A 40,758-nucleotide genomic window follows, 5' to 3' on the forward strand; every position below is an offset into this window, starting at 1 on the left:
TGGTTGCGGGGGCAGGCAACCGCCGTCATTTGCCTGAACTCAGATGTGCGGTGTGAAGCTTTCCACCGCCTAGGCCTGAGCTATAGCTGTAGCTGTAGCTGTAAGAGGTGGTCCGGGATTTTCGACCAGTTTGCCGCCTTGCTAAGCTCTGGCATGGGTTTCATGTCAGGCAGCGGCTTTCAGGTTCTGGTTGCGGATATCATAGGCCTCAGCTGGCGTCAGCAAGCCATGCGATGAGTGCGGACGTTTTTCGTTGTAATAGCTGATCCAGGCGCCGATGCCCCTCCGGGCCTCGGACCCGGTCTCAAAGGCGTTCAGGTAGACGCATTCGTATTTGAGGGAACGCCACAGCCTTTCGATCATCCGGTTGTCGATCCAGCGACCGCGGCCATCCATGGAGATCTTCACCTTGGCGTCCAGCAGCACCTCGGTGAAGTCAGAGCTGGTGAATTGCGAGCCTTGATCGGAGTTGAAAATCCCAGGCGTACCATAGCGGGCCAGCGCCTCCTTCAGAGCCTCAACACAGAAACCCGCATCCATGGAATTCGAGAGCCGCCAGCTGAGCACCTTGCGGCTATGCCAGTCCATGATGGCCACCAGGTAAAGAAACCCCCGGCGCATGGGGATGTAGCTGATATCGGTGCACCAGACCTGATTGGGCCGGGTAATGGCCAGACCCTTGAGCAGATAGGGGTAAATCTTGTTCTCTGGATGCTTCTTGCTGGTCTTGGGCTCTTGGTAGATCGGCACCAGACGCATCAGCCTCATCAGCCGCCGGACTCGATGCCGTCCGCAGCGATGCCCCTCTCGCTGCATATGACGGGCCATTTGCCGTGAGCCATACCATGGCGTCTCCAGGAACTGCCGGTCGATGATCTCCATGAACTTCAGGTTCTCGGCGCTTTCGCCACGTGGCTGGTAATAAAGGCCGGAGCGCGCCAGTGACAGCAGGCTGCATTGCCGTCGGACGCTGAGATCAGGATGATCCTGCTTCACCGCTTTTTGCCTCCAGTGCCGAGAATGAGACTGGAGGCTGCCGACAAAAAATCCCGCTCCACAACCAGCTGGCCGATCTTGGCATGCAGCTTCTCGACCTCCTGATCGGAAATCGCCGGCTCGGCAGCACTCTTGCCGTCAAAGGCCGAGGCCATGTTCTCAATGGCGGTCCTTTTCCAGCCCGTGATCATGGTGGGGTGGATATCGTACTTCTTGGCCAGTTCAGCCGTCGTCAGGTCCTCGCGAATGGCTTCCAAAGCCACCTTCGCCTTGAACTCGGCCGAATAGCGCTTCCGTTTCGTCATGCGGATCAGTCCTTCGTCAATCGCCAAAGCTTAGCAACTGGTCCGAATTCCTGCGACCACCTCTGTAGCTGTAGCTGTAGCTGTAGCTGTAGCTGTAGCTGTAGCTGTAGCTGTAGACACTGGGAAATAAACTCATGGAAGATCTCCAAGGCAGATAACACTGCGATTACCGCTTCACGATCACGATGTCAGATCAGCAACAAACTCCGACAAGGGTTCGATACCGGAGACCAGCAGGCAGTCCCTTGCACGTGTGCAGGCGACGTAAAGCAGATGGCGCTCGGTTTCGTAAACGGCTTCAAGATCCGCCTGATCTGCGATAGCGGCAATGCGTTCCGCTTGCGGGATAATATCTTCGTCACATGCAATGACGGCCACAGCCCTAAACTCGAGTCCCTTGGCAAAATGCATGGTGCAGACTGCCACTGAACCCGCGGTCACCTCTGCTTTCTCCCTCAGATCGACATGGGGCAACCCGGCAGCCTTTACCGCGCGACGGGCCCGCCCCAGTTCAGCATCGGAGCGGACGAAAACCGCGATATCTTCCGCCGAAATGCCGTCACCCAGGCGCGCATGGAGCCAAGCCGCAACCTTGGTCACCTCATCATCCTCATCGCAGCAAGGCTGGATGATCGGAGCCGGCCCGTCGAAAACCGACACCGTGCCGCGTCTGCTTTCGGAATTGCCGTCCACATCCGAAACCAAGCTTGGCAGCAGACGATCCGCTTGTGCGCGGATCTGATGCGATGTCCGATAGTTGATCCGAAGGGTCGAAGAGCGCCCGCGGACATCAATCCCAAGCATCTTCCACGAGAACGGCTGCTGGAAAATGCGCTGGCCGATATCTCCGGCGAAGAACAACCCGTTCTCCTTGTCTCCGGCAAGGGTCGCCAGGAACCTTGCCTCGGCGATGCTGAGATCCTGGGCCTCGTCCAGCACCGCGAAATCGTAGGGACGTTGCCGCTCGGCAGCAATGGCTTCGCTAACGCGACCGAATACATCCGACCAGGTGACGGTGCCACGATCCGTCAGGCCAGCGCGGACCTTCTGGAAAATCACCCAGAGGGCTTCGCGTTGCTTGCCGCCAAGGCGTGTCTTGCGACCAAGCCGTGCGACGTCCCGGTAATCTTCCCAGGTTCGGATCTGCCACGCATCGACCACATCCTCCCATTCCCCCAACAGGAACTGGGGGGTGAAGCGGGCGCCCTCCACCTCGGCTGCTGCCTTGGTCAGAAGCGAGCGGATCAAGGCCGAATTGGCGATGTTCGGCTGGCCAAACCTGGCAGTGTAAAGATCGTAGCCGACTGCGGAAATCGCCTTGACGTCAATCCGACTACCGATCTCGGGTGCGGATCCCAGCAGCGTGGCAACTTTCATCTTAAGTGCATTCGCCAGCGCCTTTGAAAAGGTTGTCAGCAGCACCTTCGCCACCGGATTTGCGCGCGCCAGATGCACGGCACGGTGCAGGGCCACGATGGTCTTCCCAGTGCCGGCCGAGCCGGTGACGCGCGCGGGGCCGTTGAAGTTTCGTTCCACCAGCGATTGCTGCGCCGGGTGGAGGAACACGGCCCACTTCTCCCACGGATAATCCAGCGCCTGGCGGAGTTCATCCACGTTGGACAGCACCCGGAACCGGCGTTGCGCATCAGGATGGGCAAAGGGATCGGCCTCGGGCGCGAAAGGTTCCGGCAACTGAGGCTTCTCGCCTACAGCGAGTTTCAACAGTGCTTCCTGCGCCTCTTGTGGGAGGTGCTCGATAATATCGAACAGCGTGTCTTCGGTCGCCACTCGCACGTCATCCACCCAATCCTCGGGCACCCCGAAGCTCATCAGTTCAAACTTGCGCAGGTTGCCGAAGAGGCGCGTAGCAGGTTTGGCAGCCGGAGTGGAGTGCCTCTTCGGCTGAAAGATCTCCACCTCCTTGACTCGCTCGCGCACCTCCACCAGTTGCATCGCCCCGGTGGTCGGGTGGCGCTCAATCTTCCGCCGCTCGGCCCATTTGTAGGCCTCGTCGTGATGATCGACATAGGACAGCAAGATGCTGCCATCTGTTCGGTGAACAATGATGCGGATGTCGGAGTTTACCCGGACCGACCAGAAGTTACTGTCCTTCGCCCCGTCAAGCTTGTGGAACGACAAGCCATTGCCGGCCGGATTTGATTGTAAGTCGAAAACGGTGACCTTGACAGACTTCTGCTCCTGTGCGCTTAGGCGGGCGAGGCTACCGGTGAAAGTGTCAGCGATCCGGAAGTTCATGTTATCTTGGCCCTGCGCAGATTGTGCATCGCGGCAAACAGCTGGTTCTCCACCGGACTTAGTCGCATTGCTTCTGCCAACGAGGTGGAATTAAGCCCCCACCTGCAACCGGGAGGAACAATAAGCTTCATGCAAATATGTTCTGGCGCGATCAGGCTGCTCGACATGAGGCCCATGTGTCCATTATAATCTAGGTAAGGCAAATGCTTATCTGTGAGGCGCACTGCGAATAGAACCCCGGGTGTAGATTGTTGAGCCTTATGCGCAACAATGCCGGTGTCATCAGTCTCAGAAAAAAAATCCTGTATTAAGGCTACATTTGCATCAGAAAGATCATCCATGCCTTTTTCGGCGTTTTTCAGCCTTGACCTTAGATCCTCGATCGCCAGCCTAAGTGCAGTGGCCTTTTCACCACCATGGAACTGATCGGTAGCATAGAGGAGTGCTTGATTGGGATGTATTGCAAAAAAAACGGCGCCATCGCTGCCATGTTCGTAATCAAATGAGGAGAAGGATTTTAAGACGGGAAAGCCATTTCTGTGCTCACCCCACCAGCCAATCTCTTCATATACCTTAACAACCCGATCAATTAATCCTTTTACGTCGAAATGCTTCTTCGGATCAAATCCCTCCCGCTCTATTATGTCGGCCTGAAATCCGGATGTCCCATGATATACAACCCAGTGATCATCCCTGAAATCCGCCGGTATTTGGGTGGCGATCTCTACAGTGGTGATGGCGGACGGTTTATAAACTGGAAAAGACATTACTCCACCGCAAAAACCTTCATCACCTCATCGCCCAGGTGATTGATCACCTTCACCGCGATCCGTCCCGATTTCGGCTTCGGGAAGGGCCGGGAGATGTCGGAATAAAGACTATCCCAAGCATCCGCGTCGATCTCGGCCTTCAGGCTGGTCTTCAGCGCCTTGTAGGGATCGTACGCCCCAAGGAAATAGGCGTGGCGAACGAAGAACGACTCCTCGTTGTAGTCCGTGTCCAGCATCCACAGGGCGATGCCGTCGGTGCCCTCGCTTTCGACCGAACCCGTCTGCGGCTTGAACACGTCTACGCCGAAGACCTGCACGGTCAGCATCCCGTCCTTTTCCTCGATGCGGATATCCGGTTCGCCGAAGATCACGAACAGGTTGCCCGCGCCGGTCGATTTTAGGTCGGTTCCCATGTGCAGGTCGGGGTTCATCCGCGCCTTCAGCACCGGCACACGGCCCAGTTTGTCGAATTCGGCGGAATGGGCGTCATAATTGAACGCGCAGGCGATCAGCATATCGAAACCGGCGTCGCCTGCCTCGCGTGCAGCCGCCACCAGGTCCGGGCGGCTGACGGTGCCGAATTCCGGGCCGATGAAGATCCCTGCGCGGCGCATGATTTCGCCTTCCATGAATTGCGCCTCGGCCGCGATGTATTTGCCGGGCCAGCCGGTCAGCGCGGTAAAGCTGATCCGGTCCTCCTTGTGCGCCTGCTGCACCCCGGCATCCTTGAGGTTCTGCAGGATCATCTGCGCGAAATCCTCGGCCCGGTCGACACGCTCGGCGGCGCGACGCTTGCTTTCGGCAGCTTCGTGCAGATCGATCAGTTCGTCATTCCAGTCGGTCACAAGGGTCTTGTGCGGCGACAGGCTTTCCACAGTGAAGGGACCGGCGACGCGGACCTTGGTGTTGTCGGCAAAGGGCTTGTCGTAGAGATACTCGAACTCTGCCTTTGCCGAGATCGAGGCGTCGATTTCCTTTTGCCGTTCGATCCGGGCAGCCCAGAACGCGGCAAGGGCAGCTTGCGCCGGGGCGGGCCAGCCGGAGGGAGCCTCGCGCGGGATTTCCCATTCCATGAAGCCGTTCGAGGGGGCCATCTCGCCCGAGGGAAGCTTTACCTCTCCCGTCGCGGTGAAGTCGATCTTAGCCCCTGCGCGGCCGCCGGTTTCGACCTTGAAGGGGGTGGCGTGGCCGGACAGGGCGGTGTTCAGCGCCTCGATGGCGGTTTCGACGGCGGGCTGGAGCCTGTCCCAGATCACGTCAATCTCAGCGTTTGCCGCAATGTTGCTCAACATGATGTGCGGCACACGATGGTAGACAAAGCCCTGCCGGATGCTTCCTTGGGTGGGAGTTGTCTTCGGCGGCGTGCGGGTGACCTCACCCTCCTTCTGTTGACCTTCAGGGCTGTCAGCTAGCAGGTAATATGGATAGCGTGCGCCCATTAGGCGCGAGCGGGCAAGCGCAATGGCGACGCGGCTCGTATCAATGGTGATCCAGCGTCGGCCCCATTGCTCGGCTACATAAGCCGTGGTGCCTGAGCCGCAGGTAGGGTCAAGAACCAGATCCCCAGGGTCGGTTGACATCAGCATGCACCTTTGGACGACAGTCAGGGCAGTCTGGACAACATACGTCTTTTCGCCCCCAAACTGGTTCTGACCAAGGGTGTCAGTCCAAAAGTCACCTAGTGAATATGCCGAAAAATCATCGAGAAATCGAACATAGCCAATATTGTTGTCTGAAGGCTCGACTCTGTCTGCCTTTAGAAGTCTTTCCATGCCCTTTTCATTAGTCTTCCAGCGAACGCTGAGGGAGGGCTTGAATGCCTTTCCAAGAAGGCTCACAGGGAACCAAGAGGCTGCGCCTTCCCCTTTTTCGCGTCCCATGCTCTGGCTGGTCAGATTGTCTCTGAAGAAAATCTTTGTTCCAGCGGGAACTTCCCGTGTTCCTTGGATTTCCTCTTTTGTCATGGGGCGCTTACTGCCATCGGGATAACGGATAGTTCGATATCCAGTCCCACCCTTCTCACCCGGTTTCTTTTCGAGCCAGTAAGTTCGATACTTGATGTGGGTTTTTCGCCTTGCGAACCAAACAATAAAGTCGATGGTGTTTCCAAGGTAGTCGCCAGTGCTACTGCTGGTTTTGGCGAATGGGATTTGCGCGACAAAATTGTCTTCCCCAAACACTTCATCCATCAGCGCCCGCACACGATGGACGTTCTCGTCGCCGATCTGCACGAAGATGCTGCCGCTGTCGGTCAGCAGATCCCGCGCCACGGTCAGCCGGTCGCGCAGGTAGGTCAGATAGGAATGGATGCCGTCCTTCCAGGTGTCGCGGAAGGCGCGGACCTGTTCAGGTTCGCGCGTCACATGGGTCTTGTCGCCGTCCTTCACATCGCGCGAGGTGGTGGACCACTGGAAGTTGGAGTTGAACTTAATGCCATAGGGCGGGTCGAAATAGATGCACTGGACCTGACCGCGCAACCCCTCGCGTTCCGCAAGGCTGGCCATGACCGACAGGCTGTCGCCCGAAATCATCCGGTTCGACCAGTGCTGGTCGTGCTGATAGAATTCGGTCGCGGCCTCGGCATCGGGCAGCCCGTTGAAATCGGCGAACATGTCGAACTGGTCGGCAGGCCCGGCGCTTGCATCCGCGCGGGCTTTCGACTGCCGCTTCAGGTCGTCGATCAGCACCTTGGGGTGGACCTTTTCTTGGATATACAGCGGCGGGGCCTGGACGATCAGATCCGACCAATCCTCCATATCCTTGCCGCGCCAGACCAGCTGCGGGTCAAGATCAGCATTGCGGCGGGCATAGGCCAGCTGGATCGGCGTCTTGTCCTGATCCCGCATCAGGCTTTCGAACTCGGCCGTCGGGATGTTCTTGCGCGTGGCGTCATGGGTGAGAGTTCCGACCTCGATGGGTTTCTTTGCCATGGGTCAGCTCCTTACGAGAGTAATGTGGTAGGTATAGGGGGCGCTTTCTTCGAAACGGACGATATCGCCCGCCCGTGCGCCTGAGCTGGCCAGAAACGCACGCGCCCCGGCCCGGTCGCGAAACAGGTTCTTGTCGCCGGGAATGTCGCTTTCAATCGGGATTGCCGTTCCATAGTGCAGAAGCGCACGGCGCGGGGCGAGGTCGGCTTTGTTCGTGCCGCCGAAGATGTCTTTCGGCAGTAGATGCTTGAAGGGGGTCACGTAGATGTGGCCGTTCTTCAGGTTTCCAGCGGTCAGCACAACCTCGCCAACAAGGCGTCCCTGTTTGGTGATAGGCGAGGTCATTCGATCAGCATGTCCTGATTGGTTGTGTCGGCCCCGAAGGATTCCAGCAGACGGTTGAACTCCTCCTCCATCTGATAAACGGCGGTGAATTCAGCGAAGGCCCAGCGACCAAAGCGGCCGAGGTTGTTCACTCCCGGCACCCAATAGCTGCGCATGGTGTTGGCCTTGTCCTTGGCATCCTCGCCCCGATAGCCCTTCACTTCGACGATCAGGTTCAGCGGCTCGGACTGGCCGTCATCGACCTGGACGATGAAGTCCGGCAGGTATTTGCGGGGGGTCGAGCCGTAAAGGTAGGGCACTTCCAGCCCGAGGTTCTGGTTCTTGACGTAAGAGATGACCTTGGGATGTGCCTCGACCACTCGGGCGAACTCGGCCTCCCAATCGCTGTCGCAGATCACCCAATTGACGTGGGACTTGGCCGGATCGGCCTGCCAGCGGGTTTTCTTCGATGTGGTGAAGTTGACGTAAGAGGTCGAACCGGTCGGGTTGTAGGCGTCGAGGATCGCCTTGACCGGGCGTTCACCCTCCAGCGTTTCGGTAATCGCCGCCTTGATCCGTTCACAGGCCATGTCGGCAATCTCGCGATACAGCACCTGAGCCGGGAATGTGCCGGCCTGGCATTTCAGGCAGGTGTCGATCCAATTGCGGGTTACGCGCTTCAGGTCCCCGAACAGGTGCATCTTCGGATCATCGCCCGGATCGCGGTATTTTGTGTAGAGTAGCCGTTCCGTCAGCCGGAACATGACGGTCGAAGCGCGCATGTCACCCAGGTGTTCCAGCGTCAGGTCAACGCCTTCGCCGACGATCCCCTGGTTCTTCGTAACCGAGGGGCCAACGAGTTCCGGCGTCAGTTCCAGCACATGGTCGGGGCCGAACTTTGCATCGAGCCGTTCGTTTTCCAGCTCGACCCGATAGCCCTCGACCCGGGGGAAGGTGATCTGCAGCGCGTCACGTTCGGGTTTGACGGCATGGACGCGGATCGTGTCGGCGGGCGGCTGCGGGGGCGAGATGGTCGGCTTGGCGGCGAAGTCAAAGGGGATGCCAAGAACATCAGCATATTCGACATTGAATAGGCCCTGCTCATTCAACTCATAGGACTGGCGGCGCAGCGCCCGGCCCATAACCTGTTCGCAGAGAAGCTGGGTGCCGAAGGCACGCACGCCCAGGACGTGGGTGACGGTGTTGGCATCCCAACCTTCGGTCAGCATCGAGACCGAGACCACGCAGCGGATCTGCTCGCCCAGCTTGCCCTTGCGACCGACAGTATTCATCACCTCGCGCAGCAGGGTGGATTCGTCGATATTATCACCGGCGGTCACGTTGCCGCTGCGCTCGATCAATTCGCGTTTGAACCGGTCGATCTCATCGGCGGCCATAGCGCGGAAATCCTTGTCCAGCGCATCGCCGGATTCCAGCTGCGCACTGTCGATCAGGATCGAGTTGGGCCGTGCCAGTCGGTTGCCGAAGTCATCGTAGTTGCGGAACAGCGCGAGGCGGCCATTCTCCAGTGTGGTCGAGCCATCTTCATTCTCGCGGTCAAAGCCCGCGATGTATTTGTAGACCAGCTCTGACGTGGCCGTGTTGTTGCAGACCACGATAAACACCGGGGGGACGCCGATCCTGGCCTCCTCCCACAGATCGAAGGTCTTTTCGTAATGGCCATACAGCGCATCCAGGGCCGAGAGGAGTTCCGGCGGCAGGCTGAGCGGATCGAGCGTCTTGCCCCCGGAACGGCCCTTCTTCGGTAGCTTCTTCCCGATATGATCCCACAGGTTGCGGAACTTGGGAGTGTCGCCGCCGGGCACGTTGTCAGCGACCGGCACGCGCGGCAGCTTCACGATGCCGCACTCGATAGCATCCATCAGGGAGAAATCGCTCATGGTCCAAGGAAACAGCGTGCCCTCTAAATAGCCTGAGCCGCGCAGAAAGAAGGGCGTCGCCGAAAGGTCATAGACCAGCGAGAGCCCCAGCTTGCGCTTGACCGCCTCAAGGCCAGAAATCCACATCCGGGCAGCTTCGTTCTGTTCCTTTGCCTCGGCCTTTTCGTCGCCCTTCAGGTCGGCCTCGGTCTCGCCCTCGGCATCCTGAACCCGCTCACGATAGCAATGGTGCGCCTCGTCGTTTAGCACGACGATGCTCTTCATGCCCATCAGTTCGGGCATAACCCGCTGCAGCATCTGACCTTCGGTTTCCAGCGTCTGGATGTTCTCGCCCCGCCAGCCGGCAAGGGCCGTTCGGGTCCCTTTCGCCAGGTTCACGCGCTCACGCAGCTTGAAGGCATGATAGTTGGTGATGACAATCTTGGCCTTGTCGATATCACCCAACATGTCGGAAGGAACGATCTCGCGGTGGCGGTAATAGCTTTCCGGATCGTTCGGCAGCAGGACTCGCAGCCGGTCACGGATGGTGATGCCGGGCGCGACCAGCAGAAACCCGCGCGAGAAGGTCTTGCTGTTCGGATGACGCACTGCGTTGACCGTCTGCCAGGCGATGATCATCGCCATCACTGTGGTCTTGCCTGCACCGGTGGCAAGTTTGAGCGCCAATCGCAAGAGTTCCGGATTGGCCTGGGCATTGGCCCCCTTCAGATGCGCCCAAAACTTGGCCGCGCGCGGGCCCAGCTTAGGCGCCACCTCGGTCAACCAGATCGCCGTCTCGACGGCCTCGACCTGGCAGAAGAACGGGCGCACGCCCTGGAACTGATGGTGCCGCCAATGTTGCAAGAGTCGCGCAGTTTCCGGCGTTACCATCCACTGATCGGGATTTGGCAAATTTCGCCACTCCTCGACAAAACGCCGCACCTCATTAATGATCGGGGTCGGATTGTATTCCTGCACATCGGAAGAGATTCCGTCGCCATCATGCAGGCCAAGGCTGCCCTGCGTCGGCGATATCTTCCTCTTCTTGGGTTTTGGAACCGGTGTGATGAGATCAGAGCGGCGACGATTCTCAAGAATTTTGCTGGTTGGCTGGCCATCTGTGTCAAGTTCCCAGTGCCGACCGGGGTATTCATAAGGAGAGTTTAAAATAGGCTGTTGAAAAAAAAGGTCGGTCATTGGGATCCCCGAAACATGACATGCCTATGCCACCTCTTGAGATATCCACTAGAGTGACGTGCTGCTGCAAGTGGTAGCGGCCGATTCTATCTTCCGAAGTTTATCTGCCGGGCCTAGGCTTTTCTGTTAGTCACGCCGGGTCAGGTCCAGCCACTGAACCAAGGCACGACGTATCATTTCAGGCCGTGTGGGCAGATCAGGCTCAGCGCGTCGCCTATCGTCGATTGCTCTGATCAGTTCTTGTGACAGGCGGAGATTGATAGCCTCCGTATCCTTTTTAGGGGGAGCCATAAGCATCATCCAAATTGATATTGACACCACGATACCAATGTGCCATATTGGTCGGGCGGAAGCAAGAGATCCTACCCTCTTGCCTCGCCCTAACCACCATAGATCGAATGGAGATCGACGATGGCTAAGCCAGCATCTACCACGCCGTGCGGCGTGACGACACCCCCTGCGCATTTCACGCATACCGAGATCTCGCGAACATTCTCGCGCATGATCGGTTCGGTCAGCGGCTATATCGAGGCCGAGCGCGACATCGAAGATGCTGCGTCCTGGGATCCGGCGTTCCTGCACTGGCATCGGGACGCCGAGGTGGCCCGGAGCGCGGTGCTCTCCTCCATCGACCACATCCGGGTCTCCGCCGCCGTGCGGCCCGAGGACCTGCCTCTAAAGCGCATGGCGACACTTCTCTACGCACTGATCGAGTCGGAGTCGTCGTCGGAGTTCCTGCGCCTCGCCGACTTCCTTGACAGCCATGAGCAGCTCTTCTCCTGCCCCGGCACCGGGCCGGTGGCACGGCGCGTCAGCCAGATGCTGACGGCGGCGCGGATGCAGGTGGCCGACCTGGCCTCGCTGTCGGCGCTCGTTGATCCGCTGGACGTCGCAGCCGATGGCGCTGACGACGGTCCGGTGTCGGTCGCGGCCTGACACCCGCCCGTCCCTGACCTCCACACAGACTGTGACCGGTGCGCTGCCAGCGCCTCGTCCGACCGTGCATCACCGCATCCTTTTCCAGTCCGCTGTGGCCGCGGCAGGCGCGGTGACACCCGCACGGCGCCCGGCACCACCACCCCTATTCTTCAGGAGCATTCCCATGACCGTCCTGCAGTCCTGCGCGGCCCAAGTGCCGCTTCCCGCTGACCTGACCATCCACCCCGGTCCCCTCCACGCCCATTGGATCGCGACGGCGCAGCAGAAGGGTTTCACGGTCCTGGCCCGGGTCAAGGACCGCCTTCACCTCGCCCTTCGCTGCGACCGCTGCGGCGCAGTCAGCGTGACAAGGCTCTACGTCCTCATGAAACACCAGCCGCTCTGCCGGGCTTGCCTGGAGTCGGCGCGGGCCAGACGCGCAGTTGCGGCGGGTCTCGTCTATCTCGGCCCGGACCCCGATCATCCGCATTACGGTCTTTTCCGCGCGGCCTGCGGCCATGTTCTCCGCCGGCAGTTCGAGATCGTCGACCGCGTCGCGGGTGGCGAGACCGGCCTGCGCTGCGAGACCTGCTTTGCCGAACGCGAGCGGCGGATCGCCGCCCGGCAGGGCTGGACCCGGATTGGCCCGGACCCGCGCGGAAATTTGAACTATCACCTCTACCGCCACCACTGCGGCCACACCCAGCGGATCGCCCGGGCCAATCTGGGCTGGGGCCAATGCGACTGCGCGGGGTGTGGGGAAAGCTGGACCGCCAAGCCGAGCTTCCTCTACCTTCTGGGCATTCAGCACAACGGCATGGACCTGCTGAAGCTCGGCTACAGCGCTAATCCCTTGAGGCGCCGGCGGCATCAACTCGGCCTCCCGAAGGCGGCACAGGTGACGCTCCTGCGCTGCGTCGCCATGCCTACGGGACACGCCGCTTGCGCCACCGAGAAGCGCCTGCACGCCCGGCTGCGCCGGCAGCATCCCGAGGCAGTGGTGCCACCCGAGGACTACCGGGGCATCCTCAAAGTCGTCAGCGAGGTCTATCGGCCCTGGCTGCGGGCCGAGCTGGAGCGCCGGCTCGACTGCATCGGGGAGGCCGTCAGGAACGGCGTGGCGCCCGGCGGCAGCGGCAAAGCTGATGTCGGGCCCGAGGGCGGAAGCAACGAGGAGGCTGCCTGCTGAGCCGCCCTCGCCCAGGGCAGACCGCCGCCCCCGCCCTGTGGGGCGCGCGCTCCCCTGCCACACCCTGCCCCGTCCCTTCCGAAGGAGCTGCCCATGCCCCTCACGTCCGCCCCGCCCGCCTGGCTCCCCCACTACCTGAGCGTCGCGGCCTGTCTGGATGCGGCCCCCTCTCCGCCCCCTGATGCCCCTGGGATGTCGGAGGCGGTCTTTGGCGCCCTCATCGAGGGCCGCCTCGACGAGGTCGAGGACCAGATGGAGGACCTGCCGGAATGGGGGCAGCACCCGCAGCCAGCGTCGCCTCTGGCCGACGATCCCCTGCGCGCCATCGCGCTCGCCGGTCTGTGCCGCGCCCTTCCGAACGCTGAGGCCATTGCCGCGCTGACGGCGGTCGGCGCGGTAACCGTGTTGCACTGCCCGCCCGGCGGAATGATCGATGACGCGGCCTCGCTCCTCGCAGCCCTGCTGGCGCGGGGCAGCGGGCGCCCGCCGGTGCGGGTCATCACTCTGCGCGCCGCCGTCAGCGCGCGTGCGGCGGGGCCGCACGAGGACGCGCTCGCCCAGACCGTGACCGCGATCACCGCGACGACCGCCCCTCATGTCCTGCTGGTGGAAGCAGGCATTGTCCTGCCCGGCGAGATCGCCGCCATCCTGCCCGCACCACTGCGCCTCGGTCCTGTGGACGGATGGCTTATCGCCGCCGCCCTCGGCCTCCGCGGCGGCGGGACAGCGCGCCTGCGGCCCTGTCTGCCGAATGACGCCGCGCTGCGGGCGCTCACGCCCGACCAGTTGCGCTTCGCCCTGCGCCACCGCATCCGCGACAGGCAGATCGCCGAGCTTCATCGCATCGCCCGGTCCACCCGGTCCAACGCTCCGACCCTGGACGACATCGTGGGCTATGGTGAGGCCGAGGCGGCCGCCCGTCGCCTGACAGCCGATCTCGCCGCCTGGTCGGCCGGCCACATCGAATGGTCCGACATGACCCGCTCGCTGCTATTCGTAGGCCCGCCTGGCACCGGCAAGACCTGGCTGGCCCGCGCCATCGCCGCCTCGGCGGGTGTGCCGCTGATCGAGGGAAGCCTCGCCGCCTGGCAGGCCGCCGGCCATCTGGGCGACATGCTGCGCGCCATGCGCGCCAGCTTCGCCCGGGCCCAGGCGGCCGCCCCGGCTGTGCTGTTTCTGGACGAGATCGACAGCGCCGGCGACCGGGGCAGCGCCGACGGTCACGCCCGCACATACCGCCGCCAGGTGATCAACGCCCTTCTCGAACTGCTGGACAGCGCCGGCCGCACCCCGGGCCTAGTCGTCGTCGCCGCCTGCAACGAGGTGGAGGCGCTCGACCCGGCGCTGCGCCGCCCCGGCCGTATCGACCGGATCGTCGCGGTGCCGCCCCCCGGTCCTGCCGCCATTGTCCAGATCCTGACCCGGGGTCTTGACGGCGCCCTGTCGGTTCCGGTGATCGACAGCCTGGCCCGGCGCGCCGTCGGCCAGAGCGCCGCCGCGATCGACGGCGCGGTTCGTGAAGCCCGGTCCCGGGCGCGGGAGGCCCGCCGGCCCCTCAGCACCGCCGATGTCTCGGGGGCCTTGGGGCTTGCCGCGGAGGATCCGGCCGTCATCCGCCGCTTTGCCCTCCACGAGGCCGGTCACGCCATCGCCGCCACGCGGCTCACGCGGGGGCGCGTCCAGGAAATCCGTGTCGGCATGGCGGGCGGCCACGTCTTGATGGAAGAACAGGCCCCCCTGCTGACGCGGCGCGATCTGCTCGACGAGCTGACCTGCCTGCTGGCGGGCCGGGCGGCCGAGGAGCTGGTCCTGGGGAGCGGCTGCACGGGCGCGGGACAGGGCGCCGGAAGCGATCTGGCGCGCGCCACGGAGATCGCCCTGCGGCTGGAGCTGAGCTATGGCCTGAGCGGCCACAGCCTGGTCCATGTCGCCGATCCCGCGCGGATGCTCGTGTCCGATCCGGCGGTGCGGGCCCGCGCCGACCGGCGGCTGCGCACGGCGCTCCGTCGCGCCCGCCAGCTCCTCGCCGCGGAGTATCGCTGGCTGCTGGGCCTCGCCGACCGGCTCTGCGCCGAGCGCGTCCTCACCTGCGGTGACGCGGGCCTGGATCGGCCCGACCCGGAACCGGAGGTGCCATGAGCCATGAAATGGCGCTGCCTATCGCCGAGGACCGCGGCTTCGGTTCCGGAGCTGCCTGTGTCTACGGCGCCATGCTGGCCTGCAGCCGGTCTCCCCCGCCACTGGCCTGCGCCTGCATGTCTTTCCGCATAATCCTTCCCATGACCCGATCTTTTCACCTAGGAGGCGTCCTACCGCTGCCGCGGTTCGCATTGAGGGGAGATCAGGGCAACAGCACGCGGCAACCTATGCATAGTGTAATGGTATAATAGTGTAATATTACCCTAGTATGCTATCACTCCGCCGGAGAGCCTGCCCGAAGCTATCACAATAGCAGCCTAGAGTAATAGTATCCTAGCACGCCATCACCTCTCGCTGGGAAAGCCATGATCGCATTGGCGCCGCCCTCACATCCAAGGCGGCCACTTCACGGACAGCCATTACGAAATTGTCCTAGGACGCTATCAGCTAGGAGCCGCAATAAATTTAGAGTTAGCCTTACCATTGAAAGTAGCAGGATCTTGTAAGCCGCCACCTTTGATGGCGGCGGCTAATGAAGTTTCTGCAGCGTGGTTATAAGTGGGGGGTGGTGCTCGTTTCCGAGGCGGTGCTGTCTGCGTCAAGACCGCTGGCGACCTCCGCAGAGTCGCTTGGCGTAGCATCCTCCATGACAGGTTGGGCTGCTTCAGGAGGGGTATGGACAGCTTTAACCATGGCAGAAGGCGTCGAACTCTCGGGCTGCGTGTCAGCCGCTTTTGCGTCCGGACCCCGGCGCCCGAGTTCTGTCAGGTCATACCCGGCATCGGTTAGGGTGGCCATTATCAGGGCGTTTGTCTGATCATTAGTGCCGACAGGCTTAATTCCGAGTTCGGCGCATGCGATTGCCATCCCCACGATGAAGTCCTCGCTACCCGCGATATCGCAGGCACTCCAACCTTTCGCCTTTGCCTCAAGGGCCATCAGACGTATCGAAAGTTCGGTCGATTTTGTGGTGATGATGCTGTCGCCCATGTCCCTGACAACAGTGCCGTCATCGAAAACCACCGAATGATTCGGGACGTGAACGTAGCGCAAGGCCGCCGCGATGTCGGATGGCAACTCGACTGGATACAGTGAACGCCAGAGCCTGACTTTGACATCTTCCGGGGATATCCGAGCTTTGTGGGCTTTGACCCAACCAACAACTCTCAGGTCTGAAGGAAAATTCAGAGTGGGTTTGGTCGGCAAAAAATCAAGCCAGTCGGAAAGCGGTTCAGGCTCCGGCTCAACCACAGCTGGGTATTTCCTGCGATTAAACTGCTTCCGCCGCTCGAGCCGCTGCTGGTAAACTCCCAGAAGATCGATGTCGTCGAACCGTGCCCCGACATCTTTGTATTGGGAGGCGTTGATCAGTTCCATCGCGTAGTCCCGGGAGACGAACTCCCTGCTCCAGAGCCCACCCTTCATCCGGGTGGAGGTCTTGAACTCAGGAAACCCGGGCTGGTGAGGGCCCTTTGATCTGAGGCTGATGTAGTCAAAGCCTTCACGAGCGATCTCATAACCGCAATTTTTCAGCGTCTTGATCAGTTCGCTGCGATCGGAGACCTCCTCATTCCCGATCCATCCCACGGCGATTTCATGCAGCAGCTCCCTGGGATCAGGACCCCTGGCAGCTTTACCAAGCCGCTCGGCATTACGATCGAGCTTCAGGATGTGGTCCGGAAGTCGCAGTGCTCGGCGGCGAGACGCATCCATTGGGTCAGCCCATCCGGAACTTGCGTTCCATTTGTCGCGGAACGAGTCCAGCAACTCAATCGAAACCTTGCCAGGCGGATGAGGGTTGAAGTTCTTGATCGTCAACGCCTGATCACCGGGTTTGGCATCGAGACCTGGCCGGGTCTTCCCGCGTTTTTTCTGTCGGGCAACAGGGGCGCAATACACCCCGCGCGGGATCAGGAAGTTGAGTTCCAGATGCCCGGCATGGCTGTGGCTGGTCCAGAGGATAGGGGGACGCTGGTGCCGCGGGATGCCGGCAAAGACCGTATCCTCGAATTCGCGCATCAGCCTGTCAAGCGCGTCATCCAAGGCCAAGTCCCGGCCCTCGAATTTCTCGAGGTCGATGTCTTCCGGGGCGAAGCTGAGGACACCGGAGCTATAGCGATGCTTGAAGGGCAGGCTCGCGATCATTCGGGAAACCAGGTCCGGGTTGCCTCGCAAGATCCGGGGCACGGGCTTTCGGTCTTCGGATATTTTGCGACCATCCGGCAGCTTCTTCGGGAAGGACGTTGCCGTCAGATACCTGATGGCCGAGAGCCCGGTTTCGTCCTCGGCGCCAGTGTGCTTGGAGAAGGTGATGATCATGACCGTCCCCTCTCATCGATCAGTTCGCCGTCCAGCGAGAAGGCCCTCTTGATATCGCGGGCGATCACACGAAGATGCAGGGTAATCGTCAGGATGTCGGCATCCCGCTTGTGGGTGTTCACATGCCGAGCGAGCTGGTTCAGGTTGTTGCCGATCGTGGCCAGCAGATAGTTCTGCCGCCGCAGTTCGCCCGCATTTACTTTGGTGTTGATTTGGCTGACCACAATCGCCTCCCGACACGCCGTGCGCATCAGATCGGCCATGGTCACTCCGGCATCCTGCGCCTTGCGCTCGATGTCGGCATACTCAGCGTTAGACAGACGGATGTGAAAAATCCGGCGCGGATCGGAAGATTTTCGGCGTGCCATGCTAGCTCCTGTGCTATGACAGAGGCGCTGCATGCATCGGGGGATCGAAGGGGGTGTCCCCCTCGCAAGCTTTCCGTCCACACACAGCCCTCAGGCGTAGGTGTGTGGACGGAAAGGAGCCTTGCTCTCTGGGAATCAAATCGGCTGAATCGCTTGCCCGAGACGTTTCTATTCGGAAAGCGTGGGGACGGTGAAAACCATTGCGACCTCGTATGTGGCCGGACTATACCTCAACTTCCGGCGCATGATGGCCCCGTGGCCATCCCCGAACAACTCGACGCGGCCAACCGACTCGCACCTTCGGACACAGATAAGCATCGCAATCTCGGAAGTCGGATTGGGGTCAGGCATTCGCAGCCAGAGTCCATCGGCAACGGCACGCAAGAAGTGCCCGTCCGCTGCATCAAGGCGTGTCGAGGATTGCCCAAGCTGGTGTGTGTGGTCACTGGCCTTGAACCTGCCCCGCACTGCACGATCCACTCCGGCATCCCCCGACATCGGCGCGAGGCTAGGGGAGAAGATGATCCAGCCTTACCCCAGCATCGTGCTCCCAGACGTGGCGCAGGACGCCTGCATAACGCTCAGCGGTGGACAAGATATCCCCAGATCATTCGATCCCGCATGTTGACTTGTTGCGAGACATCGGAACAAAACAAGAACATATCTGTTCATCTCTCGCCCTCTCTTGGAGCCACCCGTCCTCATGCCTGCCCGGCCCTTCAATCCCGCCCTTGCTGCGCTGCGCGAGCAGATCGCAGCCATGGAGGGCGATGGTGGACCGGCGCGTGGGGTGCTGCCCTTCGGCGTGCCGGACCTTGACCGCCGTTTGCCCGGCGGCGGCTTGGCCCTGGGCTGCCTGCACGAGGTGGCAGGCGGCGGCAACGGCGCGGTCGACGGGGCCGCCTCCTGCTTTGCCGCCGGGATTGCCGCGCGGCTGCCAGGACAGGTGCTCTGGTGCGTGACGCAGGCCGATCTCTTCGCCCCCGGCCTCGAGCAGGCGGGCCTCGGTCCCGACCGGGTGATCTATGTCGAGGCCGGTGACGATGTCTCGGTGCTGGCCTGCATGGAGGAAGGCTTGCGCCATGGCGGGTTGGGGGCGGTCGTGGCGGATGTGGCGCGGCTGTCGATGACCGCCTCGCGCCGGCTGCACCTGGCGGCAAAAGGGTCTGGCACCACCGGCATTGCGCTCAGACGCTGGCGCCGCCAGCAGGAGGCCTATGACTTCGGCCAGCCCACCGCGGCCATGACCCGCTGGCGCATCTCGGTCCTGCCCTCCGCCCCCTTGCCCGTTCCTGGTCTCGGCCGGGCCCGCTGGCTCATCGAGCTGATCCGGGCACGGGCGGGAGAAAGTCTCGATATCGAACTGGAGGCGTGTGATGGCACGGGTCATCTCGGTCACCCTGCCGCTGTGGCCGGTCGACCGGCTCAGGCGGTCAGCGCCTGAAGCAGCACCTGCATCTGATGAGAGGCCGCTGGTGCTCGCGGGCCGGGTCGGTAGCCGCCGGCTGGTAACGGCCGCCTGTGCAGTGGCCCAGGAACTGGGTCTCTCTGTCGGCATACCGGTGAGCAAGGCGCAGGCGATGGTCCCGGACCTGCAGGTGTTGCCCCATGATCCCGCTGCCGATGCCGCGTCCCTGGAGCGGCTGGCGCTCTGGGTGCTGCAGCGGGTCTCGCCGATTGTCGCGGTCGATCCGCCCGACGGGCTGGTGATCGACTCCACCGGGACCGATCATCTCCATGGCGGCGAAGAGGCGATGCTGGAAACGCTGATCGGCCGGTTGGTGATGTCGGGCGTCACGGCCCGCGCCGCCGTTGCCGACACCTGGGGTGCCGCTCATGCCTTGGCCCGGCATGTGGCTGATCCCATGCATGTGGCCGCGCCGGGCACAACGGAGGCTTTGATCGCTCCCCTGCCTCTTCAGGCCCTGCGGCTGCCGCCCGCGACGCTCGCCAGTCTGCGCACCCTGGGCTTTGTCTGCATCGGCGATCTGCTGCATCAGCCCCGCGCGCCCCTGACCCGGCGCTTCGGCCCGGACCTCTGCCGCAGGCTGGATCAGGCTCTGGGCCACGCCTCCGAGCCAATCGAGCCGCTGCGCCCGTCGGAGCTTGTGGAGGTGCGGCGCTCCTTTGCCGAACCCATTGCCGCCGCCGAGACCATCGCCCGCTACCTCGGCAAGCTGGTGGTCCAGCTCTGCGAGGCTCTGGAAGAACGCGGCCTCGGGGCCCGCAGGCTCGATCTTCTCTGCTGGCGGGTCGATGCCCATGTCCAGACCGTCCGCGTCGGTCTTGCCCGCCCGCAGCGCGACCCGCAGCGGCTGACCCGGCTTCTCTGCGAGAAGATCGAGACCATCTCGCCGGGCTTCGGCATCGAGATCCTGTCGCTGACCGCGGTGATGGTCGAGCCGCTGGAGGCCCGGCAGGTGGCCAACTCGCTCTTGGAGGCCCCTGCCCCGGATCTCTCTGGCCTGGTCGATGTGCTGGCGAACCGCGTGGGCACCCGCGGCGTCTACCGGATGGCGCCTGTTGCCAGCGATGTGCCCGAGCGTTCCGTCACCCGCATTGCGGCCCTCTCCGAGCCTGTCGGCGCCGGCTGGCCCGATCACTGGCCGCGGCCCACCCGCCTCCTGCCCCGGCCTGAGCCGATCGAGACCCTGGCACTGCTGCCCGATCATCCCCCGGCCTCCATCACCTGGCGGGGCATCCGCCGCAAGGTGGCCCGCGCCGACGGGCCCGAGCGGGTGTTCGGCGAATGGTGGAAGCGCGATGCCGAGATGATCGCCGTGCGCGACTACTTCCGCATCGAGGACGAGGCCGGCGAGCGCTACTGGGTGTTCCGGGCCGGTGACGGCGAGAACAGCGAGACCGGCTCGCACCGCTGGTTCCTGCACGGGGTGTTCGGATGAGCGCATCCTCGGACGATGAGCGTCGTCCTAGGGCTGGTCCCCGCTATGCCGAGCTGCAGGTGACCTCCCCTTTCTCCTTCCTGCGTGGCGCCTCGTCGGCCGAGGAACTCTTCGCCACGGCCGCGATGATGGGCATCGAGGCTTTGGCCGTGACCGACCGCAACACGCTCGCGGGCATCGTGCGGGCCTGGGAGGCGGCCAAGGCCACCGGGGTGCGGCTGGTGGTGGGCTGCAGGCTCGATCTCGCCTGTGGCATGGCACTGCTGGTCTATCCGATGGACCGGGCGGGCTATGCCCGGCTCTGTCGCTTGCTGACGCTCGGCAAGTCCCGCGCCGGCAAGGGCCAGTGCCATCTCGAATGGGCAGATGTGGTGGAGCATTCCGAAGGGCTGATCGCGGTGCTGGTGCCTGACATGGCCGATGACACCTGCGCGCTCCGCCTGCGCCGGCTGCGCGACGTCTTCGGCGATCGTGCCTATCTGGCCCTCACCCTGCGCCGCCGCCCCAATGACCAATTACGGCTGCATGAGCTGTCCACCATGGCCGCGCAGCTGCGGGTGCCGACGGTCGTCACGAATGACGTGCTCTATCACGAGCCGTCCCGGCGCATCCTGCAGGACGTGGTCACCGCCATCCGCCACAATGTGACAGTCGAAGCCCTGGGCTTTCGCCGTGAGCGCCATGCGGACCGGTATCTGAAGCCGCCCGCCGAGATGCACCGGCTCTTCTCGCGCTACCCGGAAGCTCTCGCGCGGACGGCGGAGATCGTGGCCCGCTGCCGCTTCTCGCTGGACGAGTTGCGCTACCAGTATCCCGAGGAGCGGGACGACCCAAGCCTCACCCCGCAGGAGACGCTGGAGCGGTTGACCTGGGAGGGGGCGGCAGCGCGCTACCCAGAAGGCGTCCCCGAGGAGGTGAAGGCGTCTCTGGCCCATGAGCTGCGCCTGATCGGCAAGCTGTCTTACGCCCCATACTTCCTGACCGTCCACAGCATCGTCCGCTTTGCCCGCTCCCGTGGCATTCTGTGCCAAGGCCGGGGCTCGGCCGCGAACTCCGCCGTCTGCTATGTGCTGGGCATCACCGCCATCGATCCGGGCCGCAACGATCTCCTCTTCGAGCGGTTCGTGTCCGAGGAACGCCACGAGCCTCCGGACATCGACGTCGACTTCGAGCACGAGCGCCGCGAGGAGGTGATCCAGTGGGTTTACGCCACCTACGGCCGCGATCGAGCCGCGCTCTGCGCCACGGTGATCCGCTACCGCGCCAAGGGTGCCCTGCGCGATGTCGGCAAGGCCATGGGGCTGCCCGAGGACCTGATCCAGACCCTTTCCGGCCAGATCTGGGCCTGGTCCGAGGAAGGCGTGAGCGAGGCGCAGATCCGCGAGTTGAACCTCGACCCGTCTGACAGGCGGCTGCGGCTGACGCTGGATCTCGCCCGCCAGCTCATGGGCTTTCCCCGGCACCTGTCGCAGCACCCGGGCGGGTTTGTCCTGACCCAGGATCGCCTGGATGATCTGGTGCCCATTGAACCTGCCGCCATGGAGGACCGGCAGATCATCGAATGGGACAAGGACGACATCGACGCGCTGCGCTTCATGAAGGTCGATGTGCTGGCGCTCGGCATGCTCACCTGCATGGCCAAGGGGCTGGCGCTCATCGAGGCGCACAAGGGCGTCTCCTATGACCTCGCCACCATTCCACCCGAGGACCCGCGCACCTATGCGATGATCAGGAAGGCCGACACGCTCGGCACCTTCCAGATCGAGAGCCGGGCGCAGATGGCCATGCTGCCCCGCATGAAGCCCCGCACCTACTATGACCTGGTGGTGCAGGTGGCGATTGTCCGCCCCGGACCCATCCAGGGCGACATGGTCCATCCCTATCTGCGCAGGCGGGAGGGTCTCGAACCGGTGGAGTATCCCACCCCCGAACTCGAGAAGGTGCTGGGCAAGACCCTGGGCGTGCCCCTCTTCCAGGAACAGGCCATGCGGGTGGCGATCGAATGCGCGGGCTTCACGCCGGGCGAGGCCGACATGCTCCGCAAATCCATGGCCACCTTCAAGTTCACCGGCGGGGTCTCAGCCTTCAAGGACAAGCTCGTCTCGGGCATGGTGGCTCGGGGCTACGATCCGAACTTCGCCGAGCGGACCTTCCGCCAGCTCGAGGGCTTTGGCTCCTACGGCTTTCCCGAAAGCCATGCCGCCTCCTTCGCGCTCGTGGCCTATGCCTCGGCCTGGCTGAAGTGCTGGCACCCCGATGCCTTCTGCGCGGCACTGCTGAACAGCCAGCCGATGGGCTTTTATGCGCCGGCGCAGATCGTGCGGGACGCGCAGGAGCACGGCGTCGAGATCAGGCCCGTCTGCGTCAACGCCTCCCACTGGGACTGCACGCTGGAGCCGACCGGACGCCCCGAGGACGAGAGCAGCCGCTTTGCCGTGCGTCTCGGCCTAAGGATGATCAAGGGGCTGGCGAACAGCCATGCCGCAGCGATTGTCGCAGCGCGGGCTGATCAGCCCTTTGCCTCGGTCGAGGACCTCTGGCGCCGGGTGCGCTTGCCGATTGCCAGCCTCACCCGCATCGCGGAGGCGGACGGCTTCCGGCCTTCGCTCGGACTCAGCCGCCGTGAGGCGCTCTGGGCCATCAAGGGGCTGGGGCCGGAGGAGCTGCCGCTTTTTGCCGCGGCACGGGAAGCGTCGGAGCAGAAGGACGATGCTGTTGCAGGTGCTGACGTGTCAAAGGACCGGAAGGACGAGACAGGGGCAGAGGCCGAAGAACCTGCCGTTGCGCTCCGGCCGATGACCCTCGGCCGGGAGGTTGTCGAGGACTATGGCCATACCGGCCTCAGCCTGCGCCGGCACCCCGTCTCGTTCCTGCGGGGGACGCTAAGGGAGCGGAAGATCATCACCTGCGCCGAGGCCTTGGCCAGCCGGGATCGCCGCTGGTGCGCGATCGCGGGCCTGGTGCTGGTGCGTCAGCGGCCGGGCTCAGCCAAGGGAGTGATGTTCATCACGCTGGAGGATGAAACGGGTGTCGCCAATCTTGTGGTCTGGCCCAAGGTCTTCGAGGCGCACAGGCGCATCGTGCTGGGTGCCGGCATGATCGCCGTCATAGGGCGCATCCAGCGGGAGGGCGAGGTGGTGCATTTCGTGGTGCAATGGATCGAGGACCTATCGGGAGAGCTGGCCAGTGTCGGAGCACGCGGGGCGGCGTTCCCGCTCCGGCAAGGGCACGGGGATGAGGGGCGGCATGATGCAGCGGCTGACAGTCCGCGTAAGGTCGTGCCGCAAGGCTCGAAGGCGCGGGAGATCTATATGCGTGATCTGTCTCTCGATGCGCTCCGGGTGAAAGGGCGGGATTTTCGGTGAGCAATGCTGTGCGACGCGAAGGCCGGGGAGCGGCCTAACAGTAGTTCGGCAAGGATTCATTCAGGATGACGAAACCAGACGTTTCACTAGGCTTCGTGAGGCCCGACTCCGGACGGGGAACGGCGACGCAAGACCCCTGAACTGCCCTTCGTGCAAATCTTCAAAGAAAATCGGCACCGCATTGGGGGCAGACCACATGGGTCGGCTGGTCAGCGATGGTGCGGTGATAGGTCATCCGCAGATGGTTTTTGAATAGCACACGTTCACCGCAGCCATGGCAATGCGTCCTCGTCACCGACATTCCACACGCCTTGCAACCGAGAACCCAGTATTCTCGCCCCCTTCCCGACTTGCCCGTCCAATTGCTGACCGCATCGCCGTCGCCATGAACCTTGCCACACGAGATGCAGAAGCTGGCGCTGACAAGAGGAACGTCCTGGTAATCTCCCCGCTCGCCCCCGGGTCCACGGTCCGCATTCTCGAACAGCTCCTCGAAGAATTGCGTCCGAGCATCGAGAGGGACTCCAGTAGGACGTGCGAAGCAGGCCTGCATCAGTTGGCCGATCAGGCGGCGGAGGTGAACTTGCGGATCCGCCGGATCGGCATTCGGAGCTAGCCAGATGTGGCCCTGCAGATGGTCTCTGGGGTGGTCTTGGCCATGGTCGCAATGCGGCCCCCAATCGAGAGGAGAATTCCTTTGTTGCACTGTCTTCCCGCAGGGCTGGAGCACGAAGACGGCATCGCCCTCGTTTCCATAGCCCTTCTGCCGGACCAAGGCCTCGACCATCTCCGAGACCTCGCCCATGGCCCAGCGGCTACGGAACTTGGCGTCCATCACGAGGCCAGGCGCCTGAGAGAACAGCTTGTCGCGCACGTCCGTGGTGGGAACTCTGGGCAGATAAGTGACTCGCAGGCGGAAATCCGGCCGCCGTCCGTTCTTCAGCGTGGGTTGAACCTGAAGTCGTGCGCCCAGCAAGAGATCGGGGCGAAGAAGGTCGAGCGTGATGCGCCCATCGGGCCGGGTTACGGCATCTACCAGCAGGGATTGCCACCCCTCTCCGGGTTGGAACCCATAGTCGCTGATCAGGACCAATAGGATCTTGACCAGGCACCAGCGCTCATAGAGCGCGCTGGCATGGAGAGTAGCGACGACATCCAGCCGCTCCAGCGCTCCGGTATCGAGGCCATGATTATGTGCGGCCTCCTGCAGCTGCCGGAAGGCGGCGAGGCAGGTCACATGGGGCGGATGGAGGCGCCAGCGCAGCCCCTGCGGCGGCGTTGCCGACAGGCCGACGCCAAGGCCCTGCAACTCTCTGTCCAAGCTAGCGAGACACGCGCAACCCGCGGCAAGATCGTCGGAAAGCCGCGCCGCAGCTTGGGCGCGCGAACGGTAGTGCTCAGCCCGCGACATGCTGACCCGCCCGGCCTGCTTGTATTCTTCGCGCGCCTTGCGATCTAGTTGCGTTCGCCAGCCACTGGTCTCAAGGTTGGCGCGCCGCTGTCGGCGGACCTCCAGGCCATTAGGCCGAATGGCCTCAACATGGCTTATCTCATGCAACCAATAGGGTTTGCCGTTGGAGAATGTCTCCTTCGTCTTGACGCGTCCCCCGCGCGTAAAGGCAAAGTCAAACCTCCTTTCTAAAGCTGAGACGCCCCCGATGAGATCACCGACTTCATTCGGCAATCGAAGAACCTGGGGCCAGTAATCCCGTTCAACGTCACCTGCGTCGACATCTCTGACGAAAAAACTTGCGCCTGAAGTTCCATACGGTTTCTGGATTTCGAAACGCCGCCGGAAAAGCTGTTCACCCGACGTAACCACCGGCCGCCATTGCAAGATCGGCTCCATTCGTCGCTCGTATTCATGCAGCTGGGCATCGAAGACCTCGGGGTCGACCTCCTGCCATTCCCGTTCGATCAGCTCGCGGCCTATCTCTTCGAGATGCGCGGCGCGGCGGTCCAGAGCCTCAGCTTGTGCCTGCCCTGCCTTGCTCACGGCCTGCACCAAGGCCAGGGCGCTCTGGATCAGGTGACGCAAATACCGATTGTCGGAAATGTTGGCCTCTGCCTTGGCCACACGTCCCGGCAGGACTTGGGCCCAAGGTGCCCGTCCGAGGACACGGAAGGTCGCAGCGTTCGGCCGGACCTTGGATCGGCGCATCGGACCAATGCTCTCTTGCAAGTCTCGTGGCAGGTCGGCCGCAAGGGACAAGGCCGCCTTGACGAAGGACCCGAAGGCCGTGGCCATGTCGCTGCCAGCGCCCCGCACCACGCCTCCGCTGCCCTCCTGGCCAAGGATCAACCAGATCAACTCGTCCCGGAAATCGCGAAGATAATCTCCAAGCATCACCCCTTCATGATGCCGCGTCACGATGCGCAAGGTCTCGGCGCCTATAGCTACGTCAAATTGCCCGAGCCCGCGCACGAAGGCATTGTCATGCCGCCGTCTGCCTGCGTTCCAGCCACTGGCGGGGATCCACCAGACCTCTCCATCCGGCGCGACGATCCTGAGAAACGCCCTGTCCCCCTCGGCGCTGCGCCAAGAGGGGACGATGCCATCGGGCACCTGCAGACCCAGCCAAGAATGATCGTCCGGAAAGATGTCGAGCACGGTTTCTGGAACGCAGTCGTAATCGATCTCGAGGTCGACGAAGCTAACTGTGACCATGCGCACTTGGCTGGCATCGCGCCAATCGATCTGCAGCTTTGACGCCCTCAGGCCCGGCAGCATCACCGCACCCAGTAGCTCGCAAGGCCGTTGTTGGCATCCGCCGCTGCCGCTAAGTCTTCGAGCCTCCGGACGCAGAAGTCGTCCAGATCGTCCTGATCCTCGGCAAATTCCTCCGAAAGCAGATCTCGCAGCGCATTCAACTGGTCGCGGCGCGACCGTCCGTCCGACATCATCCGCCCAAGGTCCAAGGTGAGCTTCGGCAAGACCTTCAACAGAATGATATTGTTCAGTGCTACCCGTTCATCCAGCCCCGCTTTATCGGCCGCCTGCAGATAGCCGAGGCCCTGCCGGATCGCCCGGTAGCCGAATTCAACGCCGAGCGGGTCCAGCATCCGCGCCAGCCGTGCCAAGAAATCTCCCGTCGGCGATGAGCGATCGAAGGGAGGATATTCCGCGCGCTGCCCAAACTCTTCGGGCAGGATCTGCAAGGAATCAGTCACCGCAAGAGGTTCGATCTCGGCCTCCACCGCCTCCCAATCGGTCAGGAAGGGATTGCCGAAGCGAAGGACGTGCGCGCGGTCAAGAACCTTGGGTGAGAGGCTGTGCGTCGTGTCGTCCATGTTCACGGCGCCCATAATGCGAACATTGGCCGGAAAGCGGAGCTTCGTCCGGGTCCGGATCAGACCGCTCAGCGCCCTGCGCAGGCGGGCATGGTGAACGAGTATCGACTCTGTATTCTTGAAACCGCCGAATAGGGTCAGGAAGTTGTTCGCTGTTTCGTCTTTCAAGAGGTCCTCGATCGTGGCCCCCTCGTTAAGTTTGGCCCTGAGGCGCGCCTCTTCCTCGATGTTAAGGAAGATCCCATTCTCCATAAGGACATGGCGCTCTTCGTCCTGCGTGAAGAGCGGGATTTCAGGAAGGCGATCACGGGTTTCAAGGTGGCTGAGGAAATCGGCGAAGTAGTATTCGACCCGCGCCAAGTTCATTTCGTCTAGCAGGATGAAATGCAGCCGGTTTGGATCTGCCTCGGCTCGGAGGAGCGCATCAAGGAAGGGCGTCGACTGATACTTGCGTTCGACCGGGTTGAAATAGCCGATCAGGTCCTCGGGGCCGGTCCAGTTGGGTTTGACCGCGATGATCTCGCAGACGGCGCCCAAGGCATCGGCCACGGCCTTGACCATCGAGGTCTTGCCCGATCCGGAATCGCCAGCAAGGATCACGAGGTCCGATGTCCGCGTGAGCGCGAGAAAATTCCTGATCCTGTCCTGCGGAAAGATCAGCTTGCGGTTCCAGAGCACCGTCTGCACATGGGGCGCGAGGCGGGAGAAATCACCGTCGAAGGCCTCGGCCAAGGACTTCCCGCTGGCGGCGGGCGGCTGGTGCCTAAGAAGTCGGTTGAGGTCGTCTTCGTCGATCAGGCCAAGCGCGCGCAAGCGTTCGCCCTTGCGTTCTGCGAGTTCTGCAAGTGAGCTTAGCCGGGCTTCCATCAGGACTCTTTCCTTTTCATGGGCTTCGCGCTGGGTTTGCAGGTCGAGAAGAGCATCACGCAATTGGCTTTTGGTGTCGGCAAGACGATCATCTGCGGCGGTCTGGTGGGACAAGGCTTGGGCGAGAGCCGTGCTGGCGGCCTCGAGCTTGGACGTCTCAAGTTCAACGTTCGCCTCCAGGGCTGCAATTTTTAGGGCAGTAGATTTAGTGGCTCTTTCCATGATGGCGTCATGGGCCGCCGCCTCGAGCAGCGCCACGCTGGCGGAGCCACGAACCGTAAAGGTCCAGTCCTTGGGCGCCTCGCGAAGCGGCCGCAACGTGCCGCGAGCCACATTGCACTGATAGGGATTTTTGCGCTTTTCTCGTTCTCTCACGGGCGAGAGGGTCAACTCAGCGATGGCCCAAGGCCGGTGTTCAGACTGAAGGTCGAAGCCTTGGGGCAAAACCGGCCCGACGAAAGCGCTGTGCGATCCGTTGGTCGCGGTCCCGGGATAGTTCAAGCTAGCAAAGCTGGCCGGGTGTCTCAGATTTTCGAGAAAATGAGTCGTCCTGCCGTCGGGCAGGATCGCGGAGCGGATATTCCCGATGACAACGATCCTCTCGTCGGGTTCAAAACCCCACTCACGCCGCAGTTCCGCAAAGACTTCGGTTTCCGGGCCATCGACATCAACGCGTCCCATGAGAGGTCCCATTCAATTCAGCTTGGGCTTTCACAGCAGCGTCAAACTCATCTCGATCATTTCAACAGGATAGAAAGCTAAGGCTTGCCGCCTTGGTTCATTGCAATGTTTTTCATGTTCAGCAGCAAATTAGAAGTGCCATTCACAACGTAGGGTAGTGAACGCGCCATTCCTGCCGGCACAGTTGAGCGTTAGATTACCGGCTCGTAATTAAACGCGTGTGCTTGCTCGATCGGTAGTGCTGAGGCTACCCTTGCCTTCTTCGGTGCAAAGCACAAACCGAAAAATGAATGGTCTGACGCGATCCGCACGGTAGAAGAAGTCGATACAACCTGTGAACGAGCATGGCCCAAATACGGAAACTAGAAGTTCTGAATTTCAGGAGCATCAGGACCCTGTCCTGGCTCCCGACGCCGGGCATCAACTGCCTGGTCGGCCCTGGCGACAGCGGCAAGTCGACTGTCATCGACGCCGTCGATCTCTGCATGGGGGCTAGGCGCACGATTCAGTTCACCGACGCGGACTTCACTGATCTCGCCGTCGACACGCCGATCGAGATCACCGTCACGCTCGGCGCATTGTCTGATCGACTGAAAACCCTCGACTCCTACGGCCTCTTTCTGCGCGGCTTCGACGCCGCAAACGGGGAAATCGAGGACGAGCCGCGGGCCGGTCTTGAAACAGTTTTGTGCCTCAGGTTGACAGTGGGGGCAAATCTCGAGCCGGTCTGGACGCTGGTCTCCGATCGCGCGGCCGCACTCGGGAGCGAGCGCTACCTCGCTTGGTCCGACCGGCAGGACATCGCCCCGACCCGGATCGGCTCCTTTTCGGACGTGAATCTTTCTTGGAAACGTGGCTCCGTCCTGAACAAGCTATCCAAGGAAAAGGCCGACGCATCTACGATCCTGCTCGCTGCGGCGCGTAACGCCCGGGCACAATTCGGCGACACGGCGGACGAGCAACTGGCGGAAGCGCTGGCGAAGGTCAAGGAAGTCGCGGACGGCTTGGGCATTGGAGACGGGAACGACCTCCATGCCGAACTGGATGTCCACTCGGTGTCCGTGTCGGCCGGCACGATCTCTCTCCACAATGCGGTCGGCATTCCGCTGAAGGGAATGGGTATCGGATCGACGCGCCTTCTGATCGCCGGCCTGCAGAAGGAAGCCGCGGCGGGATCGGCGATCGTGCTGGTCGACGAAGTCGAGCACGGGCTCGAGCCGCACCGGATCATCCAGCTTCTGAACGCGCTCGGCGCTAAGGATCCCGAACCTTCCCTCCAGGTATTTATGACCAGTCATTCACCTGTGGTCGTTCGGGAGCTTGGGCTAACGCCTCTAACAATCGCGCGGCGGGGTGATCATGGTCCAGACCTGAAACGAGCCGGAGACCATCCCGAGTTGCAGGGGACGGCACGGCTCTTCCCGGAGGCGTTCCTCGCCAAGTCTGTCTTGGTCTGTGAAGGGGCGACGGAAGTCGGGTTTGTGAGGGGCATAGACCAGTGGTTAGCCGATCGAGGGAGGCCGTCGCTCCACGCTGCGGGCACCTGTCTCATCAGCGGCGGCGGAGACGAGATGTTGAAGCGGGCCTCGGCCTTTGTGGCGCTCGGCTATAGGACGGCCCTTCTACGTGATGACGACAAGCGTCCGGACCCAGATGAGGAAGCGTTGTTCGAATTGTCCGGCGAAGTCTTTAAGTGGCAGGAGGATCGGAAAATTGAAGCAGAGATTTTTGCATCGATCCCACCGGACGCGGCCATCGCTCTTCTCGACCTAGCTCTCGAAGATCTGGAGCACCAAGTCTTGGACGCGCAGCTTGCTTCTGCCTCGGGCAACAAAGTCAGCATCGCCTTAATCCGGGAAGAGGCGATGGCCGGCGGGCTCAGTCCTATTTCCCGAAGGGCTTTGGGGGAGGCTTCGGGGAAGAAGTCGGGTTGGTTTAAGACCGTGGGCGCGATGGAACGCGCGGCCCGCGAAATCATAGGACCGAGCCTCGCTTCGGGGGAAGCACCCTTCAGGCGGACGACGGTGAAAATACGTCGCTGGACCCTCAATGCCTGACGACATTAACCTCTTGGACATGACCCGGGGCACCGTCGAGGCCCCCGCAGGCTGCGGCAAGACAGAACTGATCGTCTCCGCCCTCCGCCGCCAATCCGACCCGAAGCCTGTCCTTGTTCTAACCCACACAAACGCAGGGGTCGCCGCGCTCCGGCATCGGTTGCAGCGGCATGAAGTGCCGCAGGATCGTTACCGACTGTCAACGATCGATGGCTGGGCCCTTCGCATCCTGAAAACTTTTCCTGCGCGGTCGGGGATAGATCCCGCTCATCTCGACCTCGAGGATGCGAGACGGGACTACCCAGCCATCAAGGCAGCAATCGCGCGCCTCCTCGTCGGTCGGCATATCGACGAGGTGCTTTTCGCGAGCTACCGCCGAGTCATCGTCGACGAGTATCAGGACTGCGATCCTGATCAGCACGCTGTTGTCTGCCATATCGCGTCCATTCTGCCGACCGTCGTCCTCGGCGATCCGATGCAGGAGATTTTCAACTGGCGAGGCCACCATCCGGTTTGGGAGGACGACGTGCTCGGCACCTTTCCGTTGGTCGCGGAATTGACCCGACCATGGCGATGGGAGAATGCCGGCGCCCATGAACTCGGCGCCTGGCTGCTTGAGGCGCGTCGCACGCTGAAGGCCGGTGACCAGATAGACTTGCGAGCCGCACCCCCTGACGTCTCCTGGGTTCATCTCGATCGCATAAACGACAACGAGAGGCAGCGCCTTGCCTGCCTCACTCGATCGCCGCGGGACGGAGGCGAAGTCCTAATCATGACGGGTGGGATCCAAAAGGGTCTGCAGCGGAAGCTGGCAAAGCAGACACCGGGTGCCGTGACCGTCGAAGCGGTCGACCTCACAGATGTCACGGACTTTGCGCGCGAGGTCGACCTTGTTGCCCCGGGAAAGCTCGAAGCTGCTCTCGACTTCGCCTTCGCGGTCATGTCAGGCGTTGATCGGGAGGGCATCGCTGCCCGGGCGGCGACAATCGCGGCGGGTCGACACCGGGCACCGCCCGAGGCGCACGAACTTGCGGCAATACGATACCGAGAGTTTGGGGATGCCGCCTCCCTCATCGCCCTGTTCGAAGCGCTCGAGGCCGCACAGGGTGCTAGGACGTTTCGACCGGAGATCCTGCGCACCTGCATCAAAGCCCTCAGATCGTCCGGTCCCAATGTGAGCTTTCTGGAGGGCGCGAAGCACATCCGCGAACAGCAGCGCGTCCTCGGACGGCTGCTGCCAAAGAAAGCTGTGGGAAGTCCGCTCCTGCTCAAGGGTCTCGAGGGCGATGTTGCGGTTATCTTGGATGCGAGCGACTTCGACCGTGATGCAGCAAAGAACAGGAAGAACCTCTACGTCGCGATGACCCGGGGCTCCAGGAAACTGGTGGTCTGCTCGCCGACACACCTTTTGGGATGATAGCTGCGCTAGGTGGCGAGGCCATGCTACTGCTGTAAGGGTCCGCTCCCCGCACTAGGCAGCCTTGTCGTGCTTGGGGCGCCAAGGAACGCTTCCTGCGCTTATTGGTCGACCAGTCGCGCCGCCGGAACGGCGGCTTTGTCCTATTAAGGACATAGTTTTGTCAATGTCGCTGCCACAAGTTTGAACGACTGTTCTGGGGAAGCCGCACCGCAGCGTCTGACGAAGGCTGAACGGCAGGAATGGGCCGAACGAGACCGCGATTGGCGATGCCCCCCACATTGATCCGAACGGCCTTTGTCATGGCATGCTGGTCAGGCGCGGCATGGACGAGCCCGTGCTGTGCAAGCCTCCTGTCCTGTTTGTGACCAGAGATGAAGAGCACTTTGCGCTGTTCTGAACCCGTGAGACGCAAACAAACGGCTCAGCCGCTCTGCTTCGTTTCATGCGGCAGCAGGGTCCCTCGCAGCTTCCTTCCAAAGCTCTTGCCTAATAATTTTTCTTGCTGCGATAGGTGTATCATAAGCTTAAAGGCCCCGCGATAGCGGGCGTAGTAAAGCGGCAGGCGCTCTGACGCTTTAACCCTCCGGCGCAGAGCCGCCCCAAGCAAGAGCAGGGCTTCTTTGAAACGCGCGTCCGCGACCTTGTGTTTGTAACGCTCCACATAATCGTAGAACACCGCGTAGTTTGGAACATGAGACGCGCTGACCGCTACAGCTTGATAGAGGATGTCTGCCCTGACCTCATCAACTTTATAGCTGGTGGTCCATCGCTCGCCATTCTTCTTGCCGAGGGCCATGCCCAGATAGTCCCGGCTGCGCGTTTCTGAAACATGCCATGAGCAAAAGGTGTCCGCACGTTCCTGTCCAAAGGTCAGAAGATAGTCGAACGCACAAACCGCCTCTTGTTCGCTACCTGGCGCATGAATTCCATCCTGCCGCAGATCGACATAGAAGTTCGACTGCTTGAACCCGTCGAGGGTTTCGAGCACCGCCGCCGGTGCATAGTGCCGGTAGAGTCGGCGGTCATGGACCGGATCGCCGTCCATGACCTCCCGAATGCTTTGACCGTAGCCGAGAATGAGTTCCTGCTTCTTCTTGTGGGCGCCCCCTGCCCTCCAGTAGGTTGTCCACGCCTCCTTCTCGACACCGTGCTCGTAGCGCAGGAAGGTGTTTACCAGCAGGGGAATTTTGGCGATTTCTTCGAGACCAAGGACAGTCAGAGCTGCGGCACGTGCGACTCTGTCGCCCGCGGCGAGGAACATCGCATCATCAAACAGGCTTAGGCCGTTATTCAGGTAAGCAGTGGTCGCGGCGGCCACTTCCGCCTTCGTCAAGATGCCGTCACGCCGTATCGGGGCGGGTTTTCGCGAAAGCCAGGACGCTATGTCGTCTTCGGTCATGACTACCCAGTAACTCAATTCCTCTTAATTTCCAGATTTTTACCATGTGTTCAACCCGGTTAGCGCAGAACATGTCATGAAGTCCAAATCCTGCCCCAACATTTACGGGCCCAACTGTGACCGGGAATGATCAAGGTGGGAATGCGTGGCGGACCGTTTACAGACGGCGTGGCGAGCAGCAGCTTTCGGGACCTGTGTGAAAGTCTCAATTGCCGGGATGAGCGCGCGAAGCGGACGCTGTGTTCGAGGAGGTCGACCGGCAGCTATGAACCGACCGGCACCGAGAGTGCCGACCGGTTGGATGGCTACAGGTCTATCGCTCTGACAGCGTCAGCGCGTCTTCGATATTGACCCCGAGATAGCACACAGTGCTGTCCATCTTCGTGTGGCCGAGCAGCAATTGAACAGCCCGCAGGTTACCCGTTTCTTGTAGATCTGGGCCACTTTGGTGCGCCTCATCGAATGGGTGCCGTAGGCGCTCGGCTCAAGATCAAGTGACATGACCCAGCCCCGGACGATCCGCGCATATTGCCGTGTCGACGGGTGAGGGCTGCCGTGGATCCGGCTTGGCCATAGGAACTCAAGGCCGATCATCTCGGGGTTCCGGATCCACTCCTCCTCACTTAAGAGCGGCAGCGCGCCAAGGTCTGCGTCCCGAATAGCGGCCACTCGCCTGCCATACCCACCGGGTTACGATGCGAGCACCCAGAGGTAGCGCAGAGACGCTTCCGTTGCGGATGGCCTGCAACTTTTCTACCGTTGCATCCTGATCTGATGGATGGATGTTCCCGTGGAAGAGAGCGTAGATACAAGCACGCGCATTGAGGAGATCCTTGCGCAGGTGAAGCCTCTCGCTGCCGAATACTACCAGCTGACCGGCAAGCCGCTGGGCGTCACCGGCGAAATTGCCGAGTATCTCGCATCGACGATCCTGGATCTCGAACTCGCGCCTGCTCGGACCGAGGGCTATGACGCGCTGCGCCGAAATGGCGACCTAGCCGAGAAGATCCAGATCAAGGGACGGGCTTTCGGCGCGGGCGCAAATCCTGGCCAGCGCCTCGGGCGTATCAAGCTGGATGCCGACTGCGACGTCGTCATGCTCGTCATCATGGACAGCGCAACGCTCGAGGCCCGGGAGATCCTGGAGGCTCCTTATGCAGCGGTCGTGGAGGTCCTGGTCCGGCCGGGATCGCGTGCAAGGGAGCGGGGACAACTCGGCATCACGACCTTCCGGTCGATAGCCAAGAAGGTCTGGGAGGCGGAGCGACCGGCGGCGCCAATAGCGCGCGCTGTTCAGCCGACCGTTGCCACCGCATCAGGCGGGCTCTTCTGTCCAGAGTGCGGACAGGAATTCCGAGGCACATGGAGCGGGATCGATGCGCATTGGAAGTCGCGGCATGACCATATCATGCTATACGAGGAAGCCTGGCCGCTACTGCGCACGGGCCGCTATGCGGCCAAAGGCACGGGCAACGCCTAGCCCGTCATCCGGCCGCAACGCCGCACCTTACCCGAGCCGATATGGACGAAGTTGCGGTAGACGCCGCGAGGCGCGCGGATAATTTACTGCAGTCCCTCGTGCACGGCCTCAATCCTGCGTGGTGATGTGGCAAGACGCTGCAGCAGGAGGACAACATGTCTCAGCGAGTCTTTTGTCGATCATGCTCGCGGGCGTCATGTCGATCAGCGCCCCCGCCCATGCGGACCCAGATCTAGGCGAGGTGGTCGGCACGATCGCGCGGCAGATCCTTGAGCAGCAGCAGGGCGCGCAACAGCGGGCGCTGTGGGATGGCGTGATCGCCAACAGCTCGGCGGCCGCCTATCGGCAATATCTGGATACCTATCTCCAAGGCCCGAACGCCGGCACTGCACGCGAGCGGCTGGAGCGGCTGACCGCAGGTTCGGGTGGCGGCTCGGATGCCGCCCCGATCAGCGAGGCTGCGCGGGCCGAAGCGCAACTGGGCCTGACCCGCTAGGATCAGATCGCGGTGCAGCAGCGCCTAGTCGACGGCCGCTACTACACGTCAGGCATCGACGGCGACTTTGGCGCCGGAACCCGGCGCGCTATTACTGCATGGCAGCGGACGAACGGCTACGGCCAGACTGGCTATCTGAACCGCACCCAGCTGACGGCTCTCACCGGCCGACCGAGGCCTGCCCCGATCCCGCGACGCCCGCTCCCGCTCCTGGCGACAGCGCGACCGCGTCCGCCCGGGCCGAACTCCTATCGCTCATATTCATTTTCTGGGAAGGTTTGTCGAAATCAATAGGCCTAATTGATTGAGTCTATACGACCTACCAAAAGGGGAAGAAGAATGGCAGATTTCCTGCTAGAAAATGGCGAGCATGAAGATCACGCTAGCCTGCTCGGCCGTTATCTTGAGAGAGCCGAGCGCTTCATTTGCATCGTAGCGTTTGCCAAGATGTCAGGACTGAAGCTTATCCATAAGGCACTCGAAGCGCGTGTTGCGGGGGGCATGAGCGCCACGTTTGTCATTGGCATCGACTTCTTCCAGAGCGAGCCTAAGTTGCTCCGCAAGCTCCTTCACCTGCGCACGTCCGCCTCGAAAGTTGGCGGCGAGGTCAAGGTTTATATGGGGTGTGATGCAAGTCCCCATACGATGCATCCGAAGGTTTATTGGATTAAAGGCGGCAAGGAGGAAGTGCTAATCGTCGGTTCAGCGAACATGACCTTCGGCGGCTTCTCCGACAATCATGAAATTTCCGCTGCCCTGTCCGGTGCTGGCCGAAAATGGCGCCGCCGGCTAGAAGACTGGGTAGGCGAGCGGATTACGAGCGGGGACGTCGTTGAAGCAACGCCTGCCCTGATCAACGCCTATGAGAAGCGACGCAACATCTATAGCGCCGCAATGAAGGCGGCGGAGTGGCGCGCCCGGCGCTCGATGGAGTTGCCTGCAGGCCAGACGATCATTTTGAGCGATCTATTGGCCGAGATGCGCGCTGACGACGGTCCGGAGGGATTCGCCGCGCAGGTGAAGCAGCGTCGTAGCAGCCATCGCGAGGCGGTTGCGCTTCTTGCTGGACTTGCGGACGACCCAGACCTCAAACCGCGCGATTTTCTGCCGCGGTATGAGGAGCAGATCGCGCAGTGGCACTCGGGCGGGCTCCATCGCGGAAAGACCGCACTTGCAAAGAAGGCCCCGCTTTACCAAGCTGCGCTGCGCGCCGTCGCCGCAGAAAGAACGCAGGATCCAGCCGCGCTGTTCGACCTCTTGAAGAGCTACTTCGACAAAATCCCCCGCGCCGGCATCAACGTCCTCACCGAAATACTACATACCCGCGATCCGAAGCAGTTTCCTGTCATGAACCAGAATTCGGTGGCAGGGATGGGTTTAGCCAACTTCGCGGGCTATCCGCATGCGCCAGCAAAGACGAACGTCAATGGCGAGTGCTACCGCAGCTTCGCCGCCGATGCGGCCGCGCTTCGTCAAAGCCTAGGCCTGCACGACTTCACTGAACTCGATGTCCTATTCAACTTCGCTTATTGGAACCCGCCTAAAGCCCATGACGTGGATGAGGCGCAGAAAGCGCTAAGGTGAATAGGGCAAGTAATATTCACTCGGGATCAACATATCGGACAGATCGTTTATGCCTGTAGCAGCATTGCCGCGCATGTGCGGCGGCGTGGGCGCTTTCTGCCCTTCGAGCACACGAAACCCATGCCCTGACTGAGCCCTGTGCAGGTGCAGCGACCGGCAGCTTTGTCCGCTTAGGCGGACCTTGCCGGGTCGATCTCGCCACGGATAGTTCGAGGATCCGCTTTGTAGCGCCATGGCCACGGCGCCAACGCGAAGTGAACCCGCAATGAAGGACTATCGACGTCTCAACAGATAGTGCCGCCGCTTCATCCCGCAGGATGCGTCCACCGCCGGCCCGAGCGAAACTCAGGTCGCCTCACCTAACCTTCGACCTGATGTAGCTCGAAGAACAGCATCTCAGGAAGCTCAGTAAATGCTTCCGCAATCTGCTCGACTTCAGTCTCGATGGGACGCCCCGCTGCGTGCCGGCTTCGCCTCACCGTGCTTAGGGAGTCGAAAGTCTCACGATCCTGTTGGCTGATTTCAGACTGCGTGCCCCTGAGCAGACGCCCCAAGGTGCGCATCGCCGCGATGTCATTGCTGTAGAGCATATGCCCCGCGCAGATGACATAGGGATCGACATCGCATAAGAACGCGAGGGTTGCGAGATCCCGAGCGGATAAACGATCTGCGAGCGGCAATGTCGGAGGCTGGACATATGCTTCATGCATCTGAGACCTGAGCACCTTGGAGGCCAGGGCAAGCACCCGCTTTCCGTATTGATCGGGATTCTTCAGAATATAATGCGCTCTGAGGTTCAGAAGTTGGCCCATGGCCGCGTCGTAGTCAGCCATCAGCGGAACACGCTCAGCCATCACCTGCTCCGAGATACGTTTGGCCTTCGCAAGGGTGTCAATGACATGGGTTCTCATCATGGCCAAGTCGCGGATCTTTGGATCCCTTGTCGCTAATCGACGAATGTAGCTGTTCGAGATTGCCTTGACCCTCTGTCGCACCTCCTCACCGGACCTGGGATGAGGCTCGTCCGGGAAGTGCATCGAAAGTTTGCGGCCTTCATCCATCAGGGCCGGAATGTAGGTCCACAATTCCGGATGCTCTTCCTGATCACCCGCCTGACCCGTGGTGCCGCCATTCTTCCGCCCGGCATGAGAGTTCTTTGCCAGTGCTGAGAGGTTTGGCGCATGCTCCGCAAGCCAGCGGTAGACCTCCGCTTCGTTATGCTTCGAGCCACCAGCTACATAGTCACTGAGGCTGGGAAAGAGCGCATAGGTCCACAAACGCAAGGCATCACGGATGCGCCGTTCCGTCCCTGACAGCTGTCGCCGTCCGCGGGGAAAAAGAACGATTTCAAGAAGCGGCAAGGTCATGACGCCATAACCATAGTCGCTGATCTGCCTTCGAACCCACGGCGGGACAGAGGTCAGTTTGGTAAGCTCATCCGCCGTGACTTCGATTTCCATTCTAAATCTTCGTCGGCGGACGCGGTGCCAGACCTCATCCGGAACAAGTCCTGGATCGCTCCTGAGTCGATCCACATCAATCAGCATGAGAGCCGGCGCGTATTCGGCAACAGGGACGTCCTGGTCATCCGGTGCTTCTTCGCAGTGCGCGAGATAGAGTTCACGGGCTTCATCCCACAGTTGCTGGATTTTGTCTTCCAAAGGGACCCTCGACCTGGCTCACGTCAAACGGCCGATTTGTTTCCCAAGCCGGTTGCGAACTCTGCTTCAGATTGCACGGACCTTTCCGTCCGGGTCAATCGCGATGTCCAGAACGCCCTCCAAGCCAGACCGAACACCGTCAGCTCGCCGGGCTGATCAGCGGCGTGACAGTGACGCGGACATTGATTACGCGGCCCGGGAACCCCATCATGAAGGCCTCGACGCCCTCGTCCGCCTTCTCGCCCGGCAGGCGGCTCGGGCGTATCTGGCCCAATCCGCCACGGAGGGAGGGGACACGCCGTGACCTTCAAACCATCATCGCCTGTCCAGGCGGCCCTCTACGCCCGCTATTCCTCCGACCTGCAGCGGGATGCTTCGATTGAGGACCAGCTGCGGATCTGCCGCAAGATTTGCGCGGACCATGGCTGGCTGGTGACGGAAACGTTCCAGGATCGGGCAATCAGCGGTTCTTGTGATTTGCGGCCCGGGTTTCAGGAACTGCGGCAGGCCGCCATGCGAGGCGGCTTCGACGTGGTGGTGGCCGAGGCCCTGGACCGCTTCTCGCGCGACCAGGAGCACATCGCCGGCTTTCACAAGCAGATGAGCTTTCGGGGCATCCGCATCGTCACCAAGACCGAGGGCGAGATCAACGAGATGCATGTCGGCCTCGGGGGCACAATGGCGGCCCTCTACATCAAGCATCTCGCCCAGAAGACCCACCGGGGGCTAGAGGGCCGGGTGCGGGACGGCAAGTCGGCCGGCGGCATCGGCTATGGATACAAGGTCGACCGCCAGGCACTGCCCGATGGCAGCCAGACCACCGGCGATCGCGTCATCCATGAGGCGGAAGCCGCGGTCGTGCGGCGGATCTTCCGTGACTATGCCGCAGGCAAGAGCGCCCGCACCATCGCGGTCGCGCTGAACGCGGAAGGCATCCCCTCCCCCGCTTCGGGCCGCAGCAGCGGCACCTGGAGCGCTTCTACCATCGGCGGCAACTGGAAACGCGGAACGGGGATCCTCAACAACGAACTTTATGTCGGCAAGCTGGTGTGGAACCGGCTGCACTACCGCAAGGATCCCGCCACCGGAAAGCGGGTCTCGCGGCTGAACCAGCCCGAGGACTGGGTTGTCGAGGAGGTGCGGCACCTGGCCATTGTCGACCAGTCTCTCTGGAAGACGGTGAAGGCCCGCCAGCAGGCGACCCGCGAGGAGATCTTCGAAAGCCGCGCCGAGAACCCCGAAGCGCCGGGCATCGAACGTGGCCGCCGCCCCCGCCATCTGCTGTCTGACCTGATCCGTTGCGGCTGTTGCGGGGGCGGCTATTCCATGATCAGCAAGTCCCGGCTGGGCTGTTCGAGGACCCGCAACAAGGGCACCTGCACCAACCGCCGCACGATCCGGCGGGAAGAGGTGGAGGAGCGGGTGCTCTCCGGCCTGAGGGAGCGCCTGATGAGACCGGACCTGCTGCGCCGGTTTATCGAGGAGTTTCAGCGCGAGGTGCAGCGGGGGCGACAGGACGCTATGGCGGAGCGGGCCGATCTCGAACGCCGCCATGCCCGCGTCAAGAAAGGCATCGACAGCATCATCACCGCGATCACCGACGGGATGTATGGCCCCTCCATGAAAGAGAAGATGAACGCGCTCGAAGCCGAGCGCGCCGAGATCGAAGCAGCCCTGTCCCGAACCCAACAGCCGTCGCCCGTGACGATGCATCCCGGCATCGCCACGGTCTACGAGAAGAAGGTGGCGGCGCTGAGCACGGCGCTGAACGCCGACGGCACGCGGGCCGAGGCGGCGATGATCCTGCGCGGGCTGATCGAGAAGGTGGTGATCCATCCTGGCCCGGAGACACAGGGGATCGATCTTTACGGGGAACTGGGGGCGATCCTGGCGCTCTGCGCGGATCGGACCGCCCCACATGCCGACGCCCGCCTTGGGGGCGGGCGTTCGAGGCAAGTGACTA

At 62.0% G+C, this 40,758-nt stretch carries 25 protein-coding genes and 1 pseudogene; 12 read left to right on the forward strand and 14 right to left on the reverse strand.

The window, feature by feature from the left end:
• Positions 1-165: 165 nt before the first annotated feature.
• From AAIL68_RS13155 to AAIL68_RS13180, 6 genes are all read right to left on the reverse strand, one after another.
• Positions 166-1,301 (reverse strand): IS3 family transposase gene (locus AAIL68_RS13155; RefSeq protein WP_347140241.1). Its coding sequence is split into 2 segments (ribosomal slippage): positions 166-1,037 and positions 1,037-1,301, totalling 1,137 coding nucleotides; the frame shifts between segments, so codons are not numbered across the junction.
• A 180-nt stretch (positions 1,302-1,481) separates the two neighbouring features.
• Entirely contained in the window at positions 1,482-3,557 is a 2,076-nt protein-coding gene (locus AAIL68_RS13160) for a UvrD-helicase domain-containing protein (RefSeq protein ID WP_347140242.1), read from the reverse strand.
• On the reverse strand, positions 3,554-4,324 hold the full coding sequence (locus tag AAIL68_RS13165) for a hypothetical protein (RefSeq protein ID WP_347140243.1): 771 nt from the start codon (positions 4,322-4,324) through the stop codon (positions 3,554-3,556). The genes AAIL68_RS13160 and AAIL68_RS13165 overlap by 4 nt, the downstream gene beginning before the upstream one ends.
• Entirely contained in the window at positions 4,324-7,257 is a 2,934-nt protein-coding gene (locus AAIL68_RS13170; RefSeq protein WP_347140244.1) for a site-specific DNA-methyltransferase, read from the reverse strand. Before AAIL68_RS13170 ends, AAIL68_RS13165 begins: the two co-directional genes overlap by 1 nt.
• A 3-nt stretch (positions 7,258-7,260) precedes the next feature.
• On the reverse strand, positions 7,261-7,602 hold the full coding sequence (locus tag AAIL68_RS13175) for a hypothetical protein (RefSeq protein WP_347140245.1): 342 nt from the start codon (positions 7,600-7,602) through the stop codon (positions 7,261-7,263).
• Positions 7,599-10,658: a DEAD/DEAH box helicase family protein gene (locus AAIL68_RS13180; RefSeq protein WP_347140246.1), complete on the reverse strand. Its 3,060-nt coding sequence runs from the start codon at positions 10,656-10,658 to the stop codon at positions 7,599-7,601. Before AAIL68_RS13180 ends, AAIL68_RS13175 begins: the two co-directional genes overlap by 4 nt.
• A gap of 501 nt (positions 10,659-11,159) precedes the next feature.
• Between AAIL68_RS13180 and AAIL68_RS13185 the strand changes: the two genes are divergently transcribed.
• From AAIL68_RS13185 to AAIL68_RS13195, 3 genes are all read left to right on the forward strand, one after another.
• Entirely contained in the window at positions 11,160-11,594 is a 435-nt protein-coding gene (locus AAIL68_RS13185) for a hypothetical protein (protein WP_347140247.1), read from the forward strand.
• 166 nt (positions 11,595-11,760) lie between these two features.
• On the forward strand, positions 11,761-12,765 hold the full coding sequence (locus tag AAIL68_RS13190) for a hypothetical protein (protein WP_347140248.1): 1,005 nt from the start codon (positions 11,761-11,763) through the stop codon (positions 12,763-12,765).
• A gap of 192 nt (positions 12,766-12,957) precedes the next feature.
• Positions 12,958-14,904 carry an AAA family ATPase gene (locus AAIL68_RS13195; protein ID WP_347140249.1) on the forward strand — a complete coding sequence of 649 codons (1,947 nt, stop codon included), beginning with the start codon at positions 12,958-12,960 and terminating at the stop codon, positions 14,902-14,904.
• A 552-nt stretch (positions 14,905-15,456) separates the two neighbouring features.
• Here the strand turns inward: AAIL68_RS13195 and AAIL68_RS13200 are convergent.
• Both AAIL68_RS13200 and mobC read right to left on the reverse strand, forming a co-directional pair.
• Complete coding sequence (locus tag AAIL68_RS13200; RefSeq protein ID WP_347140250.1) at positions 15,457-17,223, reverse strand: LPD7 domain-containing protein; 1,767 nt, start codon at positions 17,221-17,223, stop codon at positions 15,457-15,459.
• Positions 17,220-17,591: a plasmid mobilization relaxosome protein MobC gene (gene mobC, locus AAIL68_RS13205; protein WP_347140251.1), complete on the reverse strand. Its 372-nt coding sequence runs from the start codon at positions 17,589-17,591 to the stop codon at positions 17,220-17,222. Before mobC ends, AAIL68_RS13200 begins: the two co-directional genes overlap by 4 nt.
• A 703-nt stretch (positions 17,592-18,294) precedes the next feature.
• On the opposite strand from mobC, the gene AAIL68_RS13210 reads away from it, so the two are divergent.
• From AAIL68_RS13210 to AAIL68_RS13220, 3 genes are read left to right on the forward strand one after another with little or no spacing between them, the layout of a single operon-like run.
• Positions 18,295-19,035 (forward strand): damage-inducible protein, encoded by a 741-nt coding sequence (locus AAIL68_RS13210; RefSeq protein WP_347140252.1) that lies wholly within the window; start codon positions 18,295-18,297, stop codon positions 19,033-19,035.
• Positions 18,968-20,494 (forward strand): DNA polymerase Y family protein, encoded by a 1,527-nt coding sequence (locus AAIL68_RS13215; RefSeq protein ID WP_347140253.1) that lies wholly within the window; start codon positions 18,968-18,970, stop codon positions 20,492-20,494. The genes AAIL68_RS13210 and AAIL68_RS13215 overlap by 68 nt, the downstream gene beginning before the upstream one ends.
• Positions 20,491-23,859, forward strand: a complete 3,369-nt coding sequence (locus tag AAIL68_RS13220; protein WP_347140254.1) for an error-prone DNA polymerase — start codon at positions 20,491-20,493, stop codon at positions 23,857-23,859. Before AAIL68_RS13215 ends, AAIL68_RS13220 begins: the two co-directional genes overlap by 4 nt.
• A 160-nt stretch (positions 23,860-24,019) precedes the next feature.
• Here AAIL68_RS13220 and AAIL68_RS13225 read toward each other — a convergent pair whose 3' ends face one another.
• Positions 24,020-26,590, reverse strand: coding sequence for a zinc ribbon domain-containing protein (locus AAIL68_RS13225; RefSeq protein WP_347140255.1), 2,571 nt, complete (start codon positions 26,588-26,590; stop codon positions 24,020-24,022).
• On the reverse strand, positions 26,590-28,698 hold the full coding sequence (locus AAIL68_RS13230) for an AAA family ATPase (protein WP_347140256.1): 2,109 nt from the start codon (positions 28,696-28,698) through the stop codon (positions 26,590-26,592). The genes AAIL68_RS13225 and AAIL68_RS13230 overlap by 1 nt, the downstream gene beginning before the upstream one ends.
• Before the next feature lie 344 nt (positions 28,699-29,042).
• Here AAIL68_RS13230 and AAIL68_RS13235 point away from each other — a divergent pair, with 344 nt between their 5' ends.
• Positions 29,043-30,755, forward strand: a complete 1,713-nt coding sequence (locus AAIL68_RS13235; protein ID WP_347140257.1) for an AAA family ATPase — start codon at positions 29,043-29,045, stop codon at positions 30,753-30,755.
• Positions 30,748-32,172, forward strand: coding sequence for a UvrD-helicase domain-containing protein (locus tag AAIL68_RS13240; RefSeq protein ID WP_347140258.1), 1,425 nt, complete (start codon positions 30,748-30,750; stop codon positions 32,170-32,172). Before AAIL68_RS13235 ends, AAIL68_RS13240 begins: the two co-directional genes overlap by 8 nt.
• A 424-nt stretch (positions 32,173-32,596) precedes the next feature.
• On the opposite strand, the gene AAIL68_RS13245 is transcribed toward AAIL68_RS13240, so the two are convergent.
• Together AAIL68_RS13245 and AAIL68_RS13250 are read right to left on the reverse strand one after the other, a co-directional pair.
• Positions 32,597-33,574 carry an AbiV family abortive infection protein gene (locus AAIL68_RS13245; protein WP_347140259.1) on the reverse strand — a complete coding sequence of 326 codons (978 nt, stop codon included), beginning with the start codon at positions 33,572-33,574 and terminating at the stop codon, positions 32,597-32,599.
• 313 nt (positions 33,575-33,887) lie between these two features.
• Positions 33,888-34,198: pseudogene (locus AAIL68_RS13250) on the reverse strand (tyrosine-type recombinase/integrase); the annotation flags it as partial.
• 154 nt (positions 34,199-34,352) lie between these two features.
• On the opposite strand from AAIL68_RS13250, the gene AAIL68_RS13255 reads away from it, so the two are divergent.
• The 3 genes from AAIL68_RS13255 (at position 34,353) to AAIL68_RS13265 (ending at position 37,134) form a co-directional block, all read left to right on the forward strand.
• On the forward strand, positions 34,353-35,054 hold the full coding sequence (locus AAIL68_RS13255) for a hypothetical protein (RefSeq protein WP_347140260.1): 702 nt from the start codon (positions 34,353-34,355) through the stop codon (positions 35,052-35,054).
• Positions 35,055-35,235: 181 nt separating this feature from the next.
• Positions 35,236-35,550: a hypothetical protein gene (locus AAIL68_RS13260; protein ID WP_347140261.1), complete on the forward strand. Its 315-nt coding sequence runs from the start codon at positions 35,236-35,238 to the stop codon at positions 35,548-35,550.
• Positions 35,551-35,889: 339 nt separating this feature from the next.
• Positions 35,890-37,134 carry a phospholipase D family protein gene (locus AAIL68_RS13265; protein WP_347140262.1) on the forward strand — a complete coding sequence of 415 codons (1,245 nt, stop codon included), beginning with the start codon at positions 35,890-35,892 and terminating at the stop codon, positions 37,132-37,134.
• A 359-nt stretch (positions 37,135-37,493) separates the two neighbouring features.
• Here the strand turns inward: AAIL68_RS13265 and AAIL68_RS13270 are convergent, their stop codons facing one another.
• Both AAIL68_RS13270 and AAIL68_RS13275 read right to left on the reverse strand, forming a co-directional pair.
• Positions 37,494-38,795 (reverse strand): hypothetical protein, encoded by a 1,302-nt coding sequence (locus tag AAIL68_RS13270; RefSeq protein ID WP_347140263.1) that lies wholly within the window; start codon positions 38,793-38,795, stop codon positions 37,494-37,496.
• Between the two features lie 139 nt (positions 38,796-38,934).
• The gene (locus tag AAIL68_RS13275; RefSeq protein WP_347140264.1) at positions 38,935-39,069 is read right to left on the reverse strand and encodes a hypothetical protein; all 135 of its coding nucleotides are present in this window, start codon (positions 39,067-39,069) and stop codon (positions 38,935-38,937) included.
• Between the two features lie 26 nt (positions 39,070-39,095).
• Between AAIL68_RS13275 and AAIL68_RS13280 the strand changes: the two genes are divergently transcribed.
• A partial coding sequence (locus AAIL68_RS13280; RefSeq protein WP_347140265.1) for a recombinase family protein occupies positions 39,096-40,758 on the forward strand: 1,663 nt, incomplete at its 3' end.

Origin of the sequence: Paracoccus sp. SSK6 (assembly GCF_039770665.1) — a bacterium.
Classification (GTDB): Bacteria; Pseudomonadota; Alphaproteobacteria; order Rhodobacterales; family Rhodobacteraceae; genus Paracoccus.

Coding starts and splice junctions, on each gene's coding strand:
- mobC (WP_347140251.1), bottom strand. CDS start 17,591: ATGGCACGCCGAAAATCTTCCGATCCGCGCCGGATTTTTCACATCCGT.
- AAIL68_RS13215 (WP_347140253.1), top strand. CDS start 18,968: ATGGCACGGGTCATCTCGGTCACCCTGCCGCTGTGGCCGGTCGACCGG.
- AAIL68_RS13160 (WP_347140242.1), bottom strand. CDS start 3,557: ATGAACTTCCGGATCGCTGACACTTTCACCGGTAGCCTCGCCCGCCTA.
- AAIL68_RS13180 (WP_347140246.1), bottom strand. CDS start 10,658: ATGACCGACCTTTTTTTTCAACAGCCTATTTTAAACTCTCCTTATGAA.
- AAIL68_RS13165 (WP_347140243.1), bottom strand. CDS start 4,324: ATGTCTTTTCCAGTTTATAAACCGTCCGCCATCACCACTGTAGAGATC.
- AAIL68_RS13240 (WP_347140258.1), top strand. CDS start 30,748: ATGCCTGACGACATTAACCTCTTGGACATGACCCGGGGCACCGTCGAG.
- AAIL68_RS13230 (WP_347140256.1), bottom strand. CDS start 28,698: ATGGGACGCGTTGATGTCGATGGCCCGGAAACCGAAGTCTTTGCGGAA.
- AAIL68_RS13195 (WP_347140249.1), top strand. CDS start 12,958: ATGTCGGAGGCGGTCTTTGGCGCCCTCATCGAGGGCCGCCTCGACGAG.
- AAIL68_RS13200 (WP_347140250.1), bottom strand. CDS start 17,223: ATGATCATCACCTTCTCCAAGCACACTGGCGCCGAGGACGAAACCGGG.
- AAIL68_RS13225 (WP_347140255.1), bottom strand. CDS start 26,590: ATGCTGCCGGGCCTGAGGGCGTCAAAGCTGCAGATCGATTGGCGCGAT.
- AAIL68_RS13255 (WP_347140260.1), top strand. CDS start 34,353: ATGGATGTTCCCGTGGAAGAGAGCGTAGATACAAGCACGCGCATTGAG.
- AAIL68_RS13260 (WP_347140261.1), top strand. CDS start 35,236: ATGCTCGCGGGCGTCATGTCGATCAGCGCCCCCGCCCATGCGGACCCA.
- AAIL68_RS13175 (WP_347140245.1), bottom strand. CDS start 7,602: ATGACCTCGCCTATCACCAAACAGGGACGCCTTGTTGGCGAGGTTGTG.
- AAIL68_RS13190 (WP_347140248.1), top strand. CDS start 11,761: ATGACCGTCCTGCAGTCCTGCGCGGCCCAAGTGCCGCTTCCCGCTGAC.
- AAIL68_RS13170 (WP_347140244.1), bottom strand. CDS start 7,257: ATGGCAAAGAAACCCATCGAGGTCGGAACTCTCACCCATGACGCCACG.
- AAIL68_RS13220 (WP_347140254.1), top strand. CDS start 20,491: ATGAGCGCATCCTCGGACGATGAGCGTCGTCCTAGGGCTGGTCCCCGC.
- AAIL68_RS13245 (WP_347140259.1), bottom strand. CDS start 33,574: ATGACCGAAGACGACATAGCGTCCTGGCTTTCGCGAAAACCCGCCCCG.
- AAIL68_RS13185 (WP_347140247.1), top strand. CDS start 11,160: ATGATCGGTTCGGTCAGCGGCTATATCGAGGCCGAGCGCGACATCGAA.
- AAIL68_RS13235 (WP_347140257.1), top strand. CDS start 29,043: ATGGCCCAAATACGGAAACTAGAAGTTCTGAATTTCAGGAGCATCAGG.
- AAIL68_RS13210 (WP_347140252.1), top strand. CDS start 18,295: ATGCCTGCCCGGCCCTTCAATCCCGCCCTTGCTGCGCTGCGCGAGCAG.
- AAIL68_RS13265 (WP_347140262.1), top strand. CDS start 35,890: ATGGCAGATTTCCTGCTAGAAAATGGCGAGCATGAAGATCACGCTAGC.